The following is a 55,733-nucleotide window of genomic DNA, read 5'->3' on the forward strand; positions in this document are numbered from 1 at the left end:
GTGGCCCCGCGCCTCGGCCGCGTAGAACATCGCCTCCGCGCGCGGAGTCACCCGCCCGCGCGCCCCCTCCTGCGCCGCGCGTGCCAACTGGGCGATCTCACGCGGGTTGCCGAGCTGCGCCGCCAGGTGGCTCATGGACGCGGCCAGTACGTATCCGCCGTACCCGCGGTCCCCGGCGGCCTGGGCGAGGCGCAGGGACTGGATGTAGTACCGCTGGGCGAGGCCCGGCTGTCCGGTGTCGACGGCCATGTACCCGGCCAGCTCCGTCAACCGGGCGACCGCCGCGAAGAGTTCACGCCCCACGGCCTCCCGGTAGGAGCCGGCGAGCAGCCCCGACACCACGCTGTTCAGATAGTGGACGACCACCGGCCGCACATGCCCGCTGCCGTACTGGTGGTCGAGGTCCGTCAGCGCCTGGGTCATCGCCCGCACGGCCGCCACGTCCGACGCCCCGACCCGCGGCCCCGCCGACCGCGCGACCTGCGAGTCGGGCACGGAGATCAGCCAGTCGCGGCTCGGCTCGACCAGCGCGGACGAGGCCACCGACGACCCGGACAGGAAGTCCCTGCGGCCCACGTCGCTGCGCCACAGCTCGCACGCCTGCTCAATGGCGCCGAGGACGGTCGGCGAGAACTGGAGGCCGACGCCCGACGCGAGGTTCTTGCCGTTGGCCATGCCGATCTCGTCGATCGTGACCGTGCGGCCGAGCTTGCGGCCGATGGCCTCGGCGATGATGCCGGGCGCCCGGCCGCGCGGCTGCTGCCCGCGCAGCCAGCGGGCCACCGACGTCTTGTCGTAGCGCAGGTCGAGGCCGTGCTCCGATCCGCACATGTTGACCCGGCGGGCCAGCCCGGCGTTCGAGCAGCCTGCTTCCTGGATGAGCGCCTGCAGCCGTTCGTTGGGCTGTCGCGCTACGAGAGGCCTTGCGGCCATGGCGTACCCCCTGTGTGCACCGTGGACCATCGGGCCGGCTCGGGCAGAGCCGGCCTCGAGGTGATCAATGCCCTGAGATCAAACGGAAGATGCGCCACAAAGAAGGGCAAAAACAAGCAAGAGCCCCAACTGGTAGCCGGTCGGTGGACAACACCCTCGTCTGGTCCTCCGGGCTGGCTACCCCCCTGCCGGGGCCGTTCCTCCCGCGCGCCCCCGCCCATGCATCCATGCGCCCCACGTGCAGGATCGGTGCTGCGGGCCCCCGCGCGCGTGCGCCCGTAACCCCGGGTGGCGGCGGGAGTTGAGAACGTCGTGGAAGAGACCATCGGAGTCACCTCGGCAGTCACCTCGTCCGTCACCTCGCCTCCCCAGATCCCCAAGCAGCGCGGGGAGACCCTTCTCGACGCCGCCGTGCGCTACGTGGAGGAACGCCACTGGGACGTGTTCCCCGGCACCTGGCTGGAGGTCGACGAGGGCAGGCAGCACTGCTCCTGCGGCGACGCCCGGTGCGCGGCCCCCGGTGCCCACCACGCCCGCGAGGACTGGGCGAACCAGGCGACCGGGAGCGCGACCGCCGCCCGCCGGCTGTGGTCCAAGCACCCCACCGCCTCGATCCTGCTGCCGACGGGTCGCACGTTCGACGCGATCGACGTGCCCGAGACCGCCGGGTTCCTGGCCCTGGCCCGCATGGAGCGCATGGAACTCACTCTCGGCCCGGTCACCTGCACCCCCGACCGCCGCATGCAGTTCTTCGTCCTGCCGGGCGCCGCCGCGAAGGTCCCCGACCTGGTCCGCAAGCTGGGCTGGCCGCCCGCCTCCCTCGACCTGGACGCGCTCGGCGAGGGCGCCTACGTCGCCGCGCCGCCCACCCGCTTCGGCGGCCGGGGCGCCGTCCAGTGGGCCTGCCGCCCCACCGCCGCGAACCGCTGGCTGCCCGACGCCGAGGAGCTCATCTCCCCGCTGGCGTACGCGTGCGGGCGGGAGGGCCGCCGGTAGAACCCCGACAGCGACCCCCGTGGCCACGTATCGTGCGGGAACCGGTGAACGGCGACGAAGGGCGGCGGGCGGCACAGTGACCGAGGCGGGGACCGAGGCCGGGGCGCCGGCCGTACGCGTACAGGACCTCTGGAAGGCGTTCGGCCAGAGCGTCGCCGTCGCGGGGATCGATCTCGTCCTCCCCGCGGGCAAGTTCATCGGCCTCGTCGGGCCGAACGGCGCGGGCAAGACGACCACCCTTTCCATGGTCACCGGCCTGCTCCGGCCCGACCGGGGCACCGTCGAAGTCGTCGGCCACGACGTGTGGCGCGACCCCGTCGAGGTCAAGGCCCGCATCGGGGTGCTCCCCGAGGGCCTGCGCCTGTTCGAGCGGCTCTCGGGGCGTGAACTCCTCGCGTACACGGGCAGGTTGCGCGGCCTGCCCGGCGCCGAGGTCGACAAGCGCGCCGCCCAGCTCCTCGACGTGCTCGACCTCACCGGGGCCCAGCACAAACTCGTCGTCGACTACTCGACCGGCATGCGCAAGAAGATCGGGCTCGCCGCCGCGCTGCTCCACAACCCCGAAGTCCTGTTCCTGGACGAGCCGTTCGAGGGCGTCGACCCGGTCTCCGCGCAGACCATCCGCGGCGTCCTGGAGCGCTACACCGGCTCCGGGGCGACCGTCGTCTTCTCCTCCCACGTCATGGAGCTCGTCGAGTCGCTCTGCGACTGGGTCGCCGTCATGGCCGCCGGCCGCATCCGCGCACAGGGGCCCCTCGCCGAAGTGCGCGGCGACGCGCCCTCCCTCCAGCACTCGTTCCTCGAACTCGTCGGCGCGAACAGCCGCGACACCACCTCCGACCTGGACTGGCTGGGAGGCGGCCGCCGGTGACCACGACGACCGTCACGCTGGTCCGCCTCAAGCTGGCGCTCCTGCGCAACGGCCTGCGCGGCTCCACGGGCCGCCGCGCCGCCTACATCGCCACGCTCGTCGTCGTACTGCTCATCGCCGCGCTCCAGCTCATCGGCCTGATCGCCCTGCGCGGCAGCATCCACGCGGCGACCCTCTGCGTCATCCTCACCGCCGTACTCGCCCTCGGCTGGGCGGTGATGCCGCTCTTCTTCCCCTCCGGCGACGAGACCCTCGACCCGACCCGCCTCGTCATGCTCCCGCTGCGGCCCCACCCCCTCGTACGAGGTCTGCTCATCGCGTCCCTCGTCGGGATCGGCCCTCTGTTCACGCTCTGCCTCACGGTCGGCGCGGTGATCGCCCTGGCGCACGGGGCCGCCGCGTCCGCCGTCGCGGTCATGGCCGTCGCCCTCACCCTGCTCACCTGCGTCGCCCTCGCCCGCGCCGTGGCCGCCGCCAACATCCGGCTGCTCACCAGCCGCAAGGGACGCGACCTCGCCGTCCTCAGCGGGCTCGTCGTCGCCGTCGGCGCGCAGGTCGTCAACTTCGGTGCGCAGCGGCTCGGTTCGTCCGGCGGCCTCGGGGCGCTCGACCCCGCGGGCGACGTACTGGCCTGGATCCCGCCCGCGTCCGCGATCGGCGCCGTCGACTCCGTCAGCCACGGCTCGTACGGCGTCGCGGCGGCCCGCCTCGTCCTGTGCGCGGCCGCCCTCGCGGGACTCCTGTACGCCTGGCAGCGCGCCCTGACGCGTCTCATGACGTCCCCCGACGGCTCCACGCTCCAGGCCGCCGAACCCACCCGCCGCAGGCGCACGTCCCGCGGACCCCGCCTCCTGCCCGACGGCCGCACGGGCACGGTCATGGAGCGCGCCCTGCGCTACGTGTGGCGCGACCCGAAGACCAAGGCTGCCTGGGTGACCTCCCTCGCCATCGGCCTGATCGTGCCGGTCTTCAACGCCCTCCAGGGCACCGGCTCCATCTACTTCGCGTGCTTCGCCGCCGGAATGCTCGGCATCCAGATGTACAACCAGTTCGGGCAGGACACCTCGGCGTTCTGGATGGTCGCCATGACCATCTCCTCGCCGCGCGACGCCTACGTCGAACTGCGCGGCCGGGCCCTCGCCCTGCTGACGATCACCCTGCCGTACGCGACGCTGGTCACCGTCGTCACGACGGCGATGCTCGGCGACTGGCGGGCCCTGCCCGAGGTGCTCGGCCTCTCCTTCGCGCTCCTCGGCGCGATGCTCGCCACCGGCGCCTGGTCGTCGGCCCGCTTCCCGTACTCGATCCCGCAGGAGGGCTACAAGAACGTCGCCCCGGGGCAGGCGGGCCTCGCCTGGATATCGATCTTCGGCGGGATGGTCGCGGCGGCCCTGCTGTGCTCGCCCGTCATCGTCCTCGCGGTCTGGCTGCACGTGTCGGGCGCCGAGTCCGCGACCTGGCTGCTGCTGCCGGTCGGCGCCGCGTACGCGGCGGGGATCACCCTGGCCGGCCTGCGTCTGGCCGCCCCGCGCACGGCGGCCCGCCTGCCGGAGATCCTCGCGGCGGTCAGCAAGGGATGACGTGTGCCGCAGGGTGTGTCCCGTGTACCCCCCGGGGCGCGTCACATCCGGCTGAGCGCCGCCGTCGCGTACAGGACGTCGTGGATGGCCTCGCGGTCGCCGTCCTGTCCGGCGGCCGCCTCCTCCGGGGTGACGTGGCCGGCCGCCAGGCGGCAGAACTCGACGCCGTCCAGGGCGACATGGGCGACCTCGCGCTCCGTCGAGCCGACGGCGCCGGGCGAGTCCAGGGCGATGAGCCACTCGCCGCCGCCCGCTCCCTCGACCTCCAGGCGCAGCGTGCGGCCCGGCGCGCCCGCGGCGACCAGACCGCGGGCCGGTGCGGCGAGGCCCGCGCGGCGGCGCCCGGCGAGGGAGTCGGGAAGCAGCCGGGCCGCCAGGTCGATCATGCGGTTCAGATGGCGGGCCGACGGCGGCTCGTACGGGTAGTCCACCGCCTCGGCGATGTCCTCGGCGTGCACCCAGCACTCGAAGGCGCGGTCCAGCATCGAGTCGCGCAGCGGCAGCGTGAAGTCCCCGTACGGGACTGCCAGTTGACCGGACGTGCGGGTGCGGCCCGAGGAGCCGCTCGGGTCGGCCGCGAACGACACCGTGCGGATCACGGCGTGCGACTGCTCGCGCCAGGGGCCGCGGACGGCGCGGGTCGGCGGGAAGTGCGAGGCCTTCCAGAACGTCTCCGTGCGGCTCTCCGGCGTGCGGCGATCCTCGGGTGTGACGCCGAACAGCGGGTCGTCGAGGCCGAGCGCGACGGCGACCAGGCCGTCCACGCTCATCAGGTGCGTGAGCACGCCGGCGACGGTCGTCTTGCGGCTGACCCGGTCGTCCCCCTCGTACCAGCGCAGCCGTACGGGCGCGTGCCACTCGGAGTCGCCGATGTCCTGGAGCAGGGCGTCGAGGCGGGCGGTCTCCGCGTCGTAGGGAGTGGCCCACTCGGGGACCGGGATGCGGGGCGGGCGGCGGGTCAGGCAGCCCTCCAGGACACGGGAGCGCAGCATCGGGTCCAGGTCGAGGCTCTCCTCGGAGTGCAGCAGGCCCACGGCGTCCCGCAGCCGCAGCGCCTCCTCGGCGCACGGGCCGCAGCCGCCCAGGTGCTCCTCCACGGCGACGCTCTCCGCGGCCGAGCACGCGGCCAGCGCCCACGCGCCGAGGAGGGACTTGAGGACGCGGTGCTCCAGGACGAGCGGCTCGGGGGCGTGGTCCGGCAGCGCGCGCCCGGTGTCCTCCACGGAGTGGCGCGGCGTCGGTATCCGGGCGCTCGCGGCGGCGTCGGGACGCCCGGCGCCCTCGAAGCCTTCGGGTTGCCCGGAGCCGTCGCGGTGGTCGCGCCTGTCGGGGTTGTCGGGCTGGTCGGCGTTGCCGAAGGGGTTGGGCCCGCTCACAGTGCCCTCCCGTGTCCGGGAGTTCCCGGCGGGGTACCGGACGTGCCGCTGTCGTGGGCCGTGGACAGGAGCTGGAGGCCGAGGCGCAGGCGGCGGCGCGCCTCGTCCTCGGTGACGCCGAGGTCGACCGCGGTCTGGCGGTAGTCCCTGCGCTGGAAGTAGGCCAGCTCCAGCGCGGCGCGCAGCGGGGCGGGCATCGAGGTGACGATGTAGTCGGCTCGGGCGGCGGCGGAGGCGTGCCGCACCTTGCGCTCCAGGTCCTCCGTGGTGCCCTCGCCGCTGCGGACGAGGGCGGCGGATTCGGTCTGGCGCAGGCGGTGGACCGCGCGCCGGTGGGTGAGGGTGGCGATCCAGGAGCGCAGGGGCCCCTGCTTGGGGTCGTACGCGTCGGGGTTCTCCCAGACGTGGGTGAAGACGTCGCGCGTGATGCGGTCGGCCGCGTCCTCGTCACCGAGCACGCGGTGCGCGAGCCCGTGCACGAGCGAAGCGAAGCGGTCGTACAGCTCACCGAGCGCCGCGGCCTCCCCGTGCGCGAGCCGCTGCTGCATCCTCCGGTCCCACCGGGTCGGAGTCTCCTTGGCCATGCGGCCCCCTCACCGTGTGCGTTCCCTCGAATGTAGTCGGACGCACCGACAACGCACCTGCCTTTGCGGCAAAGGTCGACCTGCCCGGATGCGGATGGTAAGGAGGCAGTCACGTTGCGCGGACTTTTGGCGCCGAAAGCAGTGCAAAATCCGATCACTTGGGGCTTAACCGGGCCATATGTGATACGCCTGCGGTGGTGTTTCAGCCCCTCGTGGTCGGGCAGCCGCGAGAGAAGACAAGCGTAAGCAGGGGTTCCGGATCAACGGGAGGAGTGACGCGTGACGCTCAGCGTGACCGAGGGACAGCAGGGCGGCTGGGCCGTCGTGCGGGTGTCGGGCGAGATGGATCTCGCCACGTCTCCCGCGCTGCGCCAGCAGGTGCACGACGCGGTCGCGGACGGCCGGCACAGCCTCGTCCTCGATCTCTCGCAGGTCCTCTTCTGCGATTCGAGCGGGGTCGGCGTACTGATCGCGGCCCGCCGGCTGATGCGTTCCTGCCGCGGCGAGCTCCGCCTGATCCTGCCCGCCAAGGGTGCCGAGGACGGCTCGCACGTCAACCGCGTCCTGTCGGCGCTCGGCGTGCGCCGCCTCTTCGAGGTGTACCCGGACGTGCCGGCCGCCGTGAACGACGAGGCCTCGCCCCTCTCGGCCTGACGCACACCCGCGCGTCCGGGCCGCCGGACACGGAAGTTGTTGCGGAATTCTTCCGGTCTTGGCACAAGCGTCGCTGTGAGGGCACCCGGCGCCGCTCCACGACGTACGCTCCCAGGCGAGGGCACGGGCAGGACCCGTACCACCACCGATGCGAGAGGCGGCCGAGGGGAACATGGACCACGCCGAGAGCACCGATCACGCCGAGTACGAGCGCAGGATCGCTGCCCGCTTCGCCGGCTTCGACCAGGACGGCAACGGCTACATCGACCGCGAGGACTTCGTGACCGCGGCCAAGGGGTTGCTCGCCGAGTTCGACACGACGGCACGCTGCGACAAGGGCCAGGCGCTCTACGCGGGTGCCGAGGCCTTCTGGCAGGGCATGGCCGGCATAGCGGATGTGGACGGTGACCAGCGCGTCTCCCACGAGGAGTTCGTGACGGGCGCGGTGAAGCGGCTGCGGGACAACCCGAAGCGGTTCGCGGAGATCGCCCGCCCCTTCCTGCGGGCCGCCATCGCCGTCGCGGGCCAGGAAGGCCCGGGGATCACCCCGGCGGCAGCGGAGCGCGTCCTGCGCGTCCTCGGTGTCGACCCGTCCCTGGTGGGCCCCGTGGCCGCCGCGCTGGACTCGGACGGCGACGGGCGGATCTCCGAGGAGGAGATCGTCATCGCGTTCGCCCACTACTTCACCGTTCCGGAGTAGCGCTCACCGGTCCTGTTCCCGTATAGCGCTCGCGCAGTTTGTACTTGAGCACCTTGCGCAGGGTGTCGTTGCGCGGAAGGGCGTCCACCAGCTCCAGCTGCTCCGGCAGCTTGTGCGTGGACAGCCCTTCCGACCGCAGATGGGACGCCACCGCCTGCAGGGTCAGCGGCTCGGTGCCCTCGCGCTGGACGACGACCGCGCACACCCGCTCGCCGCGCTCGGGGTCCGGGAGCCCCACGACCGCCGCGTCGCCCACCGCGGGGTGCGCGTGCAGCAGGTCCTCGATCTCCTTCGCGGAGATGTTCTCGCCCTTGCGGATGATGATGTCCTTGGCCCGCCCGGTGAGCACCAGATGCCCGGTGTCCCTCACGTGCCCGAGGTCGCCGGTGACGAGGAACCCGTCGCCGTCGAAGGCGGCCGCCGACTGCACGGGGTCCAGATAGCCCTGGCAGACGGCCTCCCCGCGCAGCCTGACCTCGCCGTCGACCCCGTGCGAGACCTGCTTGCCGTCCGCGTCCGTGACCCGGATCTCCATGCCCTCGGGGGGCTTTCCCTCCGTCGTCGCGAGGTTCTCCGCGGTGTCGTCGGGGGCGCCCATCGTGATCATGGGGACCTCGGTCATGCCGTACCCGTGGGTGAGCTGACAGCCCATCTCCCGTACGACCGCGTGGTAGATCTCGGGCGGCTTGGGCGCGCCGCCGCCCGCGAGGAGCCGCAGCGTCGGGATGAGCCGGTCCGCGGGGGACTTGCGCTGTTCGGTCAGGAACATGGAGTAGAAGGCCGTGGAGCCGCCCGCGACGGTGACCCCGTGGCGCCGGTAGCCGTCGAGCGCGTCCGGCAGCGCGAACTGCTCGAACATCACCGCGGGGAACCCGTACAGCAGCAGCATGACCGTGTAGTCGGGGCCCGCTATGTGCGCGAAGGGGAACGCCATCGAGCCGACGTCGGACGCCGACAGGTGCAGGGCGTGCGCGAGGCAGGAGCCGCCGGCGATCAGTGAGCGGTCCGTGTGGAGGACGCCCTTGGGGTCGGAGGTCGTGCCGGAGGTCCAGTAGATCCAGCGCACGGCCGTGCCGTCGGAGGGCGCCGGCGGCAGTACGGACGGGTCGCCGTCGGGCAGCGTGTCGTACGCCTCGAAGATCCCGCGGGCGCCGAGCCGGCGGGCCATCTCCGTGTGGTCGAAGCCCCGCCACACGCCCGGGGTCGCGAAGAACTCGGCCTTCGACTCGCGCAGCGCGAAGCCGACCTCGCGGTCCCGGTAGAAGGGGATGACGGGGGACTGGACGGCGCCGATGCGGGCGAGGGCGAAGGAGAGCAGCGCGGTCTCGATGCGGGTCGGGAGCTGCCAGGCGACGACCGTGCCGGGGCGTACGCCCATGTCGTACAGGCCGGCGGCGACCCGCTCGCCGCGCTCGCGCAGCTCGCCGAAGGTCAGGCGCCGGTCGTCCTCGGCGTCGGGGGCGGACTGGATCAGTACGGGGGTGTCGGGGGTGAGGGCGGCGCGGCGCTCGATCAGCTCCCAGAGCGTCCCGGCGGCGCCCAGGGCGTGTGCGGTGTCGTTCACTGCTCCCCCTCGAAACGGCAGACCGGACCTGACGGTTAGTCAGATCGTGGGCAGAGCGTAGAGCGCTGCGCCTTGTCGGTCCAGGGGTGCGGGGCTAGCCTGCTTTCTGACGACCCATCAGAAACGCCATCAGAAACTGTCAGGTGAGGGGACACGATGGACCCGATGGAACTGCCCCGGATCATCAGCGTCGACGACCATGTGATCGAGCCCGCGCACCTCTTCTCGACCTGGCTGCCGGCGAAGTACCGGGACCGGGGGCCGCAGCCGCTCACGGCCGGGATCGGCGAGCTCGCCTACGTGGCGGGCAAGTACCAGATCACCATGGACCCGGACGGGCCCCCGACGGACTGGTGGATCTACGAGGACCTGAAGTTCCCGTACAAGCGCAACATCGCCGCCGTCGGCTTCGACCGCGACGACATGACCCTCGAAGGCATCACGCGCGCGGAGATGCGGCGCGGCTGCTGGGACCCGAAGGCCCGCCTGGAGGACATGGACCTCAACCATGTCGAGGCCAGCCTCTGCTTCCCCACCTTCCCGCGCTTCTGCGGCCAGACGTTCGCGGAGGCCAAGGACAAGGAAGTGGCACTCGCCTGCGTGCGCGCCTACAACGACTGGATGGTCGAGGAGTGGTGCGGCGACAGCGGGGGCCGCCTCATCCCGCTCTGCATCATCCCCCTGTGGGACATCGACCTCGCCGTCGCCGAGATCCGGCGCAACGCCGCGCGCGGCGTCAAGGCCGTGACGTTCTCCGAGATCCCCACCTACCTGGGGCTCCCGTCGATCCACTCCGGCTACTGGGACCCGTTCTTCGCCGTGTGCCAGGAGACCGGGACGGTCGTCAACATGCACATCGGCTCCAGCTCGCAGATGCCCGCCGCGTCCCCCGACGCCCCGCCCGCCGTGCAGGCCTCGCTCAGCTTCAACAACGCGATGGCGTCGATGATGGACTTCCTCTTCTCCGGGGTCCTGGTGAAGTTCCCGACGCTCAAACTCGCCTACTCCGAAGGCCAGATGGGCTGGATCCCGTACGCCCTGGAGCGCGCGGACGACGTCTGGGAGGAGCACCGGGCCTGGGGCGGGGTGCGCGACCTCATCCCCGAGCCGCCCTCGACGTACTACTACCGCCAGATGTTCTGCTGCTTCTTCCGCGACAAGCACGGGGTGGCGTCCCTCGACGTCGTCGGCCGGGACAACGCGACCTTCGAGACGGACTACCCGCACGTCGACTCGACCTTCCCGCACACCAGGGAGGTCGCCCTCGACCATGTGAAGGGACTCGACTCCGAGACGGTCTACAAGCTCATGCGGGGCAACGCGATCCGCATGCTCGACCTGGACCTCGACAGGTAACGGGCCGCGCCGTGGATCTGACGTACACGGACGAGGAAGAGGAGTTCCGGGCACGGCTGCGGGAGTGGCTCGCGTCCGTGCTTCCGGGGCTCCCCCCGAAGCCGTCCCCCGACGACTGGCCGGGCAGGCGCGCCTACGACCTCGGCTGGCAGCGCAGGCTGTACGACGCCGGGTACGCGGGCCTGCACTGGCCCGCCGACGCGGGCGGCCGCGGTGCCACGCCCACGCAGCACCTCATATTCCTGGAGGAGACGGAGAAGGCGGGCGCGCCGTACGTGGGGGCCAACTTCGTCGGGCTGCTGCACGCCGGGCCGACGATCGCCGCCGAGGGGACGGCTCAGCAGCGGGCCCGCTGGCTGCCGCCGGTCCTGCGCGGCGACGAGGTGTGGTGCCAGGGGTTCAGCGAGCCCGACGCCGGCTCCGACCTCGCGGCGCTGCGCACGCGCGCGACGCGGGACGGCGACCACTACGTGGTCAGCGGGTCCAAGATCTGGACCTCGCACGCGGAGGTCGCCGACTGGTGCGAACTCCTCGTGCGCACCGACCCGTCCGCCCCGAAACACCGCGGCATCTCCTGGCTCGCCATGCCGATGGACGCGCCCGGGATCACCGTACGGCCGCTGCGCACGCTCGCCGGGTCCGCCGAGTTCGCCGAGATGTTCCTCGACGACGTACGCGTGCCCGTCGCCAACCGGGTCGGTGAGGAGAACGACGGCTGGCGCGTGACGATGGTGACGCTGTCCTTCGAACGCGGCACCGCGTTCGTGGGCGAGGTCGTCGCCTGCCGCCGTGTCCTCGGCGAACTGGCCGCGCAGGCCCGTAAGAACGGCCGCTGGGACGACGCCGTGCTGCGCCGCAGGCTCGGCCGCCTCAACGCCGAGTTCCGCGCCCTGTGGCGGCTCACCCAGTGGAACATCAGCGAGGCGGAGCAGGAGGGCGGCGTCCCCGGCACCGGCGGCTCGGTCTTCAAGCTGCGCTACTCGCACGCCCGCCAGGAGCTGTTCGACGCCGCGGCCGAGGTGCTCGGCGTCGCGGGCGCGCTCGACACGGACCAGGAGTGGACCCTCGACCGCCTGTCGTCCCTCTCGTACACGATCGCCGCCGGCACCTCCCAGATCCAGCACAACATCGTCGCCGAACGCATCCTCGGCCTGCCGAAGGACGGGCCGAAGGGCCTTCGGAGGGATCCTCAGAAGGGAGGGCGGTGAGCATGCGCTTCCAGCTCACCGACGACCAGCGCGCCCTGCGCGACGGCGTACGGGACCTGCTCGCCGGACGCTTCGACCGCGACGCCCTGCGCGCCGCCGTGGACACGCCCGGGCACCTGGACCGGGTGCTGTGGCGGGCCCTGGGGGACGCGGGCTTCTTCGCCCTGTGCCTCCCGGAGGCGGACGGCGGCGTCGGCCTGGGACTGCCCGAGGCGGTCCTCGTCTTCGAGGAGGCGGGCCGGGTCCTGCTGCCGGGCCCGCTCGTCGCCACGCATCTCGCCGCGGGCACCGTGCCGGGCGCCGCGACCGGCGAGGCCGTCGTGACGGCGCCCGCCGGGGAACTCCTCCCGTGGCGCGACGCGTCGGACGTCGTCCAGGGCGACACGGCCGGCGCCGTGCCCCTGGCCTCCGTCGACCCGCTCACGCCCCTGCACAGGCTGCCGGGCCCGCACGCGCCCCGCAGCCCACGTGCCGTGCTCCTCACCGCCGCCGAACAGCTCGGCTCCGCCACGCGCACCTGCGAGCTGGCGGTCCGATACGCCCGCGAGCGCGAGCAGTTCGGGCAGCCCATCGGCGCGTTCCAGGCGGTGAAGCACCTGTGCGCCCAGATGCTCGTACGGGCCGAGCTGGCCCGTGCGGCCGTGTACGCGGCGGCTGTCACCGCCGACCCGGTGGAGACCGCCGCCGCCGAACTGCTCGCCGACGAGGCGGCCGTGCGCAACGCGCGCGACTGCGTCCAGGTGCACGGCGGCATGGGCTTCACCTGGGAGGCGGACGTGCATCTGCATCTCAAGCGGGCCTGGGTGCGCGCCGGCACGGGCCGTACGGCGCGCGAGACGGAGGAGGAGCTGGCGGCGGCGCTGTGACGTCCGGGGCCCCGCGCCCGGCGCGCGGCGAACCCATGTACGGACGGTCACGGAACGTCGATATCGGGTTGTGTCCTGCGCGGGACTCGTCACGGCACGGAGTCGGGGTCCCGCTCGGGTACCTTGTGTGGGATGCGAGTGGTTCCGAGTCCGAGCCATCCCGGTGCTGCCCCTGAGGCGGCTCCGGATCCGGCGATGCGCGCCGTTCGCAGCGCACGGGAGGGCCGCACGCCCGCCCGTTCGACTCCCCGCAGGACGCGTCGCACAGTATGGCGCACGCGTACTCCTTCGCGCTGGAATATGCCCGAAGCGCTTGTTGGGGTGACTGTACGTCAACCATGCTGTCTCCCAAGGGGATCACGGTCCGTGAGCTCCTTGACTTGTCACAGTCCCGAGGCGATGTGTCCGCCGGTTCGGATGGTGTGAGCGGTGCAGGTGCTTCAAGTTCAGCTGGAGGTCGGGGCGGATCCCGCCGAGGTGGGGCGAGCCCGCAGGTGGGTGCGCTCGCGCCTCGCAGGGTCGGGCATAGAGGCCGATGAGCCACTGGCGGAGACGCTCATCCTGATCGTCTCCGAGCTCGTCACCAACGCCGTGGTGCACACCGGCTGTCCGGCCGTCCTGCGCATGCTGCTGCCGGGCGTCCCGGCGGAGGCCAGCGCCGGGACGGTCCGCGTGGAGGTGGCCGACGCCAGCGACCGGCCCCCCGCGCCGCGGCACGCCGACGGGGACGAGACCAACGGCCGCGGCCTGGAACTCGTCGACGGTCTGGCGGACCGCTGGGGCTGGCGGCCCGAGGGCACGGGCAAGGCCATCTGGTGCGAGATCGACCGCTGCGGCGCGCAGAGCGCGGGAGCGGGGGCGTATCAGGGGATGGCGTACGAGGCCGTGTAGTTCCGCCTCCCGGTGCGCCAGTTCCGTCTCCTGGTACGCCGGCGCGCCTCGCCATTCCTCGCCATTCCTCGGTTTGCGCCGGGTGCGCGCCGTCACAAAAGTCGCATAACGGGCAAATCCCCCTACGGGTGTTGACGCCGGGTGTCCGTTTGATCACGCTTGTGGTCGGCGATTCGTGGCGAGGGGACGCCGAGGGATCCGGTGGCGTGAGCCCTCGGCGAGTGCGGGTCGTGCCGCGGCGGGCGGCTCCCCCCGGGGGTCGGGGGAGCGGGGCCCGGGCGCCGGGGGCCGGGCGGCGGTGCGAGCGCGTCGCCGTCCGGCCCTGAACTCCCTTACGGGGCAAGCTTCTTGATGCCTAAAGGATCGCGACCGGGGCCACGGGTGTGCCCGTGCCGCCCACGAAGGGCTCGGGCATCGCCGACAGCAGGAACGCGTAGCGCGCATCTTGTGCACAGGCTGTGGACAAGTTCTCCAGATTCCAGTTCTGGCCCTGGAGCATGCCCATTTCGACCAGGTCGAGGGCGTGTACCGGCAGCCAGAGGTTCTCGATCTCCGGCGGGAAGATCTCGAAGGTGAGGGTGTCGTTCGCGACGGCGGCCACGTCGCGCGCGTGGAACCACTCGGGCGTGCGCACGGACAGGCCGGGGGACGGATAGCCGTACGCGTGCTTGTCGCCCGCCAGATACGTCTGGATCTGGCCGGTGCGGACGAGGACGATGTCGCCGGCGCGGACGGTGACGTGGCCGAACTCCGCGGCCTCGTCCAGGTCTTCGGGCGTCACTGCGTGGTCGCCGGGCAGTCGGTCCACGCCCTTCGCCGCCGCGACGTCGAGCAGGACGCCGCGCGAGACGATGTGCGGGGCCTTGTCGATGCCGCTGAACCGCGCGCCGCCGTGCGCCGTGATCGTGTCGGCGGGGCGGCCGTTGTAGATCCGTCCCGAGTGCGAGACGTGCGTGAGGGCGTCCCAGTGGGTGGCCGTCTGGAGCCCCATGGTCACCGCGTCGTCGCTGGTGGCGACGGTGCCGGGGCCGAACAGTTCGTGGTTGATCTGGACCATGGCGTGGAGCGGGTTGACCCGGCCCGGGATCATCCCGGTCTGCACCCCGTCCTCCTTGAGGGGCAGCGCGAGCGGTACCCGGCGGCCCGTGCGGACGGTCGACGCGGCCTCGCGCACGACCTCGTCGGTGACCAGATTGAGCGTGCCGATCTCGTCGTCGGCGCCCCAACGGCCCCAGTTGTTGACGCGCTTGGCCATTTCGTGGAACTCGGCAGGCAACGACATGAGTGCTCCCCGGGGCTTGTCTTCCAGTGTCGATCGGGTCATAGAATCTAACGGTCCGTCAGAAACCGCGGGAAGGGGCCGGACGTGGGGAACTTCTTGGCAGGCAAGGTGGTGGCCGTCACCGGGGCCGGGCGCGGCATCGGCAGGGCCGTCGCGCTCGACTGCGCCGCCGAGGGAGCACGGGTCGTGGTCAACGACTACGGGGTGTCCATCGAGGGCGGCGAACCGGCGAGCGAGATCGCCGCGTCCGTCGTCAAGGAGATCGAGGCGGCCGGCGGCGAGGCCGTCGCCGTCGCCGACGACATCTCGACCATGGCGGGCGGACAGCGGATCGTCGACGTGGCGCTCGCCCGGTACGGGCGGATCGACGGCGTCGTCTGCGTCGCCGGGATCCTGCGCGAGCGGATGCTGTTCAACATGTCCGAGCAGGAGTGGGACCCGGTGGTCGCCACGCACCTGAAGGGCACGTTCACCGTGTTCCGGGCGGCGTCCGCCGTCATGCGCAAGCAGGGGTCGGGCACGCTCATCGGCTTCACCAGCGGAAACCACCAGGGATCCGTGGCGCAGGCCAACTACAGCGCCGCCAAGGGCGGGATCATCTCGCTCGTGCGCAGCGCCGCGCTCGGACTGCACAAGTACGGCGTGACGGCGAACGCGGTCGCGCCCGTCGCCCGTACGCGGATGTCGGCGAACGTGCCCATGGAGCTCAAGGAGATCGGGGAGCCGGAGGACGTCGCCGCGCTCGTCGTCTATCTGCTCAGCGAGCGCGCCCGCGCCGAGAAGATCACCGGTCAGGTGTACACGATCGCCGGCCCGAAGATCGCGGTGTGGGCCCAGCCGAGGGAGTTGCGCTCGGGGTACGCGGAGGGCGGCTGGACGCCGGACAAGATCGCGGACTTCCTGCCGGGCACCGTGGGCGTCGATCCGATGCCGATGCTCGCGCAGCTGGAGGCGATGGCCGAGGCGGCCGCCGCGAAAGCGCGGCCCAATCAGTGACGTCGAGGCCGGGGGCGGAGGCGCGTGGTGGAGTTCGGGTTCGGGGATGAGGACGAGGCGTTCCGGCGGGAGGCCCGTGCGTGGCTCGCGGAGCACCTCACCGGCGAGTACGCCGTCGCGCGGGGGCGCGGCGGGCCCGGGAGCGAGCACGAGGACGCCGGCGTGCGGCGGTCCTGGGAGCGGGAGCTGGGCGCGGCCGGGTGGATCGGGCTCGGCTGGCAGCGCGGCGGGTACGGCAACCGGGTCGCCTCGCTGACCCAGCAGGTCGTCTGGGCCGAGGAGTACGCGCGGGCCCGCGCGCCCGGGCGCCACGGGCACATCGGCGAGAACCTGCTCGCCCCGACCCTGATCGCGTACGGCGACGAGGAGCAGCAGCGGCGCTTCCTGCCGCCCGTCGCCTCCGGCGAGGAGCTGTGGTGCCAGGGCTACAGCGAGCCCGGCGCCGGTTCCGACCTCGCGAACCTGCGCACGACCGCCGTACGTGACGGGGACACGTACCGCGTCACCGGGCAGAAGGTGTGGACGTCGCTCGCGCAGGAGGCCGACTGGTGCTTCGTGCTCGCGCGCACCGAGGCCGGGTCGCGGCGCCATCACGGCCTGTCGTTCCTCCTCGTGCCGATGGACCAGCCGGGCCGGATCGAGGTGCGGCCCATCCGGCAGCTGACCGGCACGAGCGAGTTCAACGAGGTGTTCTTCGACGGCGCGCACGCGCGCGTGGCGCACGTCGTCGGCGGCGAGGGGAACGGCTGGCGGGTCGCCATGGGGCTGCTCGCCCTGGAGCGCGGCGTCTCGACGCTCGCCCAGCAGATCGGGTTCGCCGCCGAACTCGCCGAGGTCGTACGGACCGCGGTGCGTACAGGCGCTGCCGAGGACCCGCTGCTCAGGGACCGCCTCGTACGGCAGTGGGCCGAGCTGCGCGTGATGCGGTTCAACGCGCTGCGCACGCTCGGCGGCGCGCAGGACCCGGGCGCCCCGAGCGTCGCCAAGCTCCTGTGGGGCCGCTGGCACCAGCGCCTGGGTGAACTCGCCCTCCAGGCGCGGGGCGCGCTCGCCGCCGCCGGGCCGGGGGACTGGACGCCCGACCGTCCGTACGAACTCGACGCCGCACAGCGGCTGTTCCTCTTCAGCCGGGCCGACACGATCTACGGCGGCTCGGACGAGATCCAGCGCAACATCATCGCCGAGCGTGTGCTCGGGCTGCCCAGGGAGACGAGGGAGTCGTCATGAGGGGTGTCGTGTTCGACGGGGTCCGGGCCGACGTGGTCGACGATCTCGAAATACGTGACCCGGGACCGGGCGAGGTGCTCGTCGACGTCGCCGCGGCCGGGCTGTGCCACAGCGACCTGTCGGTGATCGACGGGACCATCCCGTTCCCGGTGCCGGTCGTGCTCGGACACGAGGGCGCGGGCGTCGTGGAGGCCGTCGGCGCGGGCGTCACGCATGTGGCGCCCGGGGACCATGTGGCGCTGTCCACGCTCGCCAACTGCGGCGCCTGCGCGGACTGCGACCGGGGGCGGCCGACCATGTGCCGCAAGGCGATCGGGATGCCCACGCAGCCGTTCTCGCGGGGCGGCACACCGCTCTACCAGTTCGCCGCGAACTCCTCGTTCGCCGAGCGGACCGTCGTGAAGGCCGTGCAGGCCGTGCCGATCCCGGCCGAGATCCCGCTGACGTCGGCCGCGCTCATGGGGTGCGGGGTGCTGACCGGCGTCGGGGCCGTCCTCAACCGGGCGCGCGTCGACCAGGGCGACACCGTCGTCGTCATCGGGACCGGCGGGATCGGCCTCAACGTGCTCCAGGGCACCCGGATCGCGGGCGCGTCCAGGATCGTCGCCGTCGACGCGAACCCCGACAAGGAAGCGGTGGCGCGGCGGTTCGGCGCGACGGACTTCCTGACCTCGGCCGCCGGGGTCAGGGAGGTCCTGCCGCACGGCGCCGACCACGTCTTCGAGTGCGTCGGCCGCGTCGAGCTGGTCCGGCAGGCCATCGACCTCCTCGACCGGCACGGCCAGGCCGTGCTCCTCGGCATGCCGGCCGCGGACGCGGAGGCGTCCTTCGTCCCCGCCTCGCTCTTCCTCGACAAGTCCGTCCTGGGCTGCCGCTACGGCTCCTCGCGGCCCCAGCGCGACATCAGGCTCTACGCGGACCTGTACCGCCAGGGGCGGCTGCTGCTCGACGAGCTGGTCACGGAGACGTACCCGGTCGAGGACTTCGCCAAGGCGGCGGAGGACGCGCAGCAGGGGCGGGTGGCGCGGGGGGTGCTGGTGTTCTGAGCCGGGCCTACCTGTTCTGCGTCGCGCCCTGCGTGGTCGTGGCGTGGAACGTGCGGCGGTAGGCCGTCGGCGTCACGCCCAGGGCCGCCTGGAGGTGCTGCCGCATCGACTGCGCCGTGCCGAAGCCCGACTCGCGTGCCACCTGGTCCATCGACAGGTCGCTCGACTCCAGGAGGTGCCGGGCCCGCTCCACCCGCTGCTGGGTGAGCCACTGGCCCGGGCTGACGCCGGCCTCTTCGCGGAAGCGGCGCGTGAAGGTGCGGACCGACATCGCCTCCTGGGCGGCCAGGTCGCGCAGCTGGAGCGGTTCGTGAAGGCGGGCGAGGGCCCAGGCGCGCGCCTTCGTCGTCGTCGCGAGCTGGGGTTCGGGGACGGGGCGGTGGATGTACTGGGCCTGCCCGCCGTCGCGGTGGGGCGGGACGACGGTGTGGCGGGCCACCTCGTTGGCCACCGCCGTGCCGTGGTCGCGGCGGACCAGGTGCAGGCAGAGGTCGATGCCCGCGGCGACCCCGGCCGACGTCAGCACGTCCCCGTCGTCGATGTACAGGACGTCCGCGTCGACCTTGATCTTGGGGAAGAGCCGCTGGAAGTGCTCCGCCGACGCCCAGTGCGTGGTCGCCGGGCGCCCGTCCAAGTAGCCGGCCGCCGCGAGGACGTAACTGCCGGTGCAGATCGACACCATCCGCGTACCGGGCCTGACCTGTGCGATGGCCGCCGCCAGCTCGTCGGTGAGTACGCCTTCGTCGAGGACGGGTCCGTGCTTGTACGACGCGGGAACGACCACCGTGTCCGCGGTCGCGAGCGCCTCCGGGCCGTTCCTGATCAGGACGGCGAAGTCGGCGTCCGTCTCCACGGGGCCGGGTTCCCTGACCGAGCACGTCACGACCTCGTAGAGCGGCCGGCCCTCGGCGTCCTTGGCGCGGGTGAAGATGCGCTGGGTGATGCCGAGTTCGAAGGGGAGCACGCCGTCGAGGGCCAGGACGACCACGCGGTGGGGGCGTCGGGTGCGGGGTGCGGGAGTCTCGGGCATGGCTCCGAGTGTATGGCCCGATCCTAGCGAAGGCTGTCTTTCGGGCCACTCGTCCGGGGCGGGCCGGTGATCCGATGCTGTCTGCTGTGACGCACACATCGGACATGACACCGACCGCCGCGGCCGAGGGCTCGCCCGGCGCGGGCACCTCCCCTCCGCCCCGCCCCCGTCCCCGTATCCACCGCGCCTGGTTCGTGGCCGCCGTCACCTTCGTGACGATCATCGGCGCCGCCGCCTTCCGGTCCCTGCCGGGGCTCTTGATCGACCCGCTGAACGAGGAGTTCGGCTGGTCGCGCGGCACCATCGGGCTCGCCGTCTCCATCAACCTCGCGCTGTACGGGCTGACCGCGCCCTTCGCCGCCGCCCTCATGGACCGGTTCGGCATCCGGCGCGTGGTCGCCGCCGCCCTGGTGGTCATCGCGGCCGGCTCCGGACTGACCGTGTGGATGGACTCGGCCTGGCAGCTCCTGCTGTGCTGGGGCCTGCTCGTCGGGCTCGGCTCCGGCTCGATGGCCCTCGCGTTCGCCGCGACCGTCACCAACCGCTGGTTCACGGCCCGGCGCGGGCTCGTGACCGGCATCCTCACGGCCGCGTCCGCATCGGGGCAGCTCATCTTCCTGCCCCTGCTCTCGTGGATCGTCGAGGCGCACAAGTGGCGGCCGGCGGCCGTGACGGTGGCGCTCGCGGCCCTCGCCGTCGTGCCGTTCGTGTGGCTGCTGCTGCGCGACCATCCGGCCGACGTGGGGACCACCCCGTACGGTTCGGCGGAGTTCGTCGAGAAGCCGCCGCCCGTCACCGGGGCCGCCCGCCGCACCCTGGGCGTGCTCTTCAAGGCCGCCCGTACGGGACCCTTCTGGCTGCTCGCCGGGACGTTCGCGATCTGCGGCGCCTCCACGAACGGGCTCGTCCAGACGCACTTCGTGCCGGCCGCGCACGACCACGGGATGCCCATCACCGCGGCGGCCTCGCTGCTCGCCGTGGTGGGGGTCTTCGACGTCGTCGGAACGGTGGCGTCGGGCTGGTTCACCGACCGCTTCGACCCGCGGCGGCTGCTCGCGGTGTACTACGCGCTGCGCGGGGTCTCCCTGCTGTTCCTGCCCATGCTCCTCGCGCCCTCCGTCCACCCGCCGATGGTCTTCTTCATCGTCTTCTACGGGCTCGACTGGGTCGCCACCGTGCCGCCCACCCTGGCCCTGTGCCGCGAGTACTACGGCGAGGACAGCGCGATCGTGTTCGGCTGGGTGCTCGCCTCGCACCAGGTGGGCGCCGCGCTGGTCGCCTTCCTCGGCGGCGTCGCCCGTGACACGTTCGGCTCCTACGACGTCGTCTGGTACGCGTCCGGGGGGCTGTGCGCGGCGGCGGCCCTGATGGCGCTGGTCATCCGGCGCCGGAACGCCGGTGCCGATGCCGGTGCCGGCCTGGTGGCCGACCTCGCCTGATCAGTGCGCGAAGCGGCCGAAGGCGCCCTTGTGGAACAGGAGCGGGGACGCCTCGCCCTCCGCCGTCCCGAGCGCCTCCACCCGGCCCACCACGATGAGGTGGTCCCCGCCCGTGTGGACGGCGTGGATCGTGCAGTCGACCCACGCGGGCGCGCCCGCGAGCCGTGGCGAGCCCGTCACCGGCGCCGCGTCGTGCTCGACGCCCGCGAACTTGTCCGCGCCGCTCACCGCGAAGGACCGGCACAGCGCGCCCTGGTCCGCGCCCAGGACGTTCACGCAGAAGACGCCGGCGCTCGCGATGCGCGGCCAGGTCGTGGACGTACGGGCCACCATGAACGCCACCAGGGGCGGGTCCAGGGAGAGCGAGGAGAACGACTGGCAGGCGAAACCCGCGGGGGGAGCGCCGGGGTGCGGGGGCGGCGCCGTGACGACGGTGACGCCGGTGGCGAAGTGGCCCAGGACGCGGCGGAACTCGCCGGGGTCCAGCGGCGCCCGCTCGTCCTCGCCCACGGCCCGTAGCTCCGGACGCGGCAGTGCGTCCACCGGCTCGGCCGACGTGGGCGCACCGACCGACCGGAGGTACCTGACCACCGTCGCTGCCATTCCTGCGTGTCCCATCACACCTACGATTGAAGCTGACGATGCGTCAGATAGGAAGTGGCGGGCCGGAATTCGACGACGGCGTCCCGTCGTGGGAGTGGTTACCGGCCCTGGTACGTCGGGTCGCGCCGCTCCTTGAAGGAGGCGACGCCCTCCTGGGCGTCCGCCGTCGTCATGTTGATCTCCTGCGCCGTCGCCTCCGCCGCGAACGCCGTCGCGCGGTCCGACTCCAGGGAGGCGTTGACCAGCTGCTTGGTCATGGCGATGGCCCGCGTCGGACCGCTCGCCAGGCGCGCCGCCCACTCCTGGGCCGTCTTGCGCAGCTCCCCGTCCGGGACCGTGCGGTTGACCAGGCCCAGGCGTTCCGCGTCCGCCGAGGAGAGCGCGTCGCCGAAGAACATCAGCTCCTTGGCCCGCTGCGGCCCGATGAGGCGCGGCAGCAGATAGGCGCCGCCCCCGTCGGGGACCAGGCCGCGGCGCGCGAAGACCTCGATGAACCGGGCCGACTCCGCCGCGAGCACCAGGTCGCACGCGAACGCCAGATGCGCCCCGATCCCGGCCGCCGTCCCGTTGACCGCCGCGACGACCGGCTTCTCGCAGTCCATGACCGCCGCGATCAGGCGCTGCGCGCCGAGGCGGATCGTGCGGGCCACGTCGCCGGGCACCCGGGGCCCGGCGGCCGGTGCGCCCCGCAGGTCCGCCCCGGCGCAGAAGCCCCTGCCCGTCGCCGTGAGGACGACGGCGCGCACGTCAGGGTCGGCGGAGGCGCCGTTCAGGATGCCGATGATCTCCTCGCGCTGGTCCCAGGTCAGCGCGTTCATGGCCTCGGGACGATTGAGCGTGATCCAGGTGACGGCGTCGGCGGTGGTGCACTCGATGGTGGCGGACATGACCTCTTCTTCCCTGTACGGAGGCGGGCGCGGGCGGCGTGACGGATCCCGGTGAGGGCCTAGTGGCAGACGGCGAGCGCGTCGAGCGCCACCGCGCCCTGGCCCCGGGGGAGCACCATCAGCGGATTGATGTCCAACTCGGCGAGTTCGTCGCCCAGTTCGAGGGCCATCCGCTGGACCCGCAGGACGACCTCGACCAGCGCGTCCAGGTCCACGGGCGGCGCCCCCCGCATCCCGTCCAGAAGCGGCCTGCCCCGCAGTTCGTCGAGCATCGCCCGCGCCTGGTCCTCCGCGAACGGCGGCACCCTCACCGCCGTGTCCCGCAGCACCTCCACGAGTACGCCGCCCAGGCCCACCGTCACCGTCGGGCCGAACAGGTCGTCCTGGGTGACCCCGACGACCATTTCCACGCCCCGCTCGACCATCTGGCAGACCAGGACGCCGTCCAGGTCGAGGCCCTCGTAGCGGGCGATGTCGGTGAGTTCCCGGTAGGCGTCCCTGACCTGGCTGGCCGAGGTCAGGCCGACCTTGACCAGGCCGAGGTCCGACTTGTGGGCAAGGCGCGCCCCGGACGCCTTCATGACGACGGGGTAGCCGACCTGTCCGGCCGCCCGTACGGCCGCCGCGGCGCTGGTGACGAGCTGCTCGCGCGGTACGCGGATGCCGTACGCCCGCAGGAGCTGCTTCGCGGCGTGCTCGCTGAGCTGGCGGCCCGGGCGCATCAGGGCCTGCGCCTTGCTGAAGGAGGGGGAGGGCGTGCGGGGCGCCTCGGTGAACGGCGAGCGGTAGGCGGCCGTGAACCGGTGGTGGTCCAGATAGGCCCGCACAGCCGTGATGCAGTTCCCGAACGTGCGGAACGTCGCGAGGCGTGAGGAGCCGAGCAGCGTCTCGCGGTAGGCGTCCTCGGTGCCCAGGGGCGAGCCCCAGACGACGCAGATCAGCTTGTCCGTGCGCTCCGCCGCCTGAGCCAGGTCCCGGGCCAGCTTGTCGCTCATCGGGGGGAACGGGCCGGTGATCGGGCAGATCAGGACGCCTATGGACGGGTCCTGGAGGATCGACTCGATGATTTTGGGGCCGCGCCAGTCGCCCACGGGGTGGCCGCCGTTGTCGATCGGGTTCGCGACGTTGAGGTACTCCGGGATCCACTGGTGCAGCTCCTGCTGCTTCGCCTCGGACAGTGCCGGCAGGGTCAGGCCCGCGCGCGTGGCGAGGTCGGCGAAGTGGGCGCCGGTGCCGCCGGATATCGAGTAGACCGCCACGCCGTCGGCGCGCGGGGGCCGGGCCCGCGCCAACAGGGCCGCCGTGTCCTGGAGTTCGTCGAGTCCGTCGACCCTGATCACGCCGAACTGGCGCATCGCCGCGTCCACCACCGTGTCCGTACCGGTCAGCTTGCCCGTGTGCGAGGCCGCCATGCGGGCGCCCGTCTCGGTGCGGCCGACCTTGACGGCCACGACGGGCACGCCGTTACGGGCGGCGCGGTCCGCCGCGAGGAGGAACCCGCGGCCGTCCTTCAGCCCCTCCACGTAACACGCGATCGCCCCGACCTCGGGCTGCTCGGCGAAGTACGAGATGAAGTCCGCCGTCTCCAGGTCCGCCTCGTTGCCCGTGGGCGCCCAGTGCGAGAGCCGTACGCCCAGCTCCTGCATCGTGTAGAGGGGGCGGCCCTGGTGGCCGGACTGCGTGATCAGGGCGATGGCCGGCCCTTCGAGGTCCTCGCGGAACTCGGAGAACGCGTTCAGGTTGGTGTTCGGGCCCAGCAGACGCATGCCCGAGCGGCTGACCGCCGCGGACAGGGACGACTGGGCGGCCGCACCCTCCTCGCCCGTCTCGGCGAAGCCCGAAGCGAACGCCACCGCGAACTTCACCTTGGCCTGGGCCAGTTCCTCGATGACCGGCAGCGGGTCCGAGATGAGGAGCACGGCGAGGTCGACGGGCTCGGGCAGCGCGGAGACGGCCGGCGAGCACGGGATGCCGAAGACGGTCTCGCGGGTGGGGTGCACGGGGTGGAGGCGGGCGCCCACGCGCTCCGCCCACGCGATCAGCTGCCGCGTGATGCCCGTGTTCGGGCGGCCCTCGGCGTCGGACGCGCCGATGACCGCCATCGATTCGGGCCGGAAGAAACGGTCCAGGTCGGGCACCTCGCGGTGCAGTGGCCTGCCGCTCACGTCCAGGTCGTCCGCCCTGCTGTGCACGGCGGGTGCCGGCTGCTCTCCGCAGGCGATCGTGCGGGCCCGGCGGGGGTCGGTGGTCAGGGTGCCGTATGTCGATCCAAGCATCGGGTCCGCCCGCTCCTCGACTGGTGCTCACGTAACTGACGTAGTGTCAGATTACTGAACTGACGCTGTGTCAGGAACAGGGCTGCACGCAAAGGCTGCTACGGGTGTTCCCGCGGGCGGGCGGGTTGGAACGGCGGGATGTGGCCACTGTGGGCGGGTGTGACGGAGGGGGTGCGGGCGGATGGCGCCTGCGAGCGGGCCGGTGACCGGACGGCGCTGCCGGTCGGAGTCAGCCCGCGATCGCCTTCGCGATCTTCCGTGCGTCCAGGGCCAGTTCGCGGAACATGCCGCTGATCGGGTTCGTGTACCCCGTGAAGTGGAGGCCGGGCGCGGCGGGGTGCGTCCGCCGGCCGTGCGTGGCCGGGCGGCCCCGGTCGTCGAGGACGCCGAGGTGGCCCACCAGGTCTTCCAGTGCGCGCCGGTACCCCGTCGCCGCGATCACCGCGTCGGGGGCGATGTGTGTGCCGTCCGCCAGGATCACCTTGCCGTCCTCGAAGGACTCGACGGCCGCGACCGGTTCGACCCGGCCCGTGCGTACGGCGTCGATCAGGCCCACGTCCTGCACGGGGATCGCGCCCTCGCGCACCCGCGAGTAGAGGCCGGTCGTGGGTCTGGGCAGGCCCTGTTCCGCCAGGTCGGGCACGCTGAGCTTCGCCATCGGGCGGGCCAGGCGGTCCACGAGCGCCACGGGCAGCCTGCGGCACAGGATGCCCGTCCGCTGCGCGGGCCAGCCCGCGGTGGACCGGCGCACGATGTGGGGCGCCGTGCGGACCGCGAGCCGGACGCGGGACGCGCCGCCCTCGGCGAGGTCCACGGCGATCTCGGCGCCGGTGTTGCCGACGCCGACGACCAGCACGTCACGGCCCGCGTACGGCTTCGCGTTGCGGTAGTCGCCCGCGTGGAGGAGTTCGCCCGTGTACGAGGAGCGGCCCGGCCAGTCGGGCAGGCGGGGGGTGTGGTTGTAGCCCGTGGCGACCACGACGGCGCTCGCGGCCAGTTCACGGCCGCCCGAGGCGCGCACGAGCCAGCCGTCCTCCGTGCGCTCCACGCGCGAGACCGCCACACCGGTGACGATCTCCAGCTGGTGGTGCTCGGCGTACTTCTCCAGGTAGCGCACGACGTCGTCGCGGGACACCCAGCGGCCGAAGCGGCGCGGGATCGCGAGGCCCGGAAGCCCCGAGAGCTTGCGGGTGGTGTGCAGGTGGAGGCGGTCGTAGTGGCGGCGCCAGGACGCCCCGACGTGCTCCGACTTCTCCAGGATCACGGCCCGTACGCCCCGCTCGCGCAGCGCCGCGGCCGCGGCGAGGCCGCCCGGGCCGCCTCCGATGACGTACACGGGGCGGTCCTGGTTGCGTGCGGCGGGCGCGGGGGTGGTGACCATGAGTGCGAGCGTAATCACGGTTCGATTTGATGGGTCTCGGTCAAGACCGGAATCGGTTGCGAATTCATCACGGCGTACGCCCCTTGCGGTGACGCCCCACGTGCGCTGAACTGACGTTCCGTCAGAAACGGAGAGGAGGGCCCCGGTCGTGGACTCGATCTGGCTCGACGGCGTCGAATGGCTGGCCGTGCTGCGCATAGGCCTCGGACTGTGGTGGCTGGAGAGCTGGCGGCACAAGGACAAGAAGGGCTGGTTCGAGCGGGGCACCGGCATCGCCTGGGCCGCCGACGTCGCCGCGAAACACCGGTGGAACGCCGTGCGCAGCGGCTTCGGCGCGGTCGTCACCCCCCGGCCGAAAGTGATGGCCTACATCGTCGTCTACGCCGAACTGGCCCTGGGCCTCGGGCTCGTGGTGGGCCTGCTGACGCCCGTGGCCCTCATCGGCGGGCTGCTCCTGAATCTCCTGTACCTGGTCCTGATGATCCACGACTGGGCCGAGCAGGGACAGAACGCGATGATGGCCCTCATCTCGCTCGTGGCGCTCTTCGCCATGTCCTGGCAGGCCTGGTCGCTCGACGCGGCGATCGGACTGTTCCTGTGACTCTTCCCGCGACCGTACGGTTCGACCTCCCCGAGCCCGACGCCTTCACCCGCCCCTACTGGGACGCGGCCGCCGACGGGACCCTGCTGCTCCGCCGCTGCCGCGCGTGCGAGCGCGCCCATCACTATCCGCGCGAGTTCTGCCCGCACTGCTGGAGCGAGGACGTGGAGTGGGCGCGGGCGTCCGGGAGGGCCGTCCTCTACACGTGGTCCGTCGTCCACCGCAACGACCTGCCCCCCTTCGGCACCCGCACCCCGTACATCGCAGCCGTCGTCGACCTCGCGGAGGGCCCGCGGATGATGACGGAGATCGTGGACGCGGAAGGCGCCGAGCTCCGCGCAGGAATGCCCCTGGAGGTCACCTTCCGCGAGGTGGAGGGCTTCTCCGTCCCCGTATTTCGCTCGCGGACGTGAGGCGACGGGCGGCACCATGCGGTCATGACAGAGAGCCCCGCTCCCGCACCCGGCTGGCACCTCACCGCTGACGTCGACGACTTCCTCGCCCGCGCGGGCGGCCACCTGCGCGCCGAACCCGCCCTGCACACGGTCGCCCTCAGCGTCACCGCGAGCCTGCGGGAACGGGGGCCGGCGGTGTACGGGGCGCGGGAGCAGCTCTTCGGGGTGCTGTACGGGCCGGACGGCCGCGTGAGCGGGACGTTCCTGTGGACGAAGCCCTTCCGGCTCCATATCGGCCCTCTGGACCATGAGCAGGCGGACGCGCTCGCCGTCGCGCTCCACGGGCGGTCGGTGACCGGCGTGTTCGGGGTCGACTCGGCCTCCGCCGCCTTCGCCGACGCCTGGCAGTCCCGCACGGGAGCGCGGGCCCGCCGCGCCGTCGAGCAGCGCCTGTACCGGCTCGGGGACCTCACCCCGCCGCAGCCCGCACCTGCCGGGCGGCACCGCGTCGCCACCGAGGCGGACCGCGAGCTGCTGGTCCGGTGGCGCACCGCGTTCGCCGCGGACACCGGCACTCCGGGCGGCGCCTCGGGCTCGGAGGAATGGGCCGACGAGCGGATCTCGTACGGCGGCGTCACCCTCTGGGAGACCCCGGACGGCGTGCCCGCCTCCATGGCCGGCGTGACCCGCGAGGCCGCCGGGGCGGTCCGGGTCGCGCCCGTCTACACCCCGGAGGAGCTGCGCGGCCGCGGCTACGCGGGAGCGGTCACCGCCGAGGTGAGCCGCGCCGCCCGGGCCGCGGGCGCGAGCGAGGTGCTCCTCTTCACCGACCTCGCCAACCGGACCAGCAACGGCCTCTACCGGCGCATCGGCTACCGTCCCGTGCGGGACTTCGCCGTCCACACCTTCACCGCACCCGAGAACGGCTGACGCTCATGACCGACACCCCTGAGATACGTGGCCACGGACTGCTTCTGCGGGCCTGGCGGGCCGGGGACGAGGGGGACGCCGCCGCCGTACTGCGCGGGCTCGGCGACCCCGAGTTCCGCCGCTGGAACACCCCGCTCACCCCGGTCGACGACCTCGCCGCGGCCCATGCGTACCTGCGCTCACGCCAGGAGGCGCTGGCGAGCGGCGAATCCGTGTCCTGCTGCGTCACCGACGAGAGCACGGGGGAGGTGCTCGGGCACGTGGGTGTCAACGCGATCATGCCCGAGTTCAGCACCGCCCACGTCGGCTACTGGGTGCTGCCCGAGGCCCGCGGGCGCGGGGTGGCGACGCGTGCGCTGAGCCTCGCGTCCCGGCTGGCGTTCGGCGAACTCGGCCTCCACCGGCTCGAACTGGGGCACGCCCTCGGGCACGAGGTGTCCTGCCGGGTCGCCGAGCGCGGCGGCTACCGGTACGAGGGCACGCTGCGGGGCGCGATGTTCGAGGCGGGGCGGCAGGACGCCTTCCGTGACGCGCACCTGCACGCCCGCCTCGCCTCGGACCCCGAGCCGCCGGTGGCGTGAGCCGGCCGCGTCACGGCCAGAGCAGCTCCCGTACCCAGCCCGCCCCCGTGGCGCGGTACCTGAGGCGGACGTGGCGGCGGCGGGCGTCGCCCTGGAAGAACTCCACCTCGCGCGGGGCCAGCGCGTACGCCGTCCACGTGGGGGCGGGGGCCTCGGGGTCGGCCTGCGCGCGCTCCCAGGCCGCGACCGACGCCCGCTCCAACTCATCCTGCGAACCGAGGACTTCGCTCTGGTGGCCGACCAGGGCCGCGGCCAGCGCTCCCGTCGAGCGGACGTGCAGGTCGGCCTGGCTCACCTCGGGCGACTCCGTGGTGACATCACCGCGAACACGGATCTGGCGGCCCTGCGACGGCCAGTAGAAGCCGAGCGCGGCCCGGGGGTGCGCCGTGAGCTGGCGGCCCTTGGCGCTGCCCGCGTGGGAGGCGAAGTGGAAGCCGTCCTCGTCGGCGCCGTGCAGCATCACCGTACGGACGTCGGGCAGGCCGTCCCCGTCCACCGTCGCGAGCGACATGGTGTGCGGCTCGGTCTGGCCGGCGGCCACCGCCCCGGCGAACCACTCGACGAAGAGCGGCAGCGGGGCGGACGGGGCCGCGGACGGGTCGAACGCGGGCAGCTCGGTGTCCCAGACGCGCAGGGACTTCAGGATCTCTTGCAGTTCGGGCATGCACCGATTCTCGCGTCGAACGCGAGCGCCCCGCCGACCGGTCCGACCGGAAGGCGGGGCGCCGCGTCGACAGGCGAGTCCCGTCGGACGAGTCGCGTCAGATGAGGTCCATCGCCGCGACCTCGTCCGGGCTGCCGTAGCTGACCGGGCCCTGGAAGCGGCGGCGGGCCGTCGCGAACCACCACACCGTCGCGATCACGAGTACGGCGACCAGCGCGATCGGCGCGTAGTTGAACGACGTCGCGTTGATCGGGGACGCCTGCGGCAGCATGAACAGGACGCTGCTCGCCACGATCCAGACCACCGCGATCGCGGCGACGGGCTTGCCCCAGCGGCCCAGGTTCCACGGCCCCTGCTGGAAGTCGTCGTGGCGCAGGCGCAGATAGATCGGGACGGCGTACGCGAGGTAGAGACCCACGACGTTCACGCTGACGATCGCGGTGAACGCCGTGTGCGACCACCAGCCCGGCACCACGAGGACCAGCGAGCAGGCCGCCGCGAGCCACACGGCCTTCACCGGCGTGCGCGTGCGCGACGAGACCGAGTGCCACCAGCGCGAGCCCGGCATGGCGCCGTCACGCGAGAAGGCGAAGATCTGACGGGTGTTGCTCGTCATGTTGGCCAGGCCGCAGAACAGCATCGAGCCGATCACGATCAGCAGCAGGACCTTCGCCGTCGTCATGCCGAGCGCGTCGATGAGGATCTGCACGGGCGGCGCCGACGCGCTCGCCTCCGCCGCGTAGTCCCCGATCGCGAAGACGAGGGCCAGCATCAGGATCAGGCCGGTGACGGCGGAGTAGCCGATCGCCCGCATGATGCCCTTGGGCGCGTTGACCGTCGCCTGGACCGTCTCCTCCGACATGTGGAAGCTGCCGTCGAAGCCGGTGAACGTCCAGCTGGTCACGAGGAGGCCGAGCAGGGCCGCGTAGATCCCGTTGGAGAAGCCGGTGTTGTTGGTGAACTGCGTGACGACCGACGCCGACTGGTGGTGGTCCGGTACGGCGATCAGCGCGACCACGATGATCACCATGCCGATGAGGAGCCACCACACGGAGATCCGGTTCACCAGTGCCACCAGCTGCACCGTGTACGTGTTGGCGAGCGCCTGGAGCAGCAGGATCGCCGCCGTGATCAGAACCGTCTGCTGCGCCGTCGCGTGGTACGACGGCCACTGCATGACGACGAACGCCTGGATGAAGGTGGCCGCCGCATAGCCCGTCGCCGCCGTGCCGCCGACCTGCCCCACGAAATTCAGCCAGCCCGTGTACCAGGACCAGGCACCCTTGTGCCGTTTCGCCAGCTTTCCTGCAGAGAAATAGAGAGCCCCGCTCGTCGGATACGCCGATGCGATTTCGGCCATCGACGCTCCGACGAAAAGCACCATGGCCGCGACGGCTATCCAGCCGAACACGAGAATGCGCGGCCCGCCGGCGTTCATTCCGAACCCGAAGGAGGAGAAGATGCCGGAGATGATGTTGATGATCGTGAAAGAAATCGCGAAATTGTCGAACGCCTTGAAGCGCCGGGTCAGCTTCCGCGGGTAGCCCATCGCGTGCAGCGTCGCGTCGTCGTCGAGCGCGGCGGCGGGCCGCCCGGATCTGGTGGGGGACGTGGGGGGAGTGGGTGCGCTGGTCAGGGGGTCGGACACAACCTCGGCCTTCCGGTGTGGGGGAATTTCCGAAACCTGTGGGGCGGGTGGGGTCAGGTGCCGTGGGGGACCGGCAGACCGCACGCGCGCCGCGCCCTGCTGAGCTGTTCCCCGGGGTCACCGAAGACGCTCCAGGGCATGCGGGACGCGTACGGGCCCATGGCCATGAGCACGGCCCGCGCCTCGAAGACGCACTGCGCCATGTGCAGCGCGTGCGCCAGATACGCCAGGTCGAGGACCGGCGTGAAGCGGTAGCCGGCCACCTGCGGCAGCCAGTTCCGGTACGCGCCGAGCGCCGTCGCCTTCCACTGCGGCTGGTCCCAGGTGTGCTCGGCGAGGAGGTGCGCCGGGTTGTGGCCCTCGACGAGGGTGACCAGGGGCAGCAGGCGCAGCGGCGATGAGGCCGGGGCGCGCTGGCTCAGATACGCGGCCACGTCCCAGGCCGCGTTCACGGTGCCGCCGTGCCGGGTGAAGAAGAACGCCAGGAACTGGTGGTGGGCCTCGCGGTGCCAGGGGTCGAGGCGCGTGACGTGCTCGAACTGGGCCCAGGGGCCGCGGGGCTCGGTGAGCAGGCCCTGCGGCGCGCGGTCGCGGGGCCGCTGGAGGCGGGCCATGGAGAGCCGGGCGGCCCACGGGGTGGGGTCCTTGGGCGCGAGATCCGAGGCCCGGTCGCAGGCGGCGAGCGCTATCCGGCCGAGCGCCCCGATGCGCCGGTCGTGCGACTGGGCGGCGCGCAGGGTCCGGAACACGGCGACGCGCGCCCACAACAGGGCGGCGTCGGGGCCGGGCTCCTCCTCCAGCCAGCGTTCCGCGAGGTCGGAGTCGGCGGCGACGGAGGCCAGGACGAGGGAGCGGTGGGCGCGCAGTCCGAAGTCGCCGTGCGTCTCCTCGAGGACCGAGTGCGCGCCGAAGTAGCGGCCCGCCTTCAAGTCCGTGCAGGCCCTGGCCAGCTCTCGGTCGTCGGCGGCGGGATGCCAGACGTACTGTCCTTCGAACGAGCCGGCGGTCATGCTCCCCTGCCACTGTTCTGCTTTTCCGTACGGACGACGGGGAGCACCCTACTCAGGATCACGCCCTACGGAAACTGCGCATCCGAAATAACAGGTTCCGGGTTGTTCATGACGCGCCGCGCGTCTCGCGATCCGATTTCGGGTTCGCGATCGGTTTATTGAAATTGCAAATTTATTGTGCCGGTTCCCGGTTTCTCATGGCCGCGGACTTGTGGACGAGGCCTCAGGACGTGCCGAGCACCACCGTCCCCGACGAGCAGAACCATCCGCCCGTGCCGGACGCCACCGCGAGCCGCGGCAGCCGCCCGCCCTCCTTGCGCACCTGGCGCTCCCCGGCCTCGCCCCGCAGCTGTCGTACCGCTTCCACCAGCAGGAACAGGCCGCGCATTCCCGGGTGCTGGGCCGACAGGCCGCCGCCGTCCGTGTTCGTGGGGAGCCCGCCGTCCCGCAGCAGCCGTCCCTTCTCCACGAACGGTCCGCCCTCGCCCTTCGCGCAGAACCCCAGATCCTCCAGCGTCACCAGCGTCATGTACGTGAAGGCGTCGTAGATCTCCGCGAGGTCGATCTCGTCGGGCGTGACGCCCGCCCGCTCGAAGGCGAGCTTCCCGCTGACGGCCGCCGGGGACACGGTGAAGTCGTCCCACTCGGACATCGTCGTGTGCGACACGTACTCACCCGAACCGAGCACCCACACCGGGGACTTGGCGCAGTCGGGGAGCAGGTCCTCGGCGACGAGCAGCACGGCGGCGCCGCCGTCCGAGCGTATGCAGCAGTGCAGTTTCGTGAACGGGTCCGCGATCATCGGCCCGTCGAGCACGTCGTCCACGGTGACCGGGTCGCGGAACATGGCCTCCGGGTTCAGCGCGGCGTTCGCCCGCGCCTGCACGGCGACCTCGGCGAGCTGCTCGAGGGTGGTGCCGTACTCGTGCATGTGGCGCCGCGCCGCCATCGCGTACTTGGCGATCAGCGAGTGCCCGTACGGCACCTCGAACTGGAGGGGGCCGCGGGCGCCGAAGCTCAGGTTGGACGTGCGCCGTTCGGCCTTGATGTCGGCGCGGGCGGTCGACCCGTAGACGAGCAGGACCGCGCGGGCGCGGCCCTGGGCGATGGCGTCCGCCGCGTGCGCCGCCATCACCTCCCAGGTGGAGCCGCCGACCGAGGTCGAGTCCACCCAGCGGGGGCTGAGCCCCAGGTACTCGGCCACCTCGACCGGCGCGAGGACGCCGAGGCCCGCGCTGGCGAACCCGTCGACGACGTCGGGGGTGAGTCCGGCGTCGGCCACGGCGCGGCGGGCGGCCTGGGCGTGCAGGGCGTAGGGAGTGGCCTCGTCCACGCGGCCGCAGTCGGAGAGGGCGATGCCGGCGATGGCGACCCGGCGGGAACCGTGAAGTGCGGCAGTCATAAATCTGACGGTACATCAGATCGGCTGATCCGCCAGAGGGTGTCTCCGTGTGTGCGTCCGTGCGCAATTCTGCGCTCGGGTCAGCGCATACCGCCGCACGCGCCTCTGCGTACACCGCCGTACACGCCTGTGCGCATATCTCTGTGCATCCCGCCCCCGCCGCCCTAACATGACGCACCGTCAGAACAGGGGGTCCGGGGTCGCCGGACCCGTGGGAGGAGCCCGTATGGACGCCGCCTTCACCGCGGAACAGGACGAGATCCGCCGCACCCTGCACGAACTCATGAACAAGCGCTGCGGCCCCGAGGACGTCAAGGCCGCCGTCGGCACGCCCGCCGGCTACGACCCGGCCCTGTGGTCGGCCCTCGGCGGCGAACTGGGCCTGCCGGGCCTCGCCCTCCCCGAGCAGTACGGCGGAGTCGGCTGCGGGACCACCGAACTGGCCCTGGCCTGCGAGGAGTCGGGCCGCGCACTGGCCCCCACCCCGCTCCTGGCCACCGCGGCGCTCGCCGCCCCGCTCGTCCTCGCCCTCGGTACCGAGGCCCAGCGCGCCGGACTGCTGCCCCGCATCGCCTCGGGCGCCCTGACCGCCACGCTGGCCGTACCCGGCGAGGGCCTCGCCACCGCGCTCGGCCTGACCGGCGACAACCGTGGCGACTGGTCGGGCGGCGGCCGTGCGGGCGGCGTCCAGGCCAGGCGGGACGACGGCCATGACGGTGGCTGGAGGCTGTACGGGCAGGCCGACCAGGTCCTCGACGGACACAGCGCCGGCCTCCTGATCGTCGCCGCGCACACCGGCGGCTTCGCCCGCTCACGCACCCTGCTCTTCCTCGTGGACGGCGACGCGGAGGGAGTCGTCAGGACCCGCCAGACGTCCCTCGACGAGACACGCCCCCGCGCCCGGGTCGAACTGCGGGACGTGGCCGCCGAGTTGCTCGGCTCAGGAGAGAGTGAGGGCGGCGAGGTGGCCGGCGCTCTCGCCGCCATGGGTGACGCGGCCGCGACCGTACTCGCCGCGGAAGCCGTCGGCGCCGCCGAGCGCGCCCTGGAACGGACCGTCGAGCATGTGCGCCAGCGCGAGCAGTTCGGGCGGCCCATCGGCTCCTTCCAGGCGGTCAGGCACCGCCTCGCGGACGTCTACGTCCAGGTGCAGGCGGCGCGCTCCGCGGCGTACTACGCGGCCTGGGCGGCGGGTTCCGGGAGCGGTGAACGGACGGGCGGTCTCGCCCTCGCCCAGGCCCTGGAAGCGCTGCGCACCGCAGCGTCCGAGGCCGTCCAGCTGCACGGCGGCATCGGCTTCACCTGGGAGCATGACGCCCACCTCTACCTCAAGCGCGCGACCGGCGACGAACTCCTCTTCGGCCCCGTCCACCTGCTGCGCGCACGCGCCGCGGAATCCGCCGAGCTCTTCACCCGCCAGGAGGCGAGCGCCTGATGGCACCACCCGGAACAAGACTGCTGCAGAAAGTCTCGTCGACCCGCGCCTTCGCCCGCGTCGCCCCCCATTTCATCCCCGCGATGGACCGCACCGTGCACCGGCTCACCCGGGGAAAGGTGCTGCTCAGCGCCCAGATGCTGCCGGGGGTCATCCTGACCGCGCGCGGCGCGAAGAGCGGACTGCCGCGGCGGACGCCACTCGCCTGCATGCCTGAGGAAGGGGCGGGCACCTGGCTGCTGATCGGGTCCAACTTCGGCCGCCCGGGACACCCCGCGTGGACGGCGAACCTGATGGCCCACCCGGACGCCGACATCAACTGGAAGGGCGAGGACATCCCGGTCACCGCGCGGCTGCTCGACTCCGGCGAGCGGGCGGAGGCCTGGGCGGCGGTGCTCACGTTCTGGCCGCCGTACGCGAAGTACCAGGCGAGGGTGGAGCGGGAGATCCGGCTCTTCCGGCTGGTGCGCCGATGAGGCGGACCGGCGGCTGAGACTGCAACAGCGGCGGCTCACGTCAGACGCGAACCGCCGCTGCTCGACAGGACCTGGAAACCCGAAGGACCGCTTCAGGGCTACTTCGTCGGCTTCTTGCCGGTGACGCCCAGATACACCAACAGGGCCAGATTGGGCTTGAGTTCGGCCTGCTTGACACCCCAGGTCTGGAAGCCCTTCTGGTGAGAGGCCACCGCCGCGAGCATCGCGACGAGCGAACCGGCCATCGCGGCGGGGCTCACGTCCTTGTCGACCTTGCCCTTGGCCTGGAGCTCCTTGACCGTGTCCGTAAGGGAGTTGTTCACGGAGTTCAGGATCTTCATGCGGATCTTGTAGAAGCGCTTGTCGCCCTCGGCCGCGCCGAGGTCGACGACGCGCAGGATCGCGTCGTTCTTCCGCCAGAACTCCAGGAACCCGTCCACGAGTTCCTGCGAGGTCTGCCAGCCGGCCTTGCCGATCCACGAGCGGCCCTCGAGGAGCTGGGTCAACCCGGCGCCCTCCGTGGCCATTTGCTCGGCAATCTCCAGGACGGCGCCCTCGACGTCCGGGAAGTACTGGTAGAAGGTCGCCGGTGAGGTGCCTGCCTTCCGGGCCACATCAATGACTTTGACGTCCCGGTAGGGCGAGGAGCTGAGCATCTCGCCGAGGCACTCCAGCAGCTTCTGACGCGTCGCCTGACCACGCCGTCCGGCCACGCGGCCGTCGACGGTACGTACTTGTCCTGTCATGCCGTCAGCTTACCGAGGGGTGATCGGAGCGCGATTCGGCCGACTGCAAATGGGGTTGGGGGCTCCGGCACATGGGTTGATGGGGGGCCGCCCGGGGCTTTTGCGCATGTGGAGGCCGGTGGGATCGCGCACGTTATCAACAGCCTGTGGAAAACCCCGTGGATAAAATTGGCCAAGTGTTCGAATTGAACGTGTCGCCGACCCGCGGACGCGGCACCCTGCCACCCAGGGGACACCCCTCCCCATAGTGACGTACGGCACACCGGCGTACGGCGGGTGAACAGGAAGGACGCACACCGATGGAGTTCGCCGACGGCGCCCCCTGCTGGGCCGACGCCGCGCTCCCCGACGTGGAGTCGGGCAAGCGCTTCTACGGCGACCTCTTCGGCTGGACCTTCGACGAGGGTGCGGGCGCGGAGTACGGCTACTACACGCAGGCCTTCAGCGGCGGCAGGAGCGTCGCCGCCCTCGCCCCGGACCGCGACGGCCGCACGCCCACCGGCTGGACCGTCTACTTCAAGGCCCGCGACGCGGAGACACTCGCCTCCGCCGTGCGGGACGCCGGCGGGCGGCTGCTCGTCGAACCCCTCTCCATCGGCCCCTTCGGCACGATGGCGCTCGCGGCCGACCCCGAAGGCACCGTCTTCGGCCTCTGGCAGCCCGGCACCCACATCGGCTTCGAGGTGCAGGGGGAACCCGGCACGTTCCGCCGGACCGAGCTCCACGCGCGCGACCGGGCGACCGTCGTCCCCTTCTACGCGTCGGTCCTGGGCCGCGGCGCCACCGGCCTCGGCCTGTCCGTCACCACGGGCGACGCCCCCGCCCGCTTCCTCGTCCACTTCGCCGTCACCGACTGCGAGGCCACGGCCGACGCCGCCACCCGCCTCGGCGGCCGCGTAAAGGAAGAACCGTTCGACACCGCATACGGACGCGTGGCCGTCCTCACCGACAACCAGGGTGCCGCCTTCGCCCTCCACCAGGGCTGAACGGGTCCCTCCGCGCCCTTCCCGCTCCCTCCCGCTCCAATTCCTCCCTCGCGGAACCGACTTCCTCCCTCGCGGAACCGACCCGTAATGCGGTACCTCTCCCGTGACACCCCGATTTGCCCCCGGGTTCGCAACCGGAGCCCCGTACAGGAAGAATCGGGGTGCGTGCCGCCGTAGCGCTTCGGTGGTGAGACGCTGACCGGGGACTGTGTACAGCGACCCGGTCCCGTACGGGGAGGCAGGCAAGTGGTGGATCAGCTGACGCAGCACGATCCGAGGCGGATCGGCCCGTTCGAGGTCCTGGGACGGCTCGGCGCCGGCGGCATGGGACTCGTCTATCTCGCGCGCTCGGCATCCGGCCGGCGCGTGGCGATCAAGACCGTGCGGACCGAACTCGCCGAGGACCAGCTCTTCCGCGTCCGCTTCACCCGCGAGGTCGAGGCGGCCCGCGCCGTGTCCGGCTTCTACACGGCAGCCGTCGTCGACGCCGACCCGCGCGCCGCCGTGCCGTGGCTCGCCACCGCCTACGTCCCCGCGCCCTCCCTCGAAGAAATAGTGAACGAGTGCGGGCCGCTGCCGGCCCAGGCGGTGCGCTGGCTCGCCGCCGGAATCGCCGAGGCCCTCCAGTCCATCCACGGCGCGGGCCTCGTCCACCGCGACCTGAAGCCGTCGAACGTGCTCGTCGTCGAGGACGGCCCCCGCGTCATCGACTTCGGTATCGCCTCCGGCGTCTCCAACACCCGCCTGACCATGACGAACGTCGCCGTCGGCACCCCCGCCTACATGTCGCCCGAGCAGGCCAAGGACTCCCGGAGCGTCACCGGGGCCTCCGACATCTTCTCCCTCGGCTCCACCCTCGTCTTCGCCGCCACCGGACACGCCCCCTTCCACGGCGCCAACCCCGTCGAGACCGTCTTCATGCTGCTGCGCGAAGGCCCCGACATCGAAGGACTGCCCGCCGAGCTGCGGCCGCTCATCGAGTCCTGCATGAAGATGGAGGCACCGCTGCGGCCCTCGCCCGCGGACCTCCAGGCCCAGCTCGCCCCGCACCTCTTCGGCTCCGGCAGCGACGACAGCGGCACCGCGTCCGCCTGGCTCCCCGAGCGCTCCGTCGCGCTCATCGAGGAACGCAGGGGTGGACGGCCCCCGGTCAAGAGCAGCGGTCCCGGCCGCGGCGGCAGCGGCGGACGGGGCGTGCACGGCGGTGCCCCCGGCCCCATGCCGGCCATGCCTGCCCAGCCCCCCGGCCCGCCCCCGTCCCACGTCCCCGGCACCGGCGGCTGGCGTCCCACGCCCGCGCCCGTCGGCACCTCGGGCCTCGCACCCGACGCCGGGCCCGTACGCCTGGCCGGGGCGCAGGTCCCGATCGGCCCCGGCCCGCGCGTCGCCGACGCCCGCGCCGCCGCGGTGAAGGCACCGCCCGCCGACGCGGGCCTCGCCGCGTCCTGGTCCCGCCCCAAGCCCGGCGTCAACGGCGCCCCCGATCCCGTGATCCCCGCCCCGGCCCCCGAGGCGGGCGCCGCCTGGCGGCCCTGGCGCTTCCGTATGTCGAACGACGTGTGGGGCACCCCGTCCGTGGCCGGCGACCTCGTCTACGTGACCTCTTTCGAGGTACACGCACTCGACGTGTCCACCGGCCGCCGCCGCTTCAAGACGCGCGACGTCGCCTGGTCCATGGCCGTGGCCGACGGCCGTATCCACGCCTCCGACGGCCCCACCCTCTACGCGCTCGACGCCCGCGAGGGACACGACCTGTGGCGGCTGCAGAGCGACGCCTGGGTGTACTCCCTCAAGGCCGACCGCGGCACCGTCGTCACCGGCACCCGCGGCGGCGGCGTACAGGCCTGGGAAGCCGTCAACGGCGACAAGCTGTGGGAGATCACCGGCGCCCAGACCGACTTCGAGTCCCCCGAGGCCGGACCTGTCATCCACGACGGCACCGTCTACGTGTGGAAGGACGCCCGGCTCCGCGCGCTGGAGGCCCGTACCGGCGAGGAGCGCTGGTCGTACCCGATCGGCGACGCGGCCTCCTGCGGAGGCGTCCCCGTCCGCCTCACCCAGGCCTCCGACGGCTACGTCTACGTGGCCGCCGGGACCCGCGTCCTCGCCGTCGACGTCGCGAGCGGCCATGTCCGCTGGCACTTCGAGGCGCCCGCCGTGTTCCTCTGCCCGCCCGCCTTCGCCCCCGGCCCGGCCGTCACCGGCGGCGGCGTCTACCTCGCCGACCACCTCGGCACCGTCTACGCCCTCGACGCCACCGACGGCCGCGACCGCTGGCGCATCGCGACGGAACCCCGCCCCTCCTCCGTCGAACCGGTCCTCGTCTCGCACGGCCACGTCCACGTCGGCAGCGGCCAGGGCCTCTACACCCTCGACGCCGTCACCGGCACGCCCAAGTGGCGCTTCCAGGCGGGCGGCGAGGTCGTCGGCTCACCCGTCGTCGCCGACAACCGCATCCACTTCGGCGCCACCGACCACCTCCTCTACACCCTCAAGGCCGACGACGGCCGCCTCCGCTGGAAACTCGCCACGGGCGGCGAGATCACCGGCGCACCCGTGGTCAAGGACGGCGTGGTGTACGCGTGCAGCAAGGACCGCTGCGTGTACGCACTGGACGCGGAGAAGGGCACCGGGACGGCCACGGCGCGCTAGGGCTTGTCGCCGGGCCGCCCGCCCTGCTGCCCCTCCTCGTACGGGGGCTCCTCGTAAGGGGGCTCCTCGTACGGGGGATCCGGGTACGGGGGCTGCTCGGCGTACGGCTGCATCGGGCCCTCCAGCGTGTGCTGGGGACCGTCGAGCGTGGGCGCCGGCGGCGGGACGGGGTCGGTGAAGTGCGTGGGCTCCGGGCCGTCACCGGCGTACCCCTGGTCCGCGCCCTCGGGGAGCCGCTGTTGCCGCCCGCTCATCACGGCCGCGCCGAGCAGCAGCAGCGCACCGCCGACGGCCGCGCCGGCCACTCCGAGCCCCAGCCCGGAACCGTCACCGGCCACCACCATCCGCCCCTCGGCCTGCCCCACCCGCACCATCCACAGCACGGTGAAGGCGAGCACGACCACGCCCGCGAACGCGACGAGCAGCCGCGACCGCAGCACGACACCGATCAGCGTCGCGGCGGCGGCCACCGCGAACGGCAGGAAGAGGGAACCGACCAACTCCGCACGCGCGTCCGTCACTCCGGTACCCGTGAACAGGTCACCGAGGCGGTAGTAGCGCCCGTGACGGCCGTCGTACCACGCACGGAAGGGGCTGGAAACGGCGGCCGTCGCTCCGAGGAGAGCGAGGATCGATCCGAGGACGTTGCGGACCATGCGCAGCCTCCTGAATCCGGCCTGGTTCGGCTCTCGGTCACGACGCTACGCCGGGAGTACACCCGTCGCCACGCGGCGCTGCTACGGTGTCGGGTCGCCAAGAGGAACGCAACGATCACCATATTTTCGGGGGAGCAGAAGGATGCTGCGACGAGGACTGAAGCTCACGGCGCTGGCTGCCGTGGTCGTACTCGCACTGACCGGATTCTCGACGGGCCGCGGCCACGGTTCGGGCAAGAGCAGGGGGAGCGGCAGCCACAGCAGCAGCAGCGGAGGCGGCTGCTCCAGCTCGAAGCAGAACCACGGCGGATCGTCGTCGAGCACGACAGGCGGTTCGAGTTACGACGATGACGACGACTCGTACGGCAGCTCCGGCTCGGGCTCCTCGGGCTACACGTCGGGCGGCAGCAGCTACAACAGGCGACCCACCCGCACCCCCAGCACCTCCAGCACCTCGGGGAGCGGCAGGAGCGACGACATCACGGCGAAGCTCCTGAAGTGCGCCGGCAAGAACTCTTCGTACGCGTCCGTCGAGCTCAGGAACCGCGGCAGCCGGGACGGCCGCTACAACCTCACCATCCACTTCCAGGACGCGAGCGACATCACCGTCATCGACAGCAGCACGACCGTCACCGTCCCGGCCAACGGCACGAAGGTCGCCAAGGTGAAGCCCGGCGGCGGCGCGGACCTGCTCCAGTCGATCGACCACTGTCAGCTCGACGGAGCGCCGGCCCCGAGCTGAGCCACACTTTCCCGCCGCCGGTCACCGCACCCGGAACCCGCCGGGTCGCCGGGCGGAGAACAGCTCCGCCTGCCGCTCCGGAGGAAGATTTCCCAGGGTGATCAACTGCGGCGCGTGCGCGAGGGCCTGCGTGCGCGCCGCCTCCTTGGCCGACCACAGCGCCCGCACCGTGCCCTGCACGGCCTCGGTCGGATACGACGCGATCGTCTCCGCGCAGCGCACCGATGCCGCCAACGCGGCGCCGGGGGCGGTGAGTTCGGACACGAGTCCGGTCTCGTACGCGCGCCGGGCCGAGATCCGCTCGGCCGTCCCCATGAGCGCCATCCGAGCCACCTCGCCGAGCGGCATGCGCTGGGCGAGGTGGATGGTCTCGTAGGCGCTGACCATGCCGTAGGCCGTATGCGGGTCGAAGAAGGTGGCGCTCTCGTCGGCCACGACGAACTCGCTCTCGCCGATGAGATAGAACGCCCCGCCGCACGCCATCCCGTTGACGGCGGCGACGACGGGCTTCCACAGGTCATTGGCCTTCGGCCCGACCGCGACGAGCGGATCGTCGATGCTGTACGGGGACTGCGGCTGCGGCACCTCGGCGTCGCGGTCGATCCCCGTGCAGAAGGCCCGCTCACCGGCGCCGGTGAGGACGACGGCCCGCACGGAGTCGTCGAACCTGAACCCCCGCCACACAGCGGCTAGTTCATCGGCGGTCGCCAGATCGATCGCGTTGTGACGCTCGGGCCGGTCGAGGGTGACGACCGCGACCCCGCTCTCCTTGTCGGTCTCGACGCGCACGCTCACGGCCGCTCCAGGACCCAGCGCGGCATGGTCACGCCGTCGACGTCGGTGAAGACGACCTGCACCTTGGCGCCGATGCGCAGCCGCGCGGGGTCGACGGAGTTCAGGGCCGCGTCGGCGGAGGCCACCAGATTCCCGACGAGCCGGATCCGGGGCGCGTCCGCCAGCTCGACGATGATCGCGTTGTACGGGGCGACGGCGGCGTACGCGGGGAGCAGCGGCGGATGCGGAACGACGTAGGACCAGATCCGCCCGCGCCCGCTCATGAGCCGCCACTCACTCTCGAACGACCCGCAGTGCGGGCAGCACGGACGAGGCGGAAACCGCAGCTCACCGCAGGTGGGGGAGGCGCAGGACTGGATGCGGAGCTGGGATTGGGCGGCGTAGTGCCAGAAGGGTGCACCGTCGTCATCGATGACAGGTGACAGATAACAGATTTCAGATTCTGTCATTGGTCAATCCAACTTCCCTTTTTGTCATTGGTCAGTGCAACGCCGTGAGCCGGACTCCTTGAGCTCGTCGCCGTCCCGCCTTGCCCCTCACGCCCCCCGCAGCAGCAACGCCGACGTAGGTACCCCCTCGCCCGCCGTCACCAGGCAGGTCCCCGCACCCGGTACCTGCGCCGTGCTGATGCCGCGTAGCTGTTTCACGCCCTCGTTGATCAGGTTGAAGCCGTGGACGTACGCCTCGCTGAGGCCGCCGCCGCCCGTGTTCAGCGGCAGGCGTCCGCCGATCTCCAGCGCCCCGCCCTCCGTGAACGCCCCGCCCTCGCCCCGCCCGCAGAACCCGTACCCCTCCAGGGACAGCGGGATCAGTGGCGTGAACGCGTCGTAGATCTGTGCGACGTCCACGTCCTGCGGCCCGAAGTCGGCCTGTTTCCACAGGTGTCGGGCGGCGGTCCAGGCCGGACCCGTCAGCGGATCGTCGTTCCAGTAGTTGACCATCCCGTGGTGCTGGGACGGCAGCCCCTGCGCGACCGAGTGCACGTACACCGGCTTCTGGCGGCAGTCGCGGGCCCGCTCGGCGGAGACGATGACGCACGCCAGCGCGCCGTCCGTCTCGAGGCAGTTGTCGAAGAGGCACAGCGGCTCGCTGATCATGCGGGCCGTCATATACATGTCGCGCGTCAGCGGCCGCTCGTACATCATCGCGGCCGGGTTCTGGTTGGCGCGGTTGCGGCAGGCGAGCGCAACGTTGAAGAGGTGGTCCCTGGTCGCCCCGTACTCGTGCATGTAGCGCCGCGCGAGCATCGCGATCTCGTCCGCGGGGCGCAGCAGCCCGTACGGGCGGGTCCACTGCGCCGGCGTCGGCAGCTGGACGGTCGTGTTCTTCCACGGGCGCGGCCCCGACCCCCGCTTGCGCGACCGCCAGGCGACCCCGACGCTCGCCTGTCCCGTGGCGACGGCGGCGGCCAGGTGTCCGACCGTCGCGCACGATCCGCCGCCCCCGAATCCGACCTTGCTGAAGAAGGTCACGTCCCCCGCGCCGACGGCCTTGGCGACCTCGACCTCGTCGGTCTCCTCCATCGTGTACGAGGCGAAGGCGTCGACCTCGGACGGCGCGATCCCGGCGTCGTCGAGCGCGGCGAGGATCGCCCGACACGCCAACGTCTTCTCACTCTCGGGGAGTTGTTTGCCGAAGGCCGTCTGCCCGATCCCCACTATGGCCGTCGCGTCCTTGAGCCCCGCCATCGCAAGCCACCTCCGCGCGTCGTGATGCCACCACGATCGTCCCGTCTGCTGACAGCGCGTCAGGCTACCGTTAATCTGACGGATAGTCAGCTACGGGTCGGCTACGGGTGTGGAGGTCGTGCGATGCGCGGGGACCTGGAGTGGGGCACCGTTCCCCAACTGGTGCGTGCGGCAGCCGAACGGTACGGGGAGCGTGAGGCCGTCGTCGAGGGCCGTACGCGCATCTCGTACGCGGAACTCGGCGACCGCGTCGAACGGGCCGCCGCCGCGTGCATCGCGAGCGGCGTAGAACCCGGCGACCGGGTCGCGGTCTGGGCGCCCAACACCCTCGACTGGATCGTCTCCGCGCTGGGCGCGGTGACCGCGGGCGCCGTCCTCGTCCCCCTCAACACCCGCTTCAAAGGTACGGAGGCGGCCTACATCCTGGCCCGCTCCCGCGCGAAGCTCCTGTTCGTGACGGGCACGTTCCTCGGCACCTCGTACGTGGCGTCCCTGCGCCGGGCGAACGCCGAACTCCCGTATCTGGAACAGGTGGTCGTCCTCGCCGACACGGCCCCCGACACCTCGCCCGCCGAAGACGACCCACGCGTGTGGCGGACCTGGAAGGACTTCCTCGCGGGCGGCGAGGGCGTCTCGGGCGAGACGGTCCGGGCCCGCGCGGCGGGAATCGCCCCGGCCTCCCCCTCCGACATCATTTTCACCTCGGGCACCACGGGCCGCCCCAAGGGCGCGGTGATCACCCACGCCCAGACCCTGCGCGGCTACGCGATCTGGTCCGACCTGGCCGGCCTCCGCGAGGGCGACCGCTACCTCATCGTGAACCCGTTCTTCCACACCTTCGGCTACAAGGCGGGCATCATCGCCTGCCTGATGCGCGGCGCGACGATGGTCCCGCAACCCGTCTTCAACGTGGACACGGTCCTCGCCAACATCGCCGCCGAACGCATCTCCGTACTCCCCGGCCCGCCCACGCTCCACCAGTCACTCCTGGACCACCCGAACCGCACCTCCCACGACCTGTCGGCGCTACGACTCGTGGTGACGGGCGCGGCGGTGGTCCCCCTCCAACTCGTCGAGCGCCTGCGCTCCGAACTCCACATCGACACCGTCCTCACCGCATACGGCCTCTCCGAGGCGAGCGGCATCGTGACGATGTGCCGCCGCGGCGACGAGGCGTCGGTGATCGCGTCGACGTCCGGCCGGGCGATACCCGACACGGAGGTGCGCGTGGACTCGCCCGGCCCCGGCGAACCCGGCGAGGTCCTGGTCCGCGGCTTCAACGTCATGAGCGGCTACTTCGAGGACGAGGCCTCGACCCGCGAGGCGTTCACGAAGGACGGCTGGCTGCGCACGGGCGACGTGGGCGTCCTGTCCGACTCCGGCAATCTTCGTATCACCGACCGCATCAAGGACATGTTCATCGTCGGCGGCTTCAACGCGTACCCGGCCGAGATAGAGCAGCTCCTCGGCCTCCACCCGCATGTGGCCGACGTCGCCGTGATCGGCGTCCCGGACGGGCGGCTCGGCGAGGTCGGCAAGGCGTACGTCGTACGGCGTCCGGGTTCCGTCCTCACGGCCGACGACCTGATCGCCTGGTCCCGCCGCGAGATGGCGAACTACAAGGTGCCGCGCGAGGTGGACTTCGTGCCCGAACTCCCGCGCAACGCGAGCGGGAAGGTGGTCAAGGGGGAGTTGCGGGGCAGGCGGGCGCCGTAGTCACGTGAGGGCGGCGCGGATTTCACCGACCATCCGTTCCGGGCGGTGGAAGACGTCGGCGGCGGTGTAGCGGAGGAGCAGGCGGACCTCGGGGCACCGGAGGACCTGGTTGAAGCGGTCGATGTCCTTCCGGTGGGCCTCTCGGGAGCCGTGGTACGCGTAGCCCTCGATCTCGACGGCGAGCCCTTCCGCCCGGAACAGGAAGTCCAGGAAACGACGCCGTCCGTCCGGCGTACGCAGTTCCACCTGGCTCTCGGGGCGCAGACCCGCGTCGTGCAGGCGCAGGCGCGCGACGGTCTCGGCGGGGGATCCGGCGCCGAGATCCACGAGCTTCAGCCGGCCCCGCGCACGGGACGCCCCGAGCAGCGGCGCGTCCAGCTCGGCGGCGAGCGCCGCGGCCGTCGTGAGCGGGGCACGGCGCACGCGGTCCACCGTGCGCCGGGTGAGGGCCGACTCCACGGCGACCAGCGCGTCGTCCGCAGGACCGGCCGCCCGGAGCAGGTCGGCGACGGTGCGGTTCACGTGCGTGACGCGCAGCCCCCAGCGAACCGCGATCTCGCGCGCCGCGAGAGGCATCCGGTGCACGCGCACCCCCGTACCTTCCCGGCGGATCGAGAGCCCGGGGTCCGTGAAGTCCAGGGTGTGGGCGCCGCGCGCGGGCGTGAGCGTCTCGATCCGCCAGAGCGAGGCGGCGCTGCGGTGACTGACGACGAGCCCCGGCTTGAGCAGCTGCACGGCGCGGAGCCGTATCGGCAGGTCGGGCCTGCGCCCGGGCTCGCCCCACGCCCCGGCACACAGCCGGACCCAGCCCTCGCCACGCAACCGCCGCGTGAGCGTACGCGGCACCCACCCGGCCTCGAGCGCGACGGAGGTGAGTAGCACCCCGCCCTGCACCAACGCCCGCAATTCCGTCCCCGCCATGCGACGACTCTGCCGGAACGGGGAATTTGGCGCTCCGGCCTGTGGATAACGAGGGTGGGGCTGGCGGGGCTGGCTGGGGTGGCGGGGCTGGTGGGCTGGCAGCTGCTGGCTTCGGCGGGGGCAGACCCGGGCGCTGCACCGCTGCCTGCGCCTGCGCCTGCGCGACGGCGAGGCCCGCCGGTCCGACGTACTCGCCGGCCCGACGTACCCGCCGGCCCGCGCCAGGAACGTGCCCTCATCCACGGGGCGAGGGCATCCGCTGGGGTGGGGGTGGACGCCGCCTGAGCCGTCGGCTCCCTGGTCGCCACGGCTACCGGGCGCTGTCCGGTGTCCAGCGAAGCGTCATGTCGGGCAGGTTCTCCATATTGCGCTCACCATCGCTGGTGTCGAAGACGACGAAACCGTGGCGCTCGTAGAAGGCGCGGGCATCGGTGTTCTGCTGAAAGACGTGCAGGAACAGCCCCTCAGGACTGTGCCGCCTCACCTCGTCGAGCAGCAGCGTGCCGATTCCCTGCCGGCGGACGTCCGGACGCAGATAGAGGTGTTCGAGCACGTCACCGTCGAGAGCCGCATAACCGGCGACCTCCGCGTTACGCACCGCGACCCAGGTACGAGATTGCTTGAGCAGGGTGTCCCGGATCCATCGGGTCACCTCTTCCTGATTCCGCTTCTGCGGGGGCAGATAGGGCATGGTCGCGGACCGAGAGGCCATGTGGATGCGCGCGATCACGCCTGCATCCGCCTCCGCCGCACATCGGACACGAGTCCTGCCGTCATCACTCACGCCGCGAACCTACAAGCCCGACACAGGCGCCCGCGCGGGGATTGGCGGATATGGGGCGGGGAAGGGGCGCTGCGGCAAGGGTGGGGTGGCCGGGATCTGCCCATCACTGCAATCTCGCTGAGCGTCAGCGCTTCAGGTCGGCTACGAAGGCGGTCCAGGCGGGGGTGCGGAAGAGGAGGACGGGGCCGCCGGAGGGGGCGGTCTTCGAGTCCCGGACGGGTACGAGGGTGGGGTGGGCGGCGCCGGGAAAGGCTTCGGCGATCTCGACGCATTCACCGCCCGTGCCGTTGCTGTAGCTGCTCCTACGCCAGTGGGCGGCGCTCAAGTCGATGTCGGGGTTTGCCATTTCCATAGTCCTCTGCCGCTGCCTGGATCAGGGCCAGGGACGCCTCAGGCGGCAGTGCGGCGGCCCTGAGCAGATCGTACGACTCCCGGTATTGCTTCACGAGTGCCGGATAGTCGATGAGTTGGCCGCTGTGCAAACTCTCTGCGTACACCACCGGCGGGGCATCCGAGAAGGTCATGATCCTGATCATGCCCATCATGAAGGGGTGGGCCGCGGCGGTTTCCGGAACGATCTGCAAAATTGAGCGGCTGCTACGTACTACCTGCGCGATGTGATCGAGTAGCTCGGCCATCGCCTCGTCCGGGAGGGTCCGGCGATGGATCAGCGATTCGTCGAGGATTGCCCAGACTGAAGGAGGGTCCTCGGCGTCGAAGAGCTCTGCCCGCCCCATGCGGGCCGCCACCTTCTCCTCGACCTCTTCGTCCCTGGCCCGGGGCATCGCAGCCCGCACGATTGCACGGGCGTACGCCGCCGTCTGGAGCAACCCCGGCACGATCATCGGCGCCCAGTCTTCGATCGTCTCGGCGTGCTGTTCCATCTCGGCGACGTCCGCGAAGTACTCGGCGTGCCCCGACTGACGTGCCTTGCGTGCATCTTCACAACGTCGTTGGAAAAAGCCATCGGTGCCTAGCTTCTCGTCCACGTGGCGGGCCAGGTCCAGGGGCATGCGGCGCTCGCCGCATTCGATCTGACTGAGGAAGGGAACGCCGCGGAAGCTACCTTCCGCCAGCTGTTCGAGCGTGAGGTCCGCGAGCTCTCTCTTGAAGCGCAGCTCGGCGCCGTAGAAGGAAGGGACGTTCGCCGAAGCGTCGGGATCCTTGCGGGAGGACACAACCCACCACCACCGTTTGCCAGTTGCTGTGCGTAACCCAAAACCCTTTTACGGTACGCCGCCCCGCGCCACTGTGTGACTGATTCATCACGGAGTGCACTCGACAGGAAGGGCGTACGCATGCATCGCCAACCCCCCGCCGCCGTCGGCGCGAAGGTAGTGACCCCGCCTGGGCTGGAGGTCGAGTTGCTCGCCGTGCCGAAAGTCGTGCCCGAACTGCGCCGGGCGGTGCGGGAGCACTTGGGCGTCGCATGCACGGAAGTGCAGCTCTGCGTGAGCGAGTTGCTGGGGAACGTGATCCGGCATGTGGGGGAGGGGACACCGGTACGCGTGCGGGTGGCGCGGGTGGAGGGCGTCGGGATCCGGGTGGAGGTCACGGATCCTGATCCGCGCGTACTCCCCGTGCTGCTGCACGCGACGGGGGAGGACGAGTCGGGGCGGGGCATGGTGCTGCTCGACGCGCTGGCGCTGAGGTGGGGCGTGGAACAGGGCGCGGCGTCGAAGACGGTGTGGTGCGAGGTCGGAGCGGGGGAGGCGTAGTGCTGCTCACCTTGCTCGGGCGGATGCTCACGCGGTTACTGCCGGGCGGGGGCACCCGGCGCCGGACTGTCCCGACGCAGGCGGCAGGGCCAGTCGCGCCGCCCCCGTATGCGCGGCCCCGCAGCCCGTACGCGCGGGAGGCGGCGACGGAATGCCGGGTCGACGTGTCCGACGAGCCGCTGACGCGCCCGTACTACCGCCACTACCGCGCGACGGAATCCATGTGCGCCGGTTGAGTGGGGTGGGGAACACTGCCCTGATGAGCTCAGAGGCCTACCGGACACCGCAGGAGCGGGCCCTTCGCCACGTCGCGTCACTGGCGTCGGGGCCTCCGCTGGATCCGTTGCTGCGGGTGACGCTCAACTTCCACCCGGATCGGCTGCTGCACGGCAAGCCGATCCTGGACGCTCTGGCCGACGACGGCCTGTACCGCTCGCAGTTCGTCACGGGGACGAGCAATGGCGGCCTGACCGCGCACCCCGGCGGGGACCGGTGGCGCTGGGAGAGCCGGATCTTCGACGGTTCGTACGACGAGTCGCCTGCTCAGGAGCGGCCGGTCTACGGGGCGTTGAACTTCCGGCGTAAGGCGGTCGGAGGGGCGCCGCGGTTCGGGTCGGCCCATTTCCGGTTGAGGGCCGAGACAGTGAGGCGGACGACGTTCTGCTACCCGGACAGCTTCCTTGAGCCGTCGGACTTCGGTGTCGCCGACCGCATGGGGCTCGTCGAACTCGCCCTGGCCGACGGCCGGGACGCCCTGGATGACTACATCGAGGCCCAGGTGCACGGGCCGGTCCGGCTGAACCGTCATGTGGAGGCGGTGGTCCTGGACCCGTGCTACCGGGACTCCCCGGTCGAGGCCGCGGCGCTGCGTCTGGGCTGCCCGGTGGAGTGGCACGGCGGCTTCCGTGTCGGGGTCGAGGAACTCCGCCTTCACCCGGACTACCGAGGCCAGGAGTACGTCGACCTGGCCACGCGGATCGCCGTCGGTGGCGTACTCGATCCCCGCATCATCGGAGACACGGCGCGCGCCGGCCGCTATGACCCGCAGTCGGTCAAGAAGGTGTGGCACTACCTGGCGCGCTTCGGGGTGCGGAGCCCTTAGGGCCGGGGCGGGTACGGCAATGGGGCCGAGCTCGGTGGGCTCGGCCCCATCGAGGAGGTACTGGATCAGGGCATGTGGCTGTCGAGCGGCGCGACGGGCGTGCTGTTGCCCTGAGCGAGCCGCTGGGGCCGGACACGACTCGGCCGCGGCGGCTCCCCCTCCGCGCCGCCGCGGCCGATCCCCGTCGGGAAGAAAGTCTCAGGCGTCCTTGGGCGGAGCCGGCGCGTGGTTGTCCATCGTGGTGATGGTGCCGTCCGCCGGCGGCGCGGGCGCGTGGTTGTCCATCGTGGTGATGGTGTCATCGGCCGGCGGCGCGGGCGCGTGGTTGTCCATCGTGGTGATGTCTTCCAACTTCTTCTCTGCCTTGCTCATTGCCATGAACCCCTTCTGACGCGACCTGATGACAGAACCCTTGTCCGGCAACTCCCCCGAGGATCGCCGGACAAGGGTCGTAGTGGGCGCTCACCTGCGAGGCAAGCCCCGACGATCCGTCTGCCCCCCGACGCGGCGGATCGATGACCTAAGGATGTCAGGCAGGTATAAACGTTCAATGAACGCCCCAGGCGGTCTCAGACTGCGGGGGTCGGAGAGAGCAGCCCTCGGACTTCGCCGGCCTGGACGTCGGCACCTGTCGCCTCGTACAGGGAAAGAGCCTCGCGCCAACAGACACGTGCGCGGTCCACCTGGCCGACGCTGACGAGGGATCGCCCAAGCGTGGTGAGGATGCCGGCGCGTGAGCGGTCGCCTCCCACAAAGCCTGTGGCGAGAGCCTGTTCGGCGTGCTGAGCGGCCGACGTTGGACGCTTCTCTGCGAGATGGGCCTGCGCAATCCGGAAGTGGGTGGTGCCCTCCCAGAGTCGCTGACGGTTCTTTGTGAAAATCTGAAGTGCCTCAGCGAGCTCGTCCAGGGCATCGGACGACCGGCCGGCCTGAATCAGGGCAATGCCCAGCGCGTATCGGGCATTCGCCAACCGTAGTGTGCGCCCAATGCGGTTGTAGATGTCCACCCCCTCCCGGGCGAGGGAGATCGCATTGGTCGAGTCCCCCATGGAGGCGCGAAGGCGCGAGAGATTGCATACGGCGCTGGCTTCTGCAGGGAGGTTGCCGTCGGAGCGCGAGCCGTCTATTGCCTTACGAAGATGATCTTCTGCCTCGGCGTGCTTCCCTTGGATGAAAGCGATGATCCCGCGATCGTTGCTGGACCAGTAGAGAGGTGCGACGTCGTCGGCTGACGCGGCAGACAGTGCTGCTTGACGTGCCTCGTCATCCGCCTCGTCATACCGGCCCGCCACGAGGTGGGCGTTGGTGAGTGTCGTCCGGGCTCGCCCCTCTGCTCGTGCATCGTCGGCAGCAGTTGCGGCTTTCCTGGCTGCATGAGCGGCTGACTCATACTGCTTGGCATTCGCGCCGGACTCCGCCAAGTCTTTGGCCGCCCACAGAAGGTCGACGGCCTGACGGAGTGTGGCGCCTCCTGAGGCTTGTCGAGCGCAGGCCAACAGGGAGTTGGCCTCGGTGTACAACCAGTCGAGGGCGTCATGACGGTCCTGGAACTCGATGCCTGTATAGCGAGTGGGCGCCAAGTGATCCACGACGCGATCCCCCGGCCGCTCAATCGCATAAACCCGGGCCGCCGTAGCCAGATAGAAGTCCAGCAACCGCGACATCGCCGCCTCCCGCTCCTCCGGAGGCAACTCGTCCCGTTCCGCGCACGCACGCGCGTAGAGGCGGACCAGGTCGTGGTAGCGGTAGCGGCCGGGCGCCGCCGACTCCAGGAGGGATGTGTCGACCAGTGACTCCAGGAGGTCTTCCGTCGACTCCGGCGGGAGGTCCAGGACCGCTGCTGCCGCCGCCAGGGAGATGTCCGGGCCGTCGGCCAGGCCCAGGAGGCGGAACGCGCGGGCCTGGGCCGGCTCCAGTTGGCCGTAGCCCAGTTCGAATGTCGCCTTGACCGCCAGGTCACCCGCCTGGAGTTCGTCCAGGCGGCGGCGCTCGTCCGCGAGCTTCGCCGCGAGGACCGAGACCGTCCAGGTGCGGCGGGCCGCGAGGCGCGACGCCGCGATGCGGATGGCGAGGGGGAGGAAGCCGCAGGCGGCGACCACGTCCAGGGCCGCTTCCCGTTCCGAGGCCACCCTCTCCGCGCCCACGATCTTCGTGAAGAGCTGGAGCGCCTCCTCCGGCGACATCACGTCCAGGTCCACGAGGTGCGCGCCCACCAGGTCGACCATGCGGACGCGGCCCGTGATGAGCGCGGCGCAGCCTTCCGTGCCGGGGAGCAGGGGGCGGACCTGGGCGGCGTCGCGGGCGTTGTCCAGGAGGACGAGGACGCGGCGGCCGTCGAGCGTGGAACGGTAGAGGGCCGAGCGTTCTTCCAGGGAGTCGGGGATCGCCGAGTCGGCCGTGCCGAGCGCGCGCAGGAACGAGCCGAGGACCGTCTCCGGTTCCGCTGCGCGCGGGCCCGCGCCCTGGAGGTCGACGTACAACTGGCCGTCGGGGAACGAGGGGCGGGCGGCGTGGGCCACGTGGACGGCGAGGGTCGTCTTGCCCACGCCGCCGATCCCCGCTACCGCGGAGACGGCCATGACCTGGCCCTCCCCGTCGGGGGAGGAGGCCGAGGACAGGATGTCGCGCAGCTCGGTCACGAAGGAGGCGCGGCCCGTGAAGTCGGGCACTGTTGCCGGGAGTTGGGCGGGCCGGAGAGGGGCCGCCGAAGGTTCCGTCGTCGGGGCGGACGGTTCCGCGAGGCCCGGGTCGGCCTGGAGGATGCGCTGCTGGAGTTCGGCGAGGCCGGGGCGCGGGTCGACGCCGAGTTCGTCGGCGAGGAGGCGCCGCGTGTCGGCGTATACGGCGAGGGCCTCGGCCTGGCGGCCGGAGCGGTAGAGGGCCAGCATGAGCAGTTCGCGCAGCCGCTCGCGCAGGGGGTGCGCCGCGGTGAGGGCGGTGAGTTCGGAGACCGCCTCCGCGTGGCAGCCCTGCTCCAGATCCATGTCGAGGCGGGATTCGAGCAGGCCGAGGCGCCATTCCTCCAGGCGGGCGCGCTGGGTCTCGGCGTACGGGCCGGGGACGTTCGCGAGAGGTTCGCCGTCCCACAGGGCCAGTGCCCTGTTGCAGAGTTCGCGCGCCTTGCACAGGTCCCCGGTGCCCCGGGCCTTCTCGGCGTCCGCGCGGAGCGCCTCCGCCGCGGCCAGGTCGAGCGCGTCGCCGCTGACGGAGCGGATCGCGTAGCCGCCGGACTCGCTGACGAGGACGCCGGGGCCGAGGATCTTGCGCAGGCGGGAGGCGTACGTACGGACGGCGGCCAGGGCCTGCGACGGGGGCTCGTCGCCCCACAGGGCGTCGATCAGTTCGGCGGCGGTGGCGGTGCGGCCCTCGCGCAGCAGGAGCGCCGCGAGCAGGGCGCGCTGCTGTGGTGAGCCCGTGGTCAGGGGCTCGTCGCCGCGCCAGGCGCGCACCGGGCCGAGCACGCTGAAGCGCAGGCCTGCCGGGACCTTCGTGGCCTCGGGCGGCTCGGTGCTCCCGGTGGCCTCGGAGGTCCCGGCGCACCGCTGCTCCGGTACCCGCGGTACACCGTCCATCGCTGCCCCCTGCCGCACGCGTCAGATCCAAAGACGACGAGGCCAGTTTGCCTTGTTCATGGCGGATGCGTCAGCCGCGCGAGACAGCCATCACAGACACCTCACCTCATGTCCCCGCCGTCCGGGTAGCTGACGGGTCGTCAGATCGGCGCTACCGTGGTCGGCATGGAGACCAAGGAGACCAAGGGGAGCCCGCAGGGCTTCCCCCGGATCATTTCGGTGGACGACCACACTGTGGAACCGCCCGGCGTCTGGCAGGACCGCCTCCCGGCCAAATACCGGGACGAAGGCCCGCGCATCGTGCGCGCGCCCCTGAAGGAAATGACCTTCCTGGGCGGCAAGTTCGCGCCCGTCATGGGCGCACCCGGGGAGGAGGGGCCGATAGGTGACTGGTGGGTCTACGAAGACCTGCACCGGCCCCTGACCCGGCTCGACACCGCCGTCGGATACGACCGCGACGAGATCAGGCTCGAGGTCATCACGTACGAGCAGATGCGCAAGGGTTCGTACGACGTGCCCGCCCGGCTCGCCGACATGGACGTCAACCACGTCCAGTCCGCGCTCTGTTTCCCCACCTTCCCGCGTTTTTGCGGGCAGACGTTCACCGAGGCCAAGAACCGCGAACTCGGGCTGCTCGGCGTGCGCGCCTACAACGACTGGATGGTGGAGGAGTGGTGCGGGCCGCAGGCGCAGGGCCGGCTCATACCGCTCACCCTCGTCCCCCTGTGGGACGCCGAGCTGGCCGCGGCGGAGGTGCGGCGCAACGCCGCCCGGGGCGTCCGTGCCGTCGCCTTCTCCGAGATACCGCCCCACCTGGGCCTGCCGTCCGTCCACACGGACGAGTGGGACCCCTTCCTGAGGGCATGTGACGAGACCGGCACCGTCATCGCCATGCACATCGGGTCGTCCAGCAAGATGCCGTCGACCTCGCCCGACGCGCCGCCCGCCGTCGGCTCGACGATCACCTTCGCCAACTGCTGCTTCTCGATGGTCGACTGGCTCATGAGCGGCAAGTTCGAGCGCTTCCCGAACCTGAAGATCATGTATGCCGAGGGCCAGATCGGCTGGATCCCGTACATCCTGGAGCGCGCGGACGTCGTCTGGGAGGAGAACCGCGGCTGGGGCGGCGTCGCCGACAAGGTCCGCAAGCCGCCCTCCGAGTACTTCGCCGACCACGTCTACGGCTGCTTCTTCGACGACGCGTTCGGGCTCAAGAACCTCGACGCGATCGGCGTCGCCAACGTGCTCTACGAGACCGACTATCCGCACTCCGACTCCACCTGGCCGAAGTCCAAGGAGGTCGGTGAGGCGCAGATGGGGCACCTGGACGCGGACGTCGTCGAGCGCATCGTGCGCGGCAACGCCATCGACCTGCTGGGGCTGACCGACGACGGGCTCTGGGCGGGGCAGGGCGGTGAGTGACTCCATGAAGTCCGGGACGTCGCACCTCGCCTACGGCATCCAGCTCCCCGTCCAGTCCCAGTCCACGATGTACGCCGAGGGCTGGGAGGCCGGGGCCGGCGCCGCCGACCTCGCCGAGATCGCCCGTACCGCGGACCGCACGGGCTTCGACTACATCGCCTGCTGCGACCACGTCGCCATCCCGCGCCGCCTCGCCGACGCGATGAGCACCGTCTGGTACGACCCGGTGGCCACACTCGCCTACCTCGCGGGCATCACCGAGAACGTGCGCCTCATGAGCCACGTCGCGATCGTCGGCCTGCGCCATCCGCTGGCGGCCGCCAAGCAGTACGCCACCCTCGACCACCTCAGCGGGGGCCGTCTGATCCTCGGGGTCGGGGCGGGGCACGTGCAGGAGGAGTTCGAGGCACTCGGGGTCGACTTCGCGCGGCGCGGAGCCGTGCTCGACGAGGCCCTGGACGCACTGAAGGCGGCGCTCGGGCCCGAGGAGTATCCGTCGTTCAAAGGGGAGCGGTACGCGTTCGAGGGGCTCGGGCAGCGGCCGCGTCCCGCGCAGAGCCGTGTCCCCGTGTGGGTGGGCGGCTCCTCGGCTCCCGCTGTGCGCCGCGCCGCCGTGAAGGGGGACGGGTGGCTGCCGCAGGGGGACACGCGCGAGCAACTGCCGGGACAGATCGCGAAGGTGAAGCGGCTGCGGGAGGAGGCGGGGATCGAGGCCCCCGTCACCGTGGGAGCGATCGCCGAGCCCCTGTACGTGGGCGAGCCCGCGTGGCATGTCGGCCGGCGCACCCTGTCCGGCGCCCCGCAGGCCCTCGCCGAGTCGCTGCGCGCGTACGGCGCGATGGGCGTGAACCAGATCCAGGTCCGGTTCCGCTCCCGGAGCCTTGCCGAACTCACCGACCAGATGGCGGCGTTCGGCGCCGACGTCGCTCCGCACCTGAACGACTGAGCACCTGAACGACCAGGCAGGCAACGACCAGGCACCTTCATCGATGGGGAGTACCGGCATGGGCAAGCTGGACGGACGCGTCGTCGTCATCACGGGCGCGGCGCGCGGGCAGGGCGAGCAGGAGGCGCGGCTGTTCGCCGCGGAGGGCGCCAAGGTGGTGCTCGGGGATGTCCTGGACGACCAGGGTGAGGCGCTCGCCAAGGAGATCGGCGGGCTCTACGTCCATCTGGACGTGAGCCGCGAGGACGACTGGGCGGCCGCCGTCGTCGCCGCGAAGAAGGCGTACGGGAAGATCGACGGGCTCGTGAACAACGCGGGGATCCTGCGGTTCAACGAGCTGGTCAGCACGCCCCTGGACGAGTTCCAGCAGATCATCCAGGTCAATCAGGTGGGCGCGTT

The 55,733-nt window shown here is 71.8% G+C and carries 53 protein-coding genes (2 of these 53 cut by a window edge); 28 read left to right on the forward strand and 25 right to left on the reverse strand.

What is annotated here, in order from left to right:
• Nucleotides 1–933: the 5' portion of a transcriptional regulator gene (locus tag ACZ67T_RS11905; RefSeq protein WP_469983396.1), read on the reverse strand. The gene continues 450 nt to the left of window position 1, outside the view; only the first 933 of its 1,383 coding nucleotides appear in the window; it begins with the start codon at nt 931–933; its stop codon lies beyond the left edge, outside the window.
• 312 nt (nt 934–1,245) lie between these two features.
• Here ACZ67T_RS11905 and ACZ67T_RS11910 point away from each other — a divergent pair, with 312 nt between their 5' ends.
• The 3 genes from ACZ67T_RS11910 to ACZ67T_RS11920 all read left to right on the forward strand — a co-directional run bounded on the left by ACZ67T_RS11910 (nt 1,246) and on the right by ACZ67T_RS11920 (nt 4,380).
• A complete protein-coding gene (locus tag ACZ67T_RS11910; protein ID WP_469983398.1) occupies nt 1,246–1,929 on the forward strand; it encodes a bifunctional DNA primase/polymerase in 684 nt (227 codons plus the stop codon).
• Between the two features lie 76 nt (nt 1,930–2,005).
• Complete coding sequence (locus ACZ67T_RS11915; protein WP_469983777.1) at nt 2,006–2,800, forward strand: ABC transporter ATP-binding protein; 795 nt, start codon at nt 2,006–2,008, stop codon at nt 2,798–2,800.
• Entirely contained in the window at nt 2,797–4,380 is a 1,584-nt protein-coding gene (locus ACZ67T_RS11920) for a transporter (RefSeq protein WP_469983400.1), read from the forward strand. Before ACZ67T_RS11915 ends, ACZ67T_RS11920 begins: the two co-directional genes overlap by 4 nt.
• A 41-nt stretch (nt 4,381–4,421) precedes the next feature.
• Here the strand turns inward: ACZ67T_RS11920 and ACZ67T_RS11925 are convergent, their stop codons facing one another.
• Nucleotides 4,422–5,756 (reverse strand): zf-HC2 domain-containing protein, encoded by a 1,335-nt coding sequence (locus tag ACZ67T_RS11925; RefSeq protein WP_469983402.1) that lies wholly within the window; start codon nt 5,754–5,756, stop codon nt 4,422–4,424.
• The gene (locus ACZ67T_RS11930; RefSeq protein WP_469983404.1) at nt 5,753–6,340 is read right to left on the reverse strand and encodes a sigma-70 family RNA polymerase sigma factor; all 588 of its coding nucleotides are present in this window, start codon (nt 6,338–6,340) and stop codon (nt 5,753–5,755) included. Before ACZ67T_RS11930 ends, ACZ67T_RS11925 begins: the two co-directional genes overlap by 4 nt.
• Nucleotides 6,341–6,619: 279 nt before the next feature.
• Between ACZ67T_RS11930 and ACZ67T_RS11935 the strand changes: the two genes are divergently transcribed.
• Entirely contained in the window at nt 6,620–6,994 is a 375-nt protein-coding gene (locus ACZ67T_RS11935; RefSeq protein ID WP_469983405.1) for an STAS domain-containing protein, read from the forward strand.
• Between the two features lie 172 nt (nt 6,995–7,166).
• The gene (locus ACZ67T_RS11940) at nt 7,167–7,694 is read left to right on the forward strand and encodes an EF-hand domain-containing protein (RefSeq protein WP_469983407.1); all 528 of its coding nucleotides are present in this window, start codon (nt 7,167–7,169) and stop codon (nt 7,692–7,694) included.
• On the opposite strand, the gene ACZ67T_RS11945 is transcribed toward ACZ67T_RS11940, so the two are convergent.
• On the reverse strand, nt 7,678–9,258 hold the full coding sequence (locus tag ACZ67T_RS11945; protein ID WP_469983409.1) for a class I adenylate-forming enzyme family protein: 1,581 nt from the start codon (nt 9,256–9,258) through the stop codon (nt 7,678–7,680). The genes ACZ67T_RS11940 and ACZ67T_RS11945 overlap by 17 nt on opposite strands.
• Nucleotides 9,259–9,414: 156 nt before the next feature.
• Between ACZ67T_RS11945 and ACZ67T_RS11950 the strand changes: the two genes are divergently transcribed.
• The 4 genes from ACZ67T_RS11950 to ACZ67T_RS11965 all read left to right on the forward strand — a co-directional run bounded on the left by ACZ67T_RS11950 (nt 9,415) and on the right by ACZ67T_RS11965 (nt 13,579).
• Nucleotides 9,415–10,614, forward strand: a complete 1,200-nt coding sequence (locus ACZ67T_RS11950; protein ID WP_405480363.1) for an amidohydrolase family protein — start codon at nt 9,415–9,417, stop codon at nt 10,612–10,614.
• 11 nt (nt 10,615–10,625) lie between these two features.
• A complete protein-coding gene (locus ACZ67T_RS11955) occupies nt 10,626–11,822 on the forward strand; it encodes an acyl-CoA dehydrogenase (RefSeq protein ID WP_469983410.1) in 1,197 nt (398 codons plus the stop codon).
• 2 nt (nt 11,823–11,824) lie between these two features.
• Nucleotides 11,825–12,688, forward strand: coding sequence for an acyl-CoA dehydrogenase family protein (locus ACZ67T_RS11960; protein WP_469983778.1), 864 nt, complete (start codon nt 11,825–11,827; stop codon nt 12,686–12,688).
• Between the two features lie 429 nt (nt 12,689–13,117).
• The gene (locus ACZ67T_RS11965; RefSeq protein ID WP_469983411.1) at nt 13,118–13,579 is read left to right on the forward strand and encodes an ATP-binding protein; all 462 of its coding nucleotides are present in this window, start codon (nt 13,118–13,120) and stop codon (nt 13,577–13,579) included.
• 355 nt (nt 13,580–13,934) lie between these two features.
• Here ACZ67T_RS11965 and ACZ67T_RS11970 read toward each other — a convergent pair whose 3' ends face one another.
• On the reverse strand, nt 13,935–14,861 hold the full coding sequence (locus ACZ67T_RS11970; protein WP_469983413.1) for a cyclase family protein: 927 nt from the start codon (nt 14,859–14,861) through the stop codon (nt 13,935–13,937).
• Nucleotides 14,862–14,945: 84 nt separating this feature from the next.
• Here ACZ67T_RS11970 and ACZ67T_RS11975 point away from each other — a divergent pair, with 84 nt between their 5' ends.
• Genes ACZ67T_RS11975 through ACZ67T_RS11985 form a run of 3 tightly spaced genes read left to right on the forward strand, consistent with a single transcriptional unit; the run spans nt 14,946 to nt 18,130 of the window.
• Nucleotides 14,946–15,857, forward strand: coding sequence for an SDR family NAD(P)-dependent oxidoreductase (locus ACZ67T_RS11975; RefSeq protein ID WP_469983415.1), 912 nt, complete (start codon nt 14,946–14,948; stop codon nt 15,855–15,857).
• Nucleotides 15,858–15,884: 27 nt separating this feature from the next.
• Entirely contained in the window at nt 15,885–17,084 is a 1,200-nt protein-coding gene (locus ACZ67T_RS11980) for an acyl-CoA dehydrogenase family protein (RefSeq protein ID WP_469983779.1), read from the forward strand.
• Complete coding sequence (locus ACZ67T_RS11985) at nt 17,081–18,130, forward strand: Zn-dependent alcohol dehydrogenase (RefSeq protein ID WP_469983417.1); 1,050 nt, start codon at nt 17,081–17,083, stop codon at nt 18,128–18,130. The genes ACZ67T_RS11980 and ACZ67T_RS11985 overlap by 4 nt, the downstream gene beginning before the upstream one ends.
• Nucleotides 18,131–18,137: 7 nt before the next feature.
• Here the strand turns inward: ACZ67T_RS11985 and ACZ67T_RS11990 are convergent, their stop codons facing one another.
• A complete protein-coding gene (locus ACZ67T_RS11990; protein ID WP_469983418.1) occupies nt 18,138–19,160 on the reverse strand; it encodes a GlxA family transcriptional regulator in 1,023 nt (340 codons plus the stop codon).
• A gap of 104 nt (nt 19,161–19,264) precedes the next feature.
• On the opposite strand from ACZ67T_RS11990, the gene ACZ67T_RS11995 reads away from it, so the two are divergent.
• Nucleotides 19,265–20,599 carry an MFS transporter gene (locus ACZ67T_RS11995; RefSeq protein WP_469983419.1) on the forward strand — a complete coding sequence of 445 codons (1,335 nt, stop codon included), beginning with the start codon at nt 19,265–19,267 and terminating at the stop codon, nt 20,597–20,599.
• Here the strand turns inward: ACZ67T_RS11995 and ACZ67T_RS12000 are convergent, their stop codons facing one another.
• From ACZ67T_RS12000 to ACZ67T_RS12015, 4 genes are all read right to left on the reverse strand, one after another.
• Nucleotides 20,600–21,217 (reverse strand): flavin reductase family protein, encoded by a 618-nt coding sequence (locus ACZ67T_RS12000; protein ID WP_469983420.1) that lies wholly within the window; start codon nt 21,215–21,217, stop codon nt 20,600–20,602.
• 83 nt (nt 21,218–21,300) lie between these two features.
• Nucleotides 21,301–22,089 carry an enoyl-CoA hydratase/isomerase family protein gene (locus ACZ67T_RS12005; protein ID WP_469983421.1) on the reverse strand — a complete coding sequence of 263 codons (789 nt, stop codon included), beginning with the start codon at nt 22,087–22,089 and terminating at the stop codon, nt 21,301–21,303.
• A 59-nt stretch (nt 22,090–22,148) separates the two neighbouring features.
• Entirely contained in the window at nt 22,149–24,365 is a 2,217-nt protein-coding gene (locus tag ACZ67T_RS12010) for an acetate--CoA ligase family protein (RefSeq protein ID WP_469983422.1), read from the reverse strand.
• A gap of 229 nt (nt 24,366–24,594) precedes the next feature.
• Nucleotides 24,595–25,746, reverse strand: a complete 1,152-nt coding sequence (locus ACZ67T_RS12015; RefSeq protein WP_469983424.1) for a flavin-containing monooxygenase — start codon at nt 25,744–25,746, stop codon at nt 24,595–24,597.
• 148 nt (nt 25,747–25,894) lie between these two features.
• Here ACZ67T_RS12015 and ACZ67T_RS12020 point away from each other — a divergent pair, with 148 nt between their 5' ends.
• The 4 genes from ACZ67T_RS12020 to ACZ67T_RS12035 are packed head-to-tail and all read left to right on the forward strand — an operon-like array spanning nt 25,895 to nt 28,253.
• Complete coding sequence (locus ACZ67T_RS12020) at nt 25,895–26,347, forward strand: DoxX family protein (protein WP_116512441.1); 453 nt, start codon at nt 25,895–25,897, stop codon at nt 26,345–26,347.
• Complete coding sequence (locus tag ACZ67T_RS12025; RefSeq protein WP_469983426.1) at nt 26,344–26,760, forward strand: Zn-ribbon domain-containing OB-fold protein; 417 nt, start codon at nt 26,344–26,346, stop codon at nt 26,758–26,760. Before ACZ67T_RS12020 ends, ACZ67T_RS12025 begins: the two co-directional genes overlap by 4 nt.
• Before the next feature lie 24 nt (nt 26,761–26,784).
• Nucleotides 26,785–27,672: a GNAT family N-acetyltransferase gene (locus tag ACZ67T_RS12030; protein WP_469983427.1), complete on the forward strand. Its 888-nt coding sequence runs from the start codon at nt 26,785–26,787 to the stop codon at nt 27,670–27,672.
• A gap of 5 nt (nt 27,673–27,677) precedes the next feature.
• Nucleotides 27,678–28,253 (forward strand): GNAT family N-acetyltransferase, encoded by a 576-nt coding sequence (locus ACZ67T_RS12035; RefSeq protein WP_469983429.1) that lies wholly within the window; start codon nt 27,678–27,680, stop codon nt 28,251–28,253.
• A 10-nt stretch (nt 28,254–28,263) separates the two neighbouring features.
• Here ACZ67T_RS12035 and ACZ67T_RS12040 read toward each other — a convergent pair whose 3' ends face one another.
• The 4 genes from ACZ67T_RS12040 to ACZ67T_RS12055 form a co-directional block, all read right to left on the reverse strand.
• Nucleotides 28,264–28,917, reverse strand: coding sequence for a pyridoxine/pyridoxamine 5'-phosphate oxidase (locus tag ACZ67T_RS12040; protein ID WP_469983431.1), 654 nt, complete (start codon nt 28,915–28,917; stop codon nt 28,264–28,266).
• Nucleotides 28,918–29,014: 97 nt separating this feature from the next.
• Entirely contained in the window at nt 29,015–30,466 is a 1,452-nt protein-coding gene (locus ACZ67T_RS12045) for an amino acid permease (RefSeq protein WP_469983780.1), read from the reverse strand.
• A gap of 152 nt (nt 30,467–30,618) precedes the next feature.
• On the reverse strand, nt 30,619–31,575 hold the full coding sequence (locus ACZ67T_RS12050; RefSeq protein ID WP_469983433.1) for a hypothetical protein: 957 nt from the start codon (nt 31,573–31,575) through the stop codon (nt 30,619–30,621).
• 223 nt (nt 31,576–31,798) lie between these two features.
• The gene (locus tag ACZ67T_RS12055) at nt 31,799–32,977 is read right to left on the reverse strand and encodes a thiolase C-terminal domain-containing protein (RefSeq protein ID WP_469983435.1); all 1,179 of its coding nucleotides are present in this window, start codon (nt 32,975–32,977) and stop codon (nt 31,799–31,801) included.
• A 226-nt stretch (nt 32,978–33,203) separates the two neighbouring features.
• On the opposite strand from ACZ67T_RS12055, the gene ACZ67T_RS12060 reads away from it, so the two are divergent.
• Nucleotides 33,204–34,412 carry an acyl-CoA dehydrogenase family protein gene (locus ACZ67T_RS12060; protein ID WP_469983436.1) on the forward strand — a complete coding sequence of 403 codons (1,209 nt, stop codon included), beginning with the start codon at nt 33,204–33,206 and terminating at the stop codon, nt 34,410–34,412.
• Nucleotides 34,412–34,888: a nitroreductase family deazaflavin-dependent oxidoreductase gene (locus ACZ67T_RS12065; RefSeq protein WP_469983438.1), complete on the forward strand. Its 477-nt coding sequence runs from the start codon at nt 34,412–34,414 to the stop codon at nt 34,886–34,888. The genes ACZ67T_RS12060 and ACZ67T_RS12065 overlap by 1 nt, the downstream gene beginning before the upstream one ends.
• A 98-nt stretch (nt 34,889–34,986) precedes the next feature.
• On the opposite strand, the gene ACZ67T_RS12070 is transcribed toward ACZ67T_RS12065, so the two are convergent.
• Nucleotides 34,987–35,634, reverse strand: a complete 648-nt coding sequence (locus ACZ67T_RS12070) for a TetR family transcriptional regulator (protein ID WP_469983439.1) — start codon at nt 35,632–35,634, stop codon at nt 34,987–34,989.
• Between the two features lie 299 nt (nt 35,635–35,933).
• Between ACZ67T_RS12070 and ACZ67T_RS12075 the strand changes: the two genes are divergently transcribed.
• Together ACZ67T_RS12075 and afsK are read left to right on the forward strand one after the other, a co-directional pair.
• Nucleotides 35,934–36,620: a VOC family protein gene (locus ACZ67T_RS12075; RefSeq protein ID WP_469983441.1), complete on the forward strand. Its 687-nt coding sequence runs from the start codon at nt 35,934–35,936 to the stop codon at nt 36,618–36,620.
• A 246-nt stretch (nt 36,621–36,866) separates the two neighbouring features.
• Complete coding sequence (afsK, locus tag ACZ67T_RS12080; RefSeq protein WP_469983442.1) at nt 36,867–39,272, forward strand: protein serine/threonine kinase AfsK; 2,406 nt, start codon at nt 36,867–36,869, stop codon at nt 39,270–39,272.
• On the opposite strand, the gene ACZ67T_RS12085 is transcribed toward afsK, so the two are convergent.
• On the reverse strand, nt 39,269–39,928 hold the full coding sequence (locus tag ACZ67T_RS12085; protein ID WP_469983443.1) for a hypothetical protein: 660 nt from the start codon (nt 39,926–39,928) through the stop codon (nt 39,269–39,271). The genes afsK and ACZ67T_RS12085 overlap by 4 nt on opposite strands.
• Before the next feature lie 142 nt (nt 39,929–40,070).
• Between ACZ67T_RS12085 and ACZ67T_RS12090 the strand changes: the two genes are divergently transcribed.
• Entirely contained in the window at nt 40,071–40,670 is a 600-nt protein-coding gene (locus ACZ67T_RS12090) for a hypothetical protein (RefSeq protein WP_469983444.1), read from the forward strand.
• Between the two features lie 21 nt (nt 40,671–40,691).
• On the opposite strand, the gene ACZ67T_RS12095 is transcribed toward ACZ67T_RS12090, so the two are convergent.
• The 3 genes from ACZ67T_RS12095 to ACZ67T_RS12105 form a co-directional block, all read right to left on the reverse strand.
• Nucleotides 40,692–41,465: an enoyl-CoA hydratase/isomerase family protein gene (locus ACZ67T_RS12095; protein WP_469983445.1), complete on the reverse strand. Its 774-nt coding sequence runs from the start codon at nt 41,463–41,465 to the stop codon at nt 40,692–40,694.
• Nucleotides 41,462–41,914, reverse strand: coding sequence for a Zn-ribbon domain-containing OB-fold protein (locus ACZ67T_RS12100; protein ID WP_329572845.1), 453 nt, complete (start codon nt 41,912–41,914; stop codon nt 41,462–41,464). The genes ACZ67T_RS12095 and ACZ67T_RS12100 overlap by 4 nt, the downstream gene beginning before the upstream one ends.
• Nucleotides 41,915–42,001: 87 nt before the next feature.
• Nucleotides 42,002–43,153, reverse strand: coding sequence for a lipid-transfer protein (locus tag ACZ67T_RS12105; protein WP_469983447.1), 1,152 nt, complete (start codon nt 43,151–43,153; stop codon nt 42,002–42,004).
• 123 nt (nt 43,154–43,276) lie between these two features.
• On the opposite strand from ACZ67T_RS12105, the gene ACZ67T_RS12110 reads away from it, so the two are divergent.
• On the forward strand, nt 43,277–44,869 hold the full coding sequence (locus ACZ67T_RS12110; RefSeq protein ID WP_469983448.1) for a FadD3 family acyl-CoA ligase: 1,593 nt from the start codon (nt 43,277–43,279) through the stop codon (nt 44,867–44,869).
• On the opposite strand, the gene ACZ67T_RS12115 is transcribed toward ACZ67T_RS12110, so the two are convergent.
• The 4 genes from ACZ67T_RS12115 to ACZ67T_RS12130 all read right to left on the reverse strand — a co-directional run bounded on the left by ACZ67T_RS12115 (nt 44,870) and on the right by ACZ67T_RS12130 (nt 47,752).
• Entirely contained in the window at nt 44,870–45,790 is a 921-nt protein-coding gene (locus ACZ67T_RS12115) for a hypothetical protein (RefSeq protein WP_469983450.1), read from the reverse strand. It abuts the gene before it with no gap.
• Between the two features lie 310 nt (nt 45,791–46,100).
• On the reverse strand, nt 46,101–46,574 hold the full coding sequence (locus ACZ67T_RS12120; protein ID WP_469983451.1) for a GNAT family N-acetyltransferase: 474 nt from the start codon (nt 46,572–46,574) through the stop codon (nt 46,101–46,103).
• A gap of 124 nt (nt 46,575–46,698) precedes the next feature.
• Nucleotides 46,699–46,920, reverse strand: a complete 222-nt coding sequence (locus tag ACZ67T_RS12125; RefSeq protein ID WP_469983452.1) for a DUF397 domain-containing protein — start codon at nt 46,918–46,920, stop codon at nt 46,699–46,701.
• A complete protein-coding gene (locus ACZ67T_RS12130) occupies nt 46,877–47,752 on the reverse strand; it encodes a helix-turn-helix domain-containing protein (RefSeq protein WP_469983453.1) in 876 nt (291 codons plus the stop codon). Before ACZ67T_RS12130 ends, ACZ67T_RS12125 begins: the two co-directional genes overlap by 44 nt.
• 120 nt (nt 47,753–47,872) lie before the next feature.
• Between ACZ67T_RS12130 and ACZ67T_RS12135 the strand changes: the two genes are divergently transcribed.
• Together ACZ67T_RS12135 and ACZ67T_RS12140 are read left to right on the forward strand one after the other, a co-directional pair.
• On the forward strand, nt 47,873–48,292 hold the full coding sequence (locus ACZ67T_RS12135; RefSeq protein WP_469983454.1) for an ATP-binding protein: 420 nt from the start codon (nt 47,873–47,875) through the stop codon (nt 48,290–48,292).
• Between the two features lie 259 nt (nt 48,293–48,551).
• Nucleotides 48,552–49,394, forward strand: coding sequence for a DUF3626 domain-containing protein (locus tag ACZ67T_RS12140; protein WP_469983456.1), 843 nt, complete (start codon nt 48,552–48,554; stop codon nt 49,392–49,394).
• 198 nt (nt 49,395–49,592) lie between these two features.
• On the opposite strand, the gene afsS is transcribed toward ACZ67T_RS12140, so the two are convergent.
• Both afsS and afsR read right to left on the reverse strand, forming a co-directional pair.
• Nucleotides 49,593–49,766, reverse strand: a complete 174-nt coding sequence (gene afsS, locus ACZ67T_RS12145) for a regulatory protein AfsS (protein WP_329572862.1) — start codon at nt 49,764–49,766, stop codon at nt 49,593–49,595.
• 197 nt (nt 49,767–49,963) lie between these two features.
• The gene (gene afsR / locus ACZ67T_RS12150; protein ID WP_469983457.1) at nt 49,964–52,966 is read right to left on the reverse strand and encodes an SARP-family global regulator AfsR; all 3,003 of its coding nucleotides are present in this window, start codon (nt 52,964–52,966) and stop codon (nt 49,964–49,966) included.
• 165 nt (nt 52,967–53,131) lie between these two features.
• Here afsR and ACZ67T_RS12155 point away from each other — a divergent pair, with 165 nt between their 5' ends.
• The 3 genes in view from ACZ67T_RS12155 to ACZ67T_RS12165 are tightly spaced (at most 58 nt apart) and all read left to right on the forward strand, a layout consistent with a single transcriptional unit that may run on beyond the window.
• Nucleotides 53,132–54,388 carry an amidohydrolase family protein gene (locus ACZ67T_RS12155; RefSeq protein ID WP_469983459.1) on the forward strand — a complete coding sequence of 419 codons (1,257 nt, stop codon included), beginning with the start codon at nt 53,132–53,134 and terminating at the stop codon, nt 54,386–54,388.
• Nucleotides 54,389–54,392: 4 nt separating this feature from the next.
• On the forward strand, nt 54,393–55,334 hold the full coding sequence (locus ACZ67T_RS12160) for a TIGR03619 family F420-dependent LLM class oxidoreductase (protein WP_469983781.1): 942 nt from the start codon (nt 54,393–54,395) through the stop codon (nt 55,332–55,334).
• 58 nt (nt 55,335–55,392) lie between these two features.
• Nucleotides 55,393–55,733, forward strand: the 5' end (the start) of a protein-coding gene (locus ACZ67T_RS12165) for an SDR family NAD(P)-dependent oxidoreductase (RefSeq protein WP_469983461.1). 439 nt of this gene lie beyond the right edge of the window; 341 of the gene's 780 nt are visible here — the first part of the coding sequence; its start codon is at nt 55,393–55,395; its stop codon lies off the right edge, out of view.

Source organism: Streptomyces sp. NPDC107517, assembly GCF_055582645.1.

What these genes read in the sequence shown, in the direction of transcription:
- ACZ67T_RS11930 (WP_469983404.1), bottom strand. Translation starts at nt 6,340, where the DNA reads ATGGCCAAGGAGACTCCGACCCGGTGGGACCGGAGGATGCAGCAGCGG.
- ACZ67T_RS11940 (WP_469983407.1), top strand. Translation starts at nt 7,167, where the DNA reads ATGGACCACGCCGAGAGCACCGATCACGCCGAGTACGAGCGCAGGATC.
- ACZ67T_RS11950 (WP_405480363.1), top strand. Translation starts at nt 9,415, where the DNA reads ATGGACCCGATGGAACTGCCCCGGATCATCAGCGTCGACGACCATGTG.
- ACZ67T_RS11960 (WP_469983778.1), top strand. Translation starts at nt 11,825, where the DNA reads ATGCGCTTCCAGCTCACCGACGACCAGCGCGCCCTGCGCGACGGCGTA.
- ACZ67T_RS11970 (WP_469983413.1), bottom strand. Translation starts at nt 14,861, where the DNA reads ATGTCGTTGCCTGCCGAGTTCCACGAAATGGCCAAGCGCGTCAACAAC.
- ACZ67T_RS11985 (WP_469983417.1), top strand. Translation starts at nt 17,081, where the DNA reads ATGAGGGGTGTCGTGTTCGACGGGGTCCGGGCCGACGTGGTCGACGAT.
- ACZ67T_RS11990 (WP_469983418.1), bottom strand. Translation starts at nt 19,160, where the DNA reads ATGCCCGAGACTCCCGCACCCCGCACCCGACGCCCCCACCGCGTGGTC.
- ACZ67T_RS11995 (WP_469983419.1), top strand. Translation starts at nt 19,265, where the DNA reads ATGACACCGACCGCCGCGGCCGAGGGCTCGCCCGGCGCGGGCACCTCC.
- ACZ67T_RS12000 (WP_469983420.1), bottom strand. Translation starts at nt 21,217, where the DNA reads ATGGGACACGCAGGAATGGCAGCGACGGTGGTCAGGTACCTCCGGTCG.
- ACZ67T_RS12005 (WP_469983421.1), bottom strand. Translation starts at nt 22,089, where the DNA reads ATGTCCGCCACCATCGAGTGCACCACCGCCGACGCCGTCACCTGGATC.
- ACZ67T_RS12010 (WP_469983422.1), bottom strand. Translation starts at nt 24,365, where the DNA reads ATGCTTGGATCGACATACGGCACCCTGACCACCGACCCCCGCCGGGCC.
- ACZ67T_RS12015 (WP_469983424.1), bottom strand. Translation starts at nt 25,746, where the DNA reads ATGGTCACCACCCCCGCGCCCGCCGCACGCAACCAGGACCGCCCCGTG.
- ACZ67T_RS12030 (WP_469983427.1), top strand. Translation starts at nt 26,785, where the DNA reads ATGACAGAGAGCCCCGCTCCCGCACCCGGCTGGCACCTCACCGCTGAC.
- ACZ67T_RS12035 (WP_469983429.1), top strand. Translation starts at nt 27,678, where the DNA reads ATGACCGACACCCCTGAGATACGTGGCCACGGACTGCTTCTGCGGGCC.
- ACZ67T_RS12040 (WP_469983431.1), bottom strand. Translation starts at nt 28,917, where the DNA reads ATGCCCGAACTGCAAGAGATCCTGAAGTCCCTGCGCGTCTGGGACACC.
- ACZ67T_RS12045 (WP_469983780.1), bottom strand. Translation starts at nt 30,466, where the DNA reads ATGGGCTACCCGCGGAAGCTGACCCGGCGCTTCAAGGCGTTCGACAAT.
- ACZ67T_RS12050 (WP_469983433.1), bottom strand. Translation starts at nt 31,575, where the DNA reads ATGACCGCCGGCTCGTTCGAAGGACAGTACGTCTGGCATCCCGCCGCC.
- ACZ67T_RS12055 (WP_469983435.1), bottom strand. Translation starts at nt 32,977, where the DNA reads ATGACTGCCGCACTTCACGGTTCCCGCCGGGTCGCCATCGCCGGCATC.
- ACZ67T_RS12060 (WP_469983436.1), top strand. Translation starts at nt 33,204, where the DNA reads ATGGACGCCGCCTTCACCGCGGAACAGGACGAGATCCGCCGCACCCTG.
- ACZ67T_RS12065 (WP_469983438.1), top strand. Translation starts at nt 34,412, where the DNA reads ATGGCACCACCCGGAACAAGACTGCTGCAGAAAGTCTCGTCGACCCGC.
- ACZ67T_RS12070 (WP_469983439.1), bottom strand. Translation starts at nt 35,634, where the DNA reads ATGACAGGACAAGTACGTACCGTCGACGGCCGCGTGGCCGGACGGCGT.
- ACZ67T_RS12075 (WP_469983441.1), top strand. Translation starts at nt 35,934, where the DNA reads ATGGAGTTCGCCGACGGCGCCCCCTGCTGGGCCGACGCCGCGCTCCCC.
- ACZ67T_RS12085 (WP_469983443.1), bottom strand. Translation starts at nt 39,928, where the DNA reads ATGGTCCGCAACGTCCTCGGATCGATCCTCGCTCTCCTCGGAGCGACG.
- ACZ67T_RS12090 (WP_469983444.1), top strand. Translation starts at nt 40,071, where the DNA reads ATGCTGCGACGAGGACTGAAGCTCACGGCGCTGGCTGCCGTGGTCGTA.
- ACZ67T_RS12100 (WP_329572845.1), bottom strand. Translation starts at nt 41,914, where the DNA reads ATGACAGAATCTGAAATCTGTTATCTGTCACCTGTCATCGATGACGAC.
- ACZ67T_RS12105 (WP_469983447.1), bottom strand. Translation starts at nt 43,153, where the DNA reads ATGGCGGGGCTCAAGGACGCGACGGCCATAGTGGGGATCGGGCAGACG.
- ACZ67T_RS12110 (WP_469983448.1), top strand. Translation starts at nt 43,277, where the DNA reads ATGCGCGGGGACCTGGAGTGGGGCACCGTTCCCCAACTGGTGCGTGCG.
- ACZ67T_RS12115 (WP_469983450.1), bottom strand. Translation starts at nt 45,790, where the DNA reads ATGGCGGGGACGGAATTGCGGGCGTTGGTGCAGGGCGGGGTGCTACTC.
- ACZ67T_RS12125 (WP_469983452.1), bottom strand. Translation starts at nt 46,920, where the DNA reads ATGGCAAACCCCGACATCGACTTGAGCGCCGCCCACTGGCGTAGGAGC.
- ACZ67T_RS12135 (WP_469983454.1), top strand. Translation starts at nt 47,873, where the DNA reads ATGCATCGCCAACCCCCCGCCGCCGTCGGCGCGAAGGTAGTGACCCCG.
- ACZ67T_RS12140 (WP_469983456.1), top strand. Translation starts at nt 48,552, where the DNA reads ATGAGCTCAGAGGCCTACCGGACACCGCAGGAGCGGGCCCTTCGCCAC.
- afsS (WP_329572862.1), bottom strand. Translation starts at nt 49,766, where the DNA reads ATGAGCAAGGCAGAGAAGAAGTTGGAAGACATCACCACGATGGACAAC.
- afsR (WP_469983457.1), bottom strand. Translation starts at nt 52,966, where the DNA reads ATGGACGGTGTACCGCGGGTACCGGAGCAGCGGTGCGCCGGGACCTCC.
- ACZ67T_RS12155 (WP_469983459.1), top strand. Translation starts at nt 53,132, where the DNA reads ATGGAGACCAAGGAGACCAAGGGGAGCCCGCAGGGCTTCCCCCGGATC.
- ACZ67T_RS12160 (WP_469983781.1), top strand. Translation starts at nt 54,393, where the DNA reads ATGAAGTCCGGGACGTCGCACCTCGCCTACGGCATCCAGCTCCCCGTC.